Here is a 53,274-nt window from a genome sequence, read left to right on the forward strand (position 1 = left end):
CCGAGGCGATCGAGATGGTGATGGACGCGCGACAGACGACGGTGGATGCCGGCGAGGTGGAGCGCTTCTCCCGACTCGCCGCCGAATGGTGGAACCCGACCGGCAAGTTCAAGCCGCTGCACAAGTTCAACCCGGTGCGCCTCGCCTACATCCGCGAGCAGGTTTCGATGAACTTCGGGTGCGACCTGCGCACCGGCCGGCCATTCGAAGGGCTGCGGATGCTGGACATCGGCTGCGGCGGCGGGCTGATCGCCGAGCCGCTGGCGCGTCTCGGCGCGGACGTCGTCGGTGCGGATGCCTCGGAGACCAACATCGAGGTGGCCAAGCTCCACGCCGAGCAGAGCGGCATCGAAGTCGACTACCGGGCTGACACCGCCGAAGCGCTGGAAGCGGCGGGCGAGCGATTCGACGTCGTGCTGGCGCTCGAAGTGGTGGAGCACGTCTCCGACGTCGATTATTTCCTGCGCTCGGCGGCCCGTATGGTGAAGCCCGGCGGGCTGATCTTCGTCGCCACGATCAACCGCACCTTTAAGGCGATGACCTTCGCGATCGTCGGCGCCGAATACGTGCTGGGCTGGTTGCCGAAGGGGACGCACCAATATTCGAAGCTCGTGCGGCCGGGCGAGATCGAGACGCCGCTGCGCGGCGAAGGCATCGAGATGATCGACGAGACCGGCGTCGTCTATCATCCGCTCGCCGACGAATGGCGCCGCTCGCGCGACACCGACGTCAACTACATGGTGCTCGGCCGCCGCATCGCCTGACAGCGACCGCCACCCCAGGGCGCGGCGATCCGTCCGTCCAGCCGACCGCTTTTTCCGCCCGCGTTGCCCTTTCGGCAGCGAGGGGGGTCTGCTATGGAATGCTTCAGATTGCAGTCAAGTTTCTGACGCCGGCCGCCCTCGCGGATCTAAGGCCCGCGTGCGAAGGCAGGATACGGCATGGCAGCTCTTTCGATGCGGTCCGAGATCGAGTCCAACGGCTCGGCCGCCGTCCTCTCATTCCCCCGCTGTCCGACCGCCGAGCGCATTGCCGCCTCGCGCGACCTCAGCCCCGCACAGCGGCTCGATCTCGAGCGCCTGCGCTGGCTGGCGCTGCGGTCTCAGCTCGCCCCCAAGCCCGATCTCGAGCGGGCCTGCTTCGTGCTCGCGGGTGAACCCGCCGTCTCGCTCGAACGCTACGCGACGGCCTTCTTCCGGGGCCTGTGCGACAATGCCTCCGGCGAGATGACGATCTACCGGCCTGGGGCGCGCTGCGTCAGCGACGACGAACTCTGGATGACGCGGATGGTGGACGCGTGGCGCGGCGGCGAGACGAAGCTCGCTTCGGCGCTGATCGGCTGGCGCGTGCGCCGACCCGCCCAGCGCTGGATGCGCTTTCTCTCCTCCCATATGGTCGAGGCTCTCGACGCCGCCGCTCCAGTTTAGAATGATTCAAAACCAGCTTGAACCCGGTCGGCCGAGCAGCTACATTGGAACCATTCCAAACGGCTTTCGGCCGTCATTCGAAGGAGAATACGATGGGCCTCGTCGCCGCGAAGATCGAACCCGCCGCCAAGGAAGACATCGTCAACGGCCTGACGCAGGCGCTGGCCGAGACGAACATCGAGACCTTGAAGGCGCAGAACTTCCACTGGAACGTGACCGGCATGTCCTTCGGGCCGCTGCACGAGCTGTTCCAGAAGATCTACGAAGACCATTTCGAAGGCCAGGATCTTCTCGCCGAGCGCATCAAGGCGTTCGACGCGCATGCGGAAGGCCGCTACTCGGTGTTCCTCGAGCGCTCCGCCATCGAAGAGCATGACGGCCACGCCGACGCCCGCACCATGATCGAAGTGCTGATGAAGGATCAGGAGACGCTCTCCTCGACCCTTTCCTCGCTGGCGCAGGTCGCCGAAGAGCATGGCGACTGGGCCACGAACGATCTGGCCACCGGCCGCATCGAGATCCACGACAAGTTCGCCTGGATGCTCCGCGCTCACCTCAAGTAGGCCCGCGCAGAGCCACAGACGATCAGGCCCGTTGGAGCGATCCGGCGGGCCTTTTTCATGAGCCGATCATTCGCCGCGTGGTGCCTCCCGCTCCCGCCACCTTACGCCCCCACCGCGCTCATCGTCCGGCTGACCCCGTCCCGAGCCAGTCCACGGATACGGGCCGGCCGGACATAAACCGACTCGGCCGGTCACGGGCGAGCGGGCAACAACCGGACCCATTGTCGTTCGAAGCATGCGAGGGGCCGCAAACACCCACGCAGCGATGGTGTCTCGACCGGGCGGCGGTCAGACGCTCTCGTCGAGCGGACAGGCGACACCGTCCTGCTCGCATTTGCGGCGATAGGCGATGGCCCAGAAGGCCGGGTTCTTGTGCTCGGTCTGCAGGCGCGCCAGCAGCGTCTCGAAGAACTGCTTCTTGGCGGCGCCGTTGCCGGACCGCGGGAAACTGTCCTTCTCGGCCTTCGTCATCATGCAGCCGACGCAGCGGCCGGCACGCTTGTACTTGCAGACGTCGACGCAGGGCGACGGCGCATCGGCCCAGACCTGCAGATCTTCGCTCGTCATTCGCTTCGTCCATGCTTCCTGGCCAACGGCGCGTCCCTTACGCCGCGACCTTCGCCTCGTCCACCGCCTCGATCTTGTCGAGCGGGCACGGCCGGTCCTTGCGCTCGCAGCGGCGGCGATACATGCGCGACCAGTAGGCGTAGCGCCCCGCCGTCTCCAGCCGCTCCGTGAGGACGAGGAAGAACGCCTTCTTGGCCGCCTTGCCGTCCAGCTTCTTGAACCGCTTCTTCTCCGGCTTCGTCATCCGGCAGCCGATGCATTGCCCGCCATCGCGGAACTTGCAGACGTCGATACAGGGGGACGGCGCGTTCGCCCAGGTCTTAGCCATCGGGATCGTGTTCGGCGGCTTGCGGCCGCCGCCTTCAATTCTTGTCTTCGGGAAGGGCGGGAAGCGGCAGGGCGGCGATGCCCTCTTCGAGCAGCCCCCTCACCTCGGGAGCCGAAGCCTCGCCGTAGATGCGACGCTCCTCGGTTTCCCCGTAATGGATGCGACGCGCCTCCTCGGCGAAGTTCGGCCCGACATAGTCGGCCTTGGCGCGAACCTCGCGCGCCATCTCCTGCATGCGCTGGATCATCGCCAGCATCTCGGGCGGCGGCGGAGCCACGGCAGCCGTCTCTGCGGGGCGGGAGGCACCAGGCGCCCCGTCGCGGGCGGCCGCGACAGCCGGGCGCATCAGCGCCTTCGCCACGCTCGCCGTGCCACAGGACGGACATTCGAGCAGGCCGAGCGCGGACTGCCGGTCGAAGTCCTCGCCGCTTCGGAACCAGCCGTCGAAGCCGTGGCCCGCGGGCTCGCACCTCAGCGCATAGTGGATCATGCGGGCGCGCGCTCGCGGATCTCGGGCGCCTCGAACGGGCGACGATTCTTGAGGTTCGGGATCTTCGAGCGCGTGGAGGCGACGAGATCGGTGTCGATCCGCGCCATGGCGATGCCCGGCTCGTCACCCTTCACCTCGGCCATGACGCGGCCCCAGGGATCGACGAGAAGCGAATGGCCGAAAGTCTCGCGGCCGTCTTCGTGCCGGCCGCCCTGCGCGGCCGCGATCATGAAGGCGTTGTTCTCGATCGCGCGGGCGCGCAGCAGCACGTGCCAGTGCGCTTCGCCGGTCTGGCGGGTGAAGGCGGCGGGCGCCGTCAGCACCTCTGCGCCAGCCAGCGCCTGCGCCCGGAACAGGTCGGGAAAGCGCATGTCGTAGCAGACGGCGAAGCCGAGCCGCACGGGACCGCCGGCGATCGTCAGATCCGCGAGACCGGACCGGGTGCCGGGCACGTAGGTCGCCGATTCGCGCCAGCTCTCGCCATTGTCGAGATCGACGTCGAACATGTGAATCTTGTCGTAGGTCTCGACGACTTCGCCGTCCGCCCCGAACAGGAAGGCGCGGTTGGCGGCCATGCCGTCCGGCGCGGCAATCGCGGTCGAGCCGATATGCAGCGTGATCGCATGGCGGCGCGCCAGAGACCGGGCTGCGGCGACGATCGGGTCGTCCGCTTCCGAACGAAGCGCCGCCTGCAAGACCGCGCGATCCCGGCACAGCATGCCCGTCATCTCCGGGGTCTGGACGTATTGCGCACCCTTGGCGACGGCCTCGCCGACCAGCCGCTCGAGGGCCTCGGCATTGCGGGCGGGATCGACACCCGAACGCATCTGGACGACGGCGGCTTGGAAGACGGTCATGGGGGAAGGGTCCGGGGTTCTGGAGAGATCAGGCGACGGCGAGGAGCGGATCGAGCTTGCCGGCGCGATCGAGCGCCACGAGATCATCGCAGCCGCCGACATGTGTCTCGCCGATGAAGATCTGCGGGAAGGTCGAGCGCCCCGGCGCACGCTGCATCATCTCCTGGCGGAACGCCGGATCGACCGTCGCATCGCGCTCGTCGAAGGCGACGCCCTTGGCGGCGAGCAGTTGCTTGGCCCGCGAGCAGTAGCCGCAGAGCTGACGGGTGTAGATCGTGACGTTCGGCATCGGGCTTCGGGGTCCTGCGAAAAGACGATGACCCGGATATGCGATCAACCGCCGCCGCTCGCAACCCTTGCGAAGACGAGAACATCGACCTCCCTTGCGCCGGCCCGCTTCAGGGCGCGCGTCGCGGCCGAAACCGTGGCGCCGGTGGTGAACACGTCGTCGACGAGCAGCACACGCCGGCCGCGCACCGCATCGTCGCGCTCCGGCCGGACCTGGAAGGCGCCGCGCACGTTGGTCCGCCGCTCTTCGGGGCCAAGGCCGACCTGCGAGCGCGTCGAGCGCACCCGCACGAGGCTCGTCGGCGCGAAGTCGAGCCGCCGCCGTCGCGCGATGGCGCGGGCCAGCTCCGCCGACTGGTTGAACCGGCGGCGAAACAGGCGGCCGGAATGCAGCGGCACCGGCACCACCACCTCGGCATCGTCGAGGAGTTCGGCTCCGGCCCGCGCCATCCAGCCCGCCATCAGCGGCACGAGGTCGGTCCGGTCGGAATATTTGAGCGAGGCGACGAGGCGCGAGGCAAGGTCCCGATAGATCACGGCGGCGCGCAGGCGCGCGAAGGCCGGGGGCTCCGCGATGGCCTCGGCGCTGAGAAAGCCGCGGCCGAGATCGAACGAGAAGGGCAACCCGAGCACCTCGCAATAGGGCCGCTCGATGAAGCGCATCGTCCGCCAGCAAGCGGGGCAGAGGGCTGCCGCCTCGCTCACCGCGCCGCCGCAGCCGGCACAGACCGGCGGATAGAGAAACCGGCCGATCGGCCGGGCGATCGACGCCAGCCCCCGCATCATCAAGCCCATGGGTATCCCTCCCCCGGCGGCCGGTTCACCCGCTTCGCTTCGCCGTCGATCCTTGACGATACTCGGCCCGGGTTCAGCTACAAGGGGCAAATCGCCGCCGCCGCCCGCCGCGCCATCTTTCGGGCGCGAGTGGAAGCGACGGTGCGCCACCCTTCGCCGGAACCTGCCGATGACCGCCTCCGCCCCCTTCGACCGCGCCCTTCTCGCCCGGCGCCGCCTGCGCGCCGTCCGCGCAAACACGGGTGGCGCCGACTTCCTGCTGCGGGCCGTCGCGGCGGAACTCAGCGAACGGCTGTCGCTCGTGCAGCGCCGCTTCGACGTGGCGGCGGACCTGTCCGGTCACGGCCTGCAGGTGGCCGAAGCGATGGCGGCGGGCGGGCAGGTGGACCGCGTGCTGCGGCTGGAGCGCGTGGCGGGTCTCGCCGGCGTGACGGGTCATGTGGAGACGGTGGTGGGCGACGACGAACTGCTGCCGCTGGCCGATGCCAGCATCGATCTCGCGGTCTCCGTGCTCTCGCTTCACCTGACGAACGACACGCCCGGCGCCTTCGTCCAGATCCGGCGAGCACTGAAGCCGGACGGGCTGTTCCTCGCCGCAATGCTCGGCGGCGACACGCTGACAGAGTTGCGCTCGTCGCTCCTCTCAGCCGAGGCCGAGATCAGCGGCGGCGCGAGCCCGCGCGTCGCGCCCTTCGTGGCGCTGAAGGAGGCGGGCGCCCTGCTCCAGCGCACGGGCTTCGCCCTGCCGGTGATCGACCAGGACCGGCTGACGGTGCGCTACGACTCGCTCTTCGACCTCATGCGGGACCTGCGTTCCATGGGCATGACCAACGCTCTCACCGCCCGCTCGCGTCGCCCGTCGTCGCGCACCCTCTTCCTGCGCGCCGCAGAAATCTACGCGGAGCGCTTCGCCGATCCCGACGGGCGGCTGCGGGCGACGTTCGACGTGATCTATCTCTCGGGATGGCGACCGCACGACAGTCAGCAGAAGCCGCTGAAGCCCGGCAGCGCGAAGATGCGCCTCGCCGACGCGTTGAAACCGCCCGCCGGCGACTGAGGCTCGAGCGCCCGTCAGTTGCCGCTGATGGCCGCGGACACCCGCTCCATCACCAGATTGACGGAGCCGCCGACCGAGTTGCCGGTCGCGCCCAGACCGCCGACGATCGCCAGCCCGATGAGCGAGGCGATGAGCGCATATTCGATCGCCGTGCTGCCGCGAGCGCACGCCATCACCGAGCGGGCTCGCACGAGCAGACCGTGGGCGGAAGCGGCGCTCAACAGGCGCCCCGGTCGGTTCCATCGGAGAATCGCAGGCAAGGCCCAAGCGATCCGGCGGCGCGCGGACTGCCGACCGCGAAGCTGAAACGCGACGACGAGACCGAACCGGTGGTCATCGTGTCGAGCCCTTCGCCGCCGCTGGCCGTCACCAACCGGTCGCCGCGCGGCGCCACGCCGAAGACGAGCGCCAGAGCCAGCGGTCCGACGAGCAGCATCGCGCGCAGGAGGGCGGCGCCCGCGCCGGATCTGCCCCGCGAGCGGGTCTTTCGTCCATGCTGTCTCATATCGGCCCCGCCTCGGCTTCATTTCACCGATCATCACTGCCGGGACGTAAAGGCCGCTTTAAGCCGTATCCTTAACGGGCGGCCGAAATCACGTTCAGAGGAGATCGACGAGGAACGGAATGAGCGGAAGGTCGGCCGGCGGCATGGGCAAATCGCGCAGATCACGCGCCCGCACCCATTTGAGCCGCTGCCCCTCCATCCCCTGCGGGATGCCCTCGTAGCGCCGGCAGATGTAAAGCGGCATCAGCAGGTGGAAGTCGTCGTAGGTGTGGGTGGCAAAGGTCAGCGGCGCGAGGCAGTCGGCCTTCACCGCGATGCCGAGCTCCTCGCGCAACTCGCGGATCAGCGTCTCCTCCGGGGTCTCCCGGGCCTCCACCTTGCCGCCGGGAAACTCCCAGAGCCCGGCCAGCGACTTGCCGGCCGGCCGCTCGGCCATCAGGATGCGGTTGTCGGCGTCGAGCAGCGCACAGGCCGCGACGAGGAGGAGACGGGAGACGGGCATGGGTGCAGCTTTCCGGCAGGCGGGAACGTCGGTCGTGCGGTCAGACGATGATGCCCGGCGGCGCGCGGTAGCAGTAGCGATAGGCTTCCGAGAAGCCGAGACCGGCATAGAGCGCCCGCCCTGCCGCATTGTCGGCCTCGACCTGCAACCAGCCGGTTCGCGCCCCCCGATGCAGCGTGTGGCGCAGCGCGTTGACCACGAGATCGCGCCCGACGCCGCGCCGGCGCTCGCTCGGCAGGACGGCGACGTCGAGGATGCCCGACAGGTCGTTGTCGGTGATCGCCAGCGCCACCGCGACGGGCGAACCCGCCTCGTTCTCGCGCACGAAGAAGGCCGCCGGCGGCCGGATCGCGTTCAGCACCTCGGCCAGTCCATCGCGCAGCGCGGCGGGCCGCTGATGAACGACGAGCGAGGCGTCGAGATAGCGCCAGCCATCGTGGATCGGGATCCGGTCGAGCCCGTCCGAGAGATCGAGCGACGCGAGGTCGGCGGTGTAGACGATCGATTCCCCGAAGCGAGACCAGCCTGCTTCGTCGAGATGATCGACGAGCGTCGGTGGGCAAAGCGGCGACTGGCGCACGATCAGCGGGCGGCCGGATTGCGCGAAACGCTCGCCGGCCCGCTCCAGCCGCGCGGCCATGTCGGTGTCGTCGGAGCGGTCGAGCGGGTTCACCGAGTTCAGCCGCTTGGCCGGAAAGCTCGTGGTGACTCGCACGGCCCAGGTGCCGTCGAAGAAGGTGGTGGTGGCCGGCCAGGCCCGAAAGCCCGCCGCCTCGAGGCGACGGACGACGGTGAGGCGCGGCGCGGCGTCAGCTCCGGTAGTCGCCATTGATCGCGACATACTCCTTCGTGAGATCGCAGGTGTAGACGGTCCAGCGCCCGGTGCCGAGGCCGAGATCGACGAGGATCGGGATCTCGTCCTTCTTCATCTCGGCCGAGGCCGCGGCCTCCTGGTAGGCGGGGTCGCGCTCGCCGTCGACGGCGACGCGCACCGCGCCGAACGAGATGGCCAGACGATCACGCTCCGCGGGCTCGCCGGCCTTGCCGACGGCCATCACGACGCGGCCCCAGTTGGCGTCCTCGCCGGCGACGGCAGTCTTCACCAACGGCGAATTGGCGATCGACAGCGCGATGCGCTTGGCCGAGCGGTCGTCCATCGCGCCCTCGACGGTCACGATGATCTCCTTGCGGGCGCCCTCGCCATCGCGGGCCACCTGTCGCGCGAGATCGAGGAGGAGATCGTCCAGCGCCGCGCGGAACTCGGCCAGCGCGGGATCGTCGGCCGTCTCGACGCGGGCATTGCCCGCCTGCCCGGTGGCGAAGAGGAGCAGGGTGTCGGAGGTTGAGGTGTCGCTGTCGACGGTGACGGAATTGAAAGATGGCGCGACCGCCTCGGCCAGAAGCGCCTGCAGCGCGGCTGGCGCGATGGCCGCGTCGGTCGCGAGGAAGGAGAGCATCGTCGCCATGTCCGGCGCGATCATGCCGGCGCCCTTGGCGATGCCGTTCAGCGTCACGGAAGTGCCACCGATCGATGCGGTCCGGGTGGCGACCTTGGGATAGGTGTCGGTGGTCATGATGGCGTCCGCCGCCTCGCGCCACAGGCCGCCGGTCGCGCGCTCGGCGAGCGAGGGCAGGTGCGGCAGGATCTTCCCGGCATCCAGCGGCTCGCCAATGACGCCGGTCGAGGCCAGGAAAACCTCGGCCTCGGTGCAACCGACGGCCTCGGCCGCAGCCTTCGCGGTCGCGTCCGTCGAGGCGACGCCCTTCTTGCCCGTGAAAGCATTGGCATTGCCGGAATTGACCACCAACGCTCGCGCGCTGCCGCTCGTCAGCGCCCGGCGGCAATGATCCACCGGCGCCGACGGGCATTTCGACGTCGTGAACACCCCGGCGACACTCGTCCCTTCCGCAAAGCGCATGAGGAGGACGTCGGTTCGGTTGCGGTACTTGATGCCGGCCTCGGCCGTGGCGATCGAGACGCCCGCGATCTCCGGCATGTCGGGGGTGGATTTCGGGGCGAGCGGGGAGACGGCGACGGACATCCGGGATCCTGGCATCTGGTGGCGGCGCGCCCGGTTTGCCCGATGCCCCTGCCCTTCGCAAGGGCCGTGGGCCGGCGGCGCTCGCTGCGCACGAAAACGCCGGCGCCCCCGAAGGGACGCCGGCGTGAACATCATGCGGCCGGTCGGCCGCAGCGTCAGTTGGCGGGAGCGGGCGCTGGGGCCGCCGCGTCGGCCTCGCTCGCGGCGTCGTCGGCCGCGGCTTCCGGGTCCTGCGGGCCGCCGGCCGACATCGCCTTCTCCATCGCGTCGACCTGCGCCTTCAGGGCGGGATCGACATAGGCGACCTTCAGGTCGTCGCGCGCCTTCTGCACCATCGCGATGTACTTCTCGCGCATGACGAGCTGGCGCACCTGGTCCTTGACCTCCTCGAAGGCCGGCGGCTGCTGGGTGCGCTTCTCCAGCACCTTGATCACATGCCAGCCGAACTGGGTCTGGATCGGCTCCTTGGTGTAGGCCCCGACCTCGAGGCCATAGGCGGCCGTCTCGAAGGCCGGCACCATCTGTCCCGGTCCGAAGAAGCCGAGATCGCCGCCCTGCGGACCGGACGGACCGGTGGACTTCTCGGCGGCCACCGCGTCGAAATCCTTGCCGGCGTCGAGTTCCTTGATCGCCGCCTCGGCCTCTTCCTTCGTCGGCACCAGAATGTGCTTGGCGTGGAGTTCCTCGACCGGCTTCATTGCCGCGACCTCGGCGTCGTAGCGGGCCTTCAGCTCGGCATCGGTGATCGCGGAGACGCCGTTCTTCTCGAAATAGGAGTTGTGGAGCGCCCGCTCGCGCAGGAAAGCGATTCGGCGCGCGACGTCGGCCTCGTCGCCGAGCTTGGCGGCGTCGGCTTCCTGCGCCAATGCCTTGATGTCGATGAGAGCGGCGAGCACGGCGAGGCGGCGCTGCTCGGGCGGCAGCTGGCCGAACTGGCTGCCGAGGTCGGCGGCCGCCGCGTCGAGGTCGCCCTCGGTGATCTCGGCCGTGCCGACCGAGGCGATCACCGTCTCCGGCGGCACCGGCGCGGGCGGCGTCGGGGCGGCCGCGGGAGCCGGCGCCGCGGCCGCGGGAGCCGGCGGCGTCGCAGCATCCTGCGCCAGGACGGGCGCGGCGAGCGAGAGGAGAACGAGGCCGGACGCAGCGAGGCGCAGTCGAAGCGTGGATGTCATCGGGCGTTGAGCCTTCCATAGGGGAATCGGGGATCGGGCGCCGATCGGCCCGAGGGCTGTGAAAGGCTCGCAAAGAGCCTGCTTTGCGGTGTTTTGAGGGCCGCGCGACGCCGGGACGCCACGTTGACATCGCCAGGGTGCCCTCTTATCTCTCGCACGTTCTGAAAGTCCAGCCGCATCCCCTGGGTGGTGCGCGGATCGATCCCGATCCCTGCGGCGGACGGCGAGCCCTCAATCGGCCCGCATATCGAGTTTCCTGGAAGGACGTTTCGAATGGTGAGTTTCGGCGGTCTTGCCCGCAAGTTGCTGGGGTCCTCCAACTCCCGCCGGGTCCGCAAGTTCGAGCCCACCACGCGCGAGATCAACGCGCTGGAAGAGGAGTTGTCCAAGCTCTCCGACGACGAACTGCGCGCCCGCACGGAGCAGTTCCGCGAGGAGATCCGCGGCGGCAAGACGATCGACGACCTGCTCGTGCCCGCTTTCGCGGTGGTGCGGGAGGGCGCCAAGCGCGCGCTCGGCATGCGCCATTTCGACGTGCAGATGATCGGCGGCATGGTGCTCGCGGGCGGCTCGATCGCCGAGATGCGCACCGGCGAGGGCAAGACGCTCGTCGGCACGCTGCCGGTCTATCTCGCCGCGCTCGAGGGCAACGGCGTCCACGTCGTCACGGTGAACGACTACCTCGCCATCCGCGACAGCTCCTGGATGGGCCGCGTCTACAAGTTCCTCGGCCTGAGCGTCGGCGTCATCACGCACGGCCTCTCCGACGAGCAGCGGCGCGAAGCCTATGCCTGCGACATCACCTACGCCACGAACAACGAACTCGGCTTCGACTACCTTCGCGACAACATGAAGTACGAGCGCGGGCAGATGGTCCAGCGCGGCCATCACTTCGCGATCATCGACGAGGTCGATTCGATCCTCATCGACGAGGCCCGCACGCCGCTCATCATCTCTGGCCCGCTCGACGACCGCTCCGACCTCTACCGGACGATCGACAGCTTCATGCCGCAGCTTTCGGCCGAGGACTACGAGGTCGACGAGAAGCAGCGGCAGGTCTCCTTCACGGAAGACGGCACCGAGAAGCTGGAGCGTCTGCTGGAGGCCGCCGGCCATCTTCACGGCGACTCGCTCTACGACATCGAGAACGTGACGATTGTCCATCACGTAAACAACGCGCTCAAGGCCCACCGGCTGTTCAACCGCGACAAGGACTACATCGTCCGCAACGACGAGATCGTCATCATCGACGAGTTCACCGGCCGCATGATGCCGGGCCGCCGCTTCTCGGAAGGCCTGCATCAGGCGCTGGAGGCCAAGGAGAAGGTCACAGTCCAGCCCGAGAACCAGACGCTGGCCTCGATCACCTTTCAGAACTACTTCCGCATGTACAAGCGCCTCGCCGGCATGACCGGCACGGCTTCGACGGAAGCCTCCGAGTTCGGCGACATCTACAATCTCGACGTGATCGAGATCCCGACGAACCTGCCCGTCCTGCGCATCGACGACCATGACGAGGTCTATCGGACGGCGGAAGAGAAGTTCAAGGCGATCGCGCTAGAGATCAAGGCGGCGGCCGAGCGGCGCCAGCCGATCCTCGTCGGCACGACCTCGATCGAGAAGTCCGAAATGCTCGCCGAGCGCCTGCGCCAGGAGGGCCTCAAGGACTTCCAGGTGCTGAACGCCCGCTATCACGAGCAGGAAGCCTACATCGTCGCGCAGGCCGGCGTACCCGGCGCCGTCACCATCGCCACCAACATGGCGGGCCGCGGTACCGACATCCAGCTCGGCGGCAACCTCGACATGCGCATCGAGCGTGAGCTCGCCGAGGTGCCGGAAGGCCCCGAGCGCGAGGCCGCGATCGAAGCGCTGAAGGCCGACATCAGGCGGCTCAAGGACGAGGCGCTGGCGTCGGGCGGGCTCTACGTGCTCGCCACCGAGCGCCACGAATCGCGCCGCATCGACAACCAGCTTCGCGGTCGTTCGGGTCGTCAGGGCGATCCCGGCCGCTCGAAGTTCTACCTGTCGCTGCAGGACGACCTTATGCGGATCTTCGGATCCGAGCGCATGGACACGATGCTGACCCGGCTCGGTCTTAAGGAAGACGAGGCGATCGTCCATCCCTGGATCAACAAGGCGCTCGAAAAGGCGCAGATGAAGGTCGAGGCGCGCAACTTCGACATCCGCAAGAACCTGCTCAAATACGACGACGTGATGAATGACCAGCGCAAGGTCATCTTCGAACAGCGCATCGAACTCATGGACGCCGAGTCGCTGGTCGAGACGATCACCGACATGCGCCACGAGACGATCGACCAGCTCGTCGCCAAGCGCATGCCGGAGAAGGCCTATCCCGAGCAGTGGGAGACGGCCGAGCTGACGCAGGAGATCCGCGACATCCTCAACCTCGACCTGCCGGTGGCGGACTGGGCGATGGAGGAGGGTATCGACGACGCCGACGTCAAGAAGCGCATCCTCGACGCTTCCGACAAGGCGGCACTCGATAAGGAAGCGCGCTTCGGTCCCGAGGTGATGCGCTATGTCGAGCGCTCCGTGGTGCTGCAGACGATCGACGCGCTGTGGCGCGAGCATCTCGTCAATCTCGACCACCTGCGCTCGGCCGTCGGCTTCCGCGGCTACGCGCAGCGCGATCCGCTGAACGAGTACAAGTCGGAGGCGTTCGAGCTCTTCCAGGCGCTGCTCGACAATCTGCGCGAGCGCACCGCCCAGCAGCTCTCGCGCGTCGAACTGGTGCGGCCGGAGACGGAGGAGCCCGCGCTCCCCTTCATGCAGGCGCATCACATCGACGCCACCACCGGCGAGGACGAGTTCGGCAATGGCGGCGAGCGCCTGACGGCCGACTTCAACCCGCCGGGCGAGGACCGCCTGCAGCGCGATCCGAACAACCCGGAGACCTGGGGCCTGATCGGACGCAACGAGGCCTGCCCCTGCGGTTCCGGCAAGAAGTTCAAGCACTGCCACGGCGCCTACGCGCAGACCGCCTGATCGAAGCGCCGCCCTACCAAGCGTGGGCGGTCCGAGTGAAAAGACGAAAGGCCGCTCTCCGGAACGAGGGCGGCCTTTTTCGTGGGCAGCGTCCCGCCGTGAACGGTGCGGATCGCGGATCGTCGCCGCGGTGATCGACGAAGATCCGACCGTCTGCGAAGGTCGGCGATGCTGATCGCCCACCTCTCCGATTCCCACCTCCGGCCCCGCGGCGTCCTCTATGCCGGGCTGATCAATTCCAACACGATGTTCGAGGCGGCGGTGGCGGTGGTCAACGCGCTCGAACCTCAGCCGGATCTGGTGGTCTTCACCGGCGATCTCGTCGACGAGGGGACGGCCGAAGAGTACGCGGACGCCCGCCGGCTGCTGGACGGGCTGGACGCACCCGTCCTCGTCATGCCCGGCAATCACGACGAGCGCGAAGCCTTCCGCCATGCATTCCGCGACCACGCCTACCTGCCGGCCGAGGGCCCGCTGCATTTCGCGGTCGATGGCGCGGTGAGGATCGTCGGGCTCGACGTGACGGTGCCCGGCGATCACCACGGGCTGGTGGACGAAGCGGCCGCAGACTGGCTGGACCGGACGCTTGAGCAGGCGCCGGAGCGCCCGACGGTGCTCCTCATGCACCAGCCGCCGATCGAGTGCGGCGTGCCCTATCTCGATCCCTACCGATGCTTCGGGGCCGAGCGACTGGCGGAGATCGTCTCACGCCACGCTCAGGTCGAGCGCGTGCTCTGCGGCCATGTCCACCGCTTCATGGCGGTGCGCTTCGGCGGCACGCTGCTCTGCACGGCGCCGAGCACCACGACGGCCATAGCGCTACGGTTCGAGCCCGAGGCGGAGCCGGCCTCGCACGTCGAGCCGCCGGCCTTCCTGCTGCACCACTGGAGCAGGGCCGGCGTGATGACCACGCATCACATGCCGATCGGCATTTTCCGGGGCCCCCTGCCCTTCGCCTGAAGCGAGGACACGAGAGGAGGCGTCAGTCGTCCTTCTCGGCCGGCGTCTTCTTCTGAAGGAGGTTCTTGAACATCGAGGTCTTCGCCGTGGTCGGCTTGCCGTCGCGGTCGTAGCCCTCGCGGCGATGCTGCTCGGCCGCATAGGCCTCGGCCGTGATCGGCGAACCCGTCTTGTAGCTCGTGCTGACGGGAACGGCGAAGTCGGTCGGCGCCATGGTCGCCGCGATCTGCTTCTCGAGCTCCTCGTCGGCCATCCGCTTGGCGACGATCTCGGCGGGGTCCTGCAGCGCCGGGCACTCGCCCTCGGGCGTCAGCTTGCGCCCGTCGGCCAGCGTCTCGTCGAAGACGTAGCGCTTCTCGCAGACGCCGACGGCCACCGGCTTCTTCGTCATCTCGAAGCGGTCGGCGCCGTCCTTCAGCATCTTCCAGAAGGCGTAGTGCTCGGAGTTGCGATGGCGCGCCATGTTCTTCGGCGTCATGCGGAAAGGCATCGCCTGAAACTGGAAGTTGCGTTGGCCGCCCTCGAACGCCTTGCGGGCGAGCGCGTAAAGCTCCTCGACCTGCCAATTGTCCATGGCGTAGCAGCCGGACGAGTTGCAGGAGCCGTGCACCATCAGGTGCTCGCCGGTGAAGCCGTTCGCCTTGTCGTAGACGTTGGGATAGCCGATATCGAGCGCAAGATGGTAGTTCGAGGTCGGATTGAGCTGGCCGGGACCGATATTGTAAAAGCCCTCGGGCGCCTGCCGGTCGCCCTCCTTCTGCTTCGGGCCGAGCTTCCCGGACCATGCGCAGATCGGATACGTCTTGAGCAGCGCGAAGCTGCCGTCGGTCTTCTGCTTCCACACCTCGAGCTCGGACTCTTCCTTGTAGAGCCGGATCAGGATCGGGGAGTTCTCGCCCATGTTGCTGGCGCGAATGAGTTTGACAATTCCGGGCGAGAGCGGCGCCTGCGCACCCATCAGGTCGCCGAGGCCGTCACCCGGCTGACAGCCTGCCAGCACGGCAAGGCTGGCGGCAAGCAAAGCAGCGGTGGCAAGGCGTCTGGCGGACATTCGCTCTCGATCCCCTCGATCCGCATCGGGGCACTGAATGCCCGCGGATCCCAAAGTTCCGTCCGGCCGGGCACCATCGCCCGCCGGGGTTCCCGGATCGACATCACTGCCGACCGCCAGGCGGAACCCTGCCCCCTTTTCGGCCCCGCACGGTTGCCAAACCGTTAACGCGACGCCGACAAATCGAATGCACTGCGAAGACCACCGAAACCAACACGTCCGGCATGGCCGTATTATGGTCCGTCCGACGCCTGCCGGAACAGGCAGTCGCCACGAGCCTTCCTACAGGATCGCGCGCGAACGGACCAGACGCGAGCAGCCCCCCGTTCGGGGATCCGCTCAGACCTTGAGGTCGCGGCCGATGGCGAGGAACTTCTCGCGGCGCTGGGCGCGCAGCGCGTCGCCGTCGAGCGATTCGAGCTCGCGCAGGGCCGCGTCGATCCGGTCGCCCGCCGTGTCGATCGCCATCTCCTCGTTGCGGTGAGCCCCGCCGAGCGGTTCGGGCACGATCTCGTCGATGACGCCGAAGCCCTTGAGATCCTGCGCGGTGATCTTCATCGCCTGCGCCACGTCCTTGGCGCGCGATGCGTCGCGCCAGAGGATGGAAGCGCCGGCTTCCGGCGAGATGACGCTGTAGATCGCGTGTTCCATCATCAGGACCCGGTTGGCCGCGGCGATCGCGATCGCTCCGCCCGAGCCGCCCTCGCCGATGATGAGCGAGACCAGCGGCACGCGCAGGCCAAGGCACGTCTCGGTGGAACGGGCGATGGCCTCGGCCTGTCCGCGCTCCTCCGCGCCGATGCCGGGATAGGCGCCGGCGGTGTCGACGAGCGTCATCACCGGGATGCCGAAGCGCTCCGCGAGTTCCATGACGCGCACCGCCTTGCGGTAGCCCTCGGGTCGCGCCATGCCGAAATTGTGCTTGAGCCGGGTCTGCGTGTCCGCGCCCTTCTCCTGCCCGATCACCGCGACCGAGCGGCCGCGAAAGCGCCCGAAGCCGGCGATGATCGCGTGATCCTCGGCGAACAGGCGGTCGCCCGCGAGCGGCGTGAAATCGGTCACGAGGCGGGCAAGATAGTCGGTGCAGTGCGGCCGGTCGGCGTGGCGGGCGACCTGCGTCTTCTGCCAGGGCGTCAGCTTCTTGTAGAGATCGACCAGCGCATCGGCCGAGCGCTTTTCCAGACGCTGAATATCGTCGGAGACGTCGAGGCTGTTCTCGCCCGATCCGATCTTCTTCAGTTCGAGGATTTGGCTGTCGAGGTCGGCGACGGGTTTTTCGAAATCGAGATAATTGTGCATCCAGCAGCGGCCGATGGCCGTCCTTTTCGGGGAGCCGATCATGGCTCGCCGGCTTCGGTTCTTGCGGAAGCCCTGGCGGTCTGCCGGATGGCGCCGCCGTTCCCGGTGAGGGTGTTCGCGTCGGCGCGCAAACTGGCGACCCGTCATCCGATTGTCAAGGAAGCCGGGCCCTTCGAGCGCGTTTGCACGCAGACCAAAGACAGAGCGCGTCAGTCCTCCGCGAGGGCGGACAGCGGGTGGTGATCGGTGACGAGCCGCATCAGGCGCTCCTCGAGGACATGGGTGTAGATCTGCGTCGTGCCGATATCGGCATGCCCGAGAAGCTCCTGCACGGCGCGCAGATCAGCGCCGTTCTGGAGGAGATGGCTGGCAAAGGCGTGCCGCAGCACATGCGGCGAGACACGGGCCGGCGCGAGACCGGCGCGTGCCGCGAGAGCCTTGAGGTCCCGCGCGAAGGCCTGGCGGGTCATGTGCCCGCTTTCGGAAAAGGCGGGGAAGAGCCAGGGCCGCTCGCCCACCGGCGCGGTGTTGCGCGGGCGCGTTCCCAACTGGGAGACGCTGTCGCCGAAGGCCGCCAGCGCATCGCGCGCGCGCTCGCCGATCGGCACCATCCGCTCCTTGTCGCCCTTGCCGCGCACCACGATCACCCGGTTCTTCGAGCGCAGCACCGAGCGCGGCAGCGACACGAGTTCGGAGACGCGCAGGCCCGTGGCGTAGAGGATCTCAACGAGCGCGTGCATGCGGCGCGCCCTCGCCAGCGCCGGCCCTTCGAGCGCCGGATCCTCGGCGGCGTCCTCGGCGGCGTCGATGAGACGGTCGACCTCGGCCTCCGACAGGATCTTCGGCAGCGGCCGCGCCTTGCGGGCGCCCTCGATCGGCGAGGTCGGGTCGTCGCCCCGCAAGCCCTCGGCATAGAGGAACTTGAAGAACTGGCGAAGCGACGACATCCGTCGCTGCCGGCTGGAGGCGGCGAAGCCCGCGGCGTCGAGCCCCTCCATGTAGCGGCGGATCGCGTCGGTCGAGGCGCCGGCGAGCCCGCCCTCGCCCGCCAGGAAACCACGGGCGTCGTCGAGATCGCGGCGGTAGGCGCTCAGCGTGTTGTCGGCGGCTCCGCGCTCCACCGCCATCATCTCGAGAAAGCTCTCGACGCGGGCGAAGTCGGCGTTCCCGGCGCGGGGTGCCCCGGTCACGGCGCGATACCTCCCGTCGTCGAAGGCACGGGCTCGCCGGCGGCGGCAGGCGCGGCGGCGCCGGGTACAGCCGGCGGAACGCTGGGCGTTTCCAGCGCGGGCACCGGCACCTCGACGGTGATCGGGCCCTGCCGCGGTTCGACGAAGGTGACGAGGGCCAACATCACCGCGACGATCGCGCCGACGACGAGCACGAGCGCTGAGAGGAGACGTACGAGGGTGGGCATGCGGCGGCGCGACTTTCGTTTCTCGGGCGCTGCCATCGGCAGGCATCCGGTCGTCCCGCGGTCGATTTTAAAGGTCCGCGCTGCCGGAGCCAAGGGCGCGCCGTCGCTTTGCAGGGGTCATGGTCCGCTCCGGCGCGCCGCGGCGCGGGCGCATCGCTTGACGCCAAAAGGCTTTTCTGGTCCTAGGACCGACCGTCCCCACGCGCGTTCGAGACGCATTCGATGCCCGAGTCCCAGTGCCCTTCCGAGCGAAAAAACGTGGTGACCGCCGGGCTGGCGGGGCGTTCGGTCGTTCTCGTGGGGCTGATGGGCGCCGGCAAGACCACGGTCGGGCGCAAGCTCGCCCAGCTTCTCGACATGCCCTTCGTCGACACCGACCAGGAAATCGAGGACGCCTCGCGCATGAGCGTCGCCGAGCTCTTTGCCTCCTATGGCGAACCGGAGTTCCGGGCGCTGGAGGCGCGCGTCGTGGCGCGGCTGACGGAAGGCGCGCCGCAGGTGATCGCCACCGGCGGCGGCGCCTACATGAACGAGGGTACGCGCAGCCTCCTGAAGGAGCGTGCCGTCACCGTCTGGCTCCGCGCCGAACTCGACATCCTGATGGAGCGCGTCATCAAGCGCCCGACCCGCCCGTTGCTCAAGACAGCCGACCCGCGCGCCACGATGCGTCGTCTGATCGACCTGCGCTACCCCGTCTATGCCAAGGCCGACATCCACGTCCATTCGCGTAACGTGAAGCGCGAGGTCATCGCCCGCGAGATCGTTCGCTCGCTCGAACGCCACACCAGCCCGAAGGTCAGCCCATGAGCCCCCTCGCCCGTTCCGAAGGCGGCGCTTCGGCCGCGCGCCGCGAGAGCGTGCGGGTCGCGCTCGGTGACCGGTCCTACGACATCCTCATCGGTCCCGGCCTCATCGACGAGGCCGGCGCAGAGATCGCCGGCCGCCTGCCCGGCATCAGAGCGCTGGTGGTGGCCGACGAGCGCGTGGCGGGCCTTCACGGCGAACGCCTGCGCCTGTCGCTCGATGCGGCCGGCATTCCGTCCTCGATGCTCCTGCTGCCGCCGGGCGAGACCACCAAGTCCTTCGAGCATCTCATGCAGGTGGTCGACCGGATTCTCGAGGAGCGGCTGGAGCGCGGAGATGCGGTGGTGGCGCTCGGCGGCGGCGTCGTCGGCGACCTCGCGGGCTTTGCCGCCGGCATCGCCCGGCGCGGCATGAAGCTGGTGCAGGTGCCGACCTCGCTGCTGGCGCAGGTCGATTCGTCCGTCGGCGGCAAGACCGGCATCAACTCGCCCCGCGGCAAGAACCTCGTCGGCGTCTTCCATCAGCCCGCGCTCGTTCTCGCCGACACCGCCATCCTCGACACGTTGAGCCCACGCGAGTTCGCGGCCGGCTATGCCGAGGTGGTGAAATACGGGCTGATCGACCGTCCCGACTTCTTCGCCTGGCTCGGCACCCACCGCGAGGCGATCTTCACGGGTTGCGACGAACGGGTCGAGGCCATCGCCGCGAGTTGCCGGGCCAAGGCCGAGGTGGTGGCGGGCGACGAGCGCGAGGACGGCAACCGGGCGCTTCTCAACCTCGGCCACACGTTCGGCCATGCGCTGGAGTCCTGCGCCCGCTACGACCCCGCGCGGCTCGTGCACGGCGAGGCCGTGGCGATCGGCATGGCGCTGGCGCACCGCTTCTCGGCCAGCGTCGGGCTCTGCCCCGTCGCCGACGCCGAGGCCGTGTCGGCGCATCTGACAGCGGCGGGACTGCCGACCGCGATCCACGCCATCCCCGGCCCGGCCTTCACGGTGGACGAGCTGATGGGCAAGATCGCGCAGGACAAGAAGGTCGTGCGCTCAAAGCTGACCTTCATCCTTACCCACGGCATCGGCCGGGCCTTCGTGGCCGCCGACGTCGACGCGGAAGCGGTCCGGCGCTTCCTGACGGCCGAACTCGCGGCCTGACGCCTCAGGCCGGCGTCGCGGCATCCGGCGCAGGTCTCACTGCGGCCGGCGTCTTCCGGTAGGGCCGGCGGATGAGATAGCCGAGGCGCCAGCGGCGCGGGATGGCGAGCGATGCCAGACCCAGGAACGCCGCGCTCGTGGCAGAGGCGTAGACCGCGTCGGCGCCAACGCCCTTCCAGAGGAATGCCCCGGTCAGCGCACCGGCGGCCATGCCGACCCACGGCACGATCTGGATCCACCAGCCCTTCGAAGACTGGCCGAGGAGGGTGCGTCCCAGCCCGCGGCCGAAGCGCGACAGCGCGCCGGTGACATAGGTGACCCCGACGGAATGGCCGGCGACCTCCTCGAGCGCGATGTTGAGCGCGCCCATGGCGAAGACGAGCGACAGGACGGTGAGCGTCTGCCCGCCCGCCGCTGCGGTGCCGCCGATGAGGAGGGCAATGCCCAGGAGCAGCGCGGGATGGCTGCCGCGGGTCCAGCGCATGATAAGGACGCCCGCGGCATTGCCGAGCACGAAGGCCGCGACCACCGCGGCCAGATGCGCCACCCGGTCGCCCTCCCCGTCCGTGACGGCGATCGCCAGTCGCGTCGTATTGCCGCTCATGAAGGAGACGAAGTCGCCGGCGATGAGAAAGCCGACGACGTCGGTCAGGCCCGCCGTGAACGAGAGCGATGCCGCAAAGACGAGACCGACGGCGAGACGAAGGCGGTAGCGCCGCCGCACCTTTTGGCGCATGACGCTAGCGGCGCGTCGGTTCGCCGGGTGCCGAGGCCTCGATCGCCAAGGCGTGGACGCTCCCGTCGAGCTCGGCCTTCAGGATCGTGTTGACCAGCCGGTGGCGCTCGACGCGCGAGCGCTCCGCGAAGGCGGCGGAGACGACGCGCACGCGAAAATGCGTTTCGCCGCTGCCGTCGAACCCGCCATGGTGGTCGCTGCCGCCGTGGTGGTGGCCGGCGTGAAGATGACTTTCGTTGACGACGACCAGACTTTCCGGTCGCAAGGCTTCGGTCAGCTTCGCTTCGATCTCGGCCTGTATGGTCATGCTCGCGCCTCGAATATCCGGGACAGCGGCAGGCCGGCATGGTGCCGCCCTCGGAACCGCCTGTGGTCCGCGGTTCGTTGTGGACGGGTTTTCGAATCTGTCAATTCTTGTTCGCTCCCGGTGGGAGCCCCATAATCCGGTCGTGATGAAACTCGATTCCAAATACTTCGACAAGATCCGCGTCCGGCCCGATCGGGACGCGCCGAAGAAGACGGCCGCGCCGGTCTGCTGCTGGGACAAGTGCGAGGAGCCGGGCCTCTACAAGGCGCCGCGCGGTCGCGACCACGAAGGCCAGTACCTGCAGTTCTGCGTCGATCATGTCCGGCTCTACAACAAGTCCTACAACTACTTCTCGGGCCTCGGCGACGAGGACATCCAGAAGTACCTGAAGGACTCGCTGACCGGCAATCGCCCGACCTGGACGATGGGATCGAACTCGTCGGGCGCCATGCCCGCCGAGAAGCCGACCGGTCGCCCCAAGCGCGCCAACGGTCGCTCGCGCGGCGCCTTCAACCTCTTCGCGGACGGCGAAGCAGCGGCCCCGCGACGAAAGGCCCGAACGCTGGAGGTCAAGGCGCTGCAGACGATGGATCTGGGCGACAACGCTCCGGCCGAGGCGATCCGCCTGCGCTACAAGGCTCTCGTGAAGCAGTATCACCCCGACGCCAACGGCGGCGACCGCGGGTCCGAGGACCGGCTGCGCGAGGTCATTCAGGCCTACAAGCTTTTGAAGCAGTCGGGCTTCTGTTAAGCGCTGGAATGCCGGTTTCGCGATGGATCCGGTTCCGCCCGTCCGGTGGACGTCCGACGACATGGATACAAGGCGCCCGCCCCGAGGTGGCGCCCCTGGAGGTATGATGAGTGCAGCGGAACTGGAAGTGGCGAACCTCCCCGACGCCATGGTCTCCGTCCGCGAAACCTTCGGTTTCGAAAGCGATCTGAAGGTTCCCGCCTTCACGGCCAGCGACCCGCATGTGCCCGAGATCGATCCGGACTACCTGTTCGACAAGCCCACGACCCTTGCGATCCTGGCGGGCTTCGCCAAGAACCGCCGCGTCATGGTGTCGGGCTATCATGGCACCGGCAAGTCCACGCATATCGAGCAGGTCGCCGCGCGCCTCAACTGGCCCTGCGTGCGCGTCAATCTCGACAGCCATGTCTCGCGCATCGATCTCGTCGGCAAGGACGCGATCACGGTCAAGGACGGCATGCAGGTCACGGAGTTCCGCGACGGCATCCTGCCGTGGGCCTACCAGAACAACGTCGCGCTCGTGTTCGACGAGTACGATGCCGGCCGTCCCGACGTGATGTTCGTGATCCAGCGCGTGCTCGAATCGTCGGGCCGCCTGACGCTGCTCGATCAGGCGCGCGTCATCCGCCCGCACCCCGCCTTCCGACTCTTCGCCACCGCCAACACGGTGGGCCTCGGCGATACGACGGGCCTTTATCACGGCACCCAGCAGATCAATCAGGCGCAGATGGATCGCTGGTCCATCGTCACCGTCCTGAACTACCTGCCGCACGACAACGAGGTCGGCATCGTCGTCGCCAAGGCCCGCCACTTCGCCACGAAGGACGGCCGCGCCAAGGTCTCGAAGATGGTGCGCGTCGCCGACCTGACGCGCGCCGCCTTCGTCAATGGCGACCTCTCGACGGTGATGAGCCCGCGCACGGTCATCACCTGGGCCGAAAACGCCGAGATCTTCGGCAACATCGGCTTCGCCTTCCGCCTGACTTTCCTCAACAAGTGCGACGACCTCGAGCGTCCGTTGGTCGCCGAGTTCTACCAGCGCGCCTTCGGCGAGGAACTGCCGGAGTCGGCGGCGAACATGGTTCTGGACTAGAAGGCACCAAAGCCATGTCGCGCATCGGCGATAATTCCGCAAAGGGCGCTCGCGCCAAGACGCAGGATCGCGAGCCGTTCCGGCGCGCCGTGGCCGGTTGCATGCGCGCCATCGCCGGCGACGGCGAGCTGGAGATCGTCTACGGCAACGAGCGGCCGGGGCTGACGGGCGAGCGCGCCCGCCTGCCCGAACTGCCCAAGCGCGCGATGGCGGGCGACGTCGCCATCACCCGCGGCCTCGGCGACGCGATGGCACTGCGCAAGGCCCGCCACGACGCCCGCATTCATGCGACGCTCTCGCCCGAAGGGCGCGGCGCACGTGCCGTGTTCGACGCGGTGGAGCAGGCGCGCTGCGAATCGATCGGCGCCAACGCCATGCCCGGCGTCGCCGCCAATCTGGGCGCGATGCTCGAGGACAAGTACCTCCGCTCCAATCTCGCCGACGTCACCGACCGCGCCGAGGCGCCGATCGAGGACGCCGTGGCGCTGATGGTGCGCGAGAAGCTGACGGGGCGCCCGATCCCGGCGAGCGGACAGGCCGTGGTCGACGTCTGGCGCGACTGGATCGAGGAGAAGGCCGGCGGGAAGTTCGAGCGGCTCGGCGAGACCGTCGAGGACCAGCGCTCGTTCGCCAAGGCGATCCGCGACATGCTCGTCTCGATGGAGATGGCGGAGGAATTCGCCGACGACACCGAGAACCAGGATGACGAGAGCGAGGAAGAGGCCGGCGACAACCAGAGCCGCGACTCCGAGGACGGCGGCGCCGAGAAGGACGCGGGCGAGGACGAGGCCGAGCCGCAGGAATCCGAGGGCGAATCCGAGAGCGAGGACGCCGCCGAGGCCGAGACGTCCGAAGTCACCGCCGAGGATCCCGTCTACGACGAGGAGCCCGATTCGGAAACCCCCGGCGAATCGCGCCGTCCCAACCAGGCGATGCCGCGCGATCTCGGCGACACCGACTACCGCGTCTTCGCCGAGACCTTCGACGAGACGATCCCCGCCGAGGAACTCTGCGACGAAGCCGAGCTGGAGCGTCTGCGCTCCTTCCTCGACAAGCAGCTCGTCTCGCTGCAGGGCGCGGTCGGGCGCCTCGCCAACCGCCTGCAGCGCCGCCTCATGGCGCAGCAGAACCGCTCTTGGGACTTCGATCTCGAAGAGGGCTATCTCGACACGGCGCGACTGACACGGCTCGTCACCGACCCCATGCAGCCGCTCTCCTTCAAGATGGAGCGCGACACCGACTTCCGCGACACGATCGTCACGCTGCTCATCGACAATTCCGGCTCGATGCGCGGGCGCCCGATCACGGTCGCCGCAACCTGCGCCGACATTCTCGCCCGCACGCTGGAGCGCTGCGGCGTCAAGGTCGAGGTGCTCGGCTTCACGACGCGCGCCTGGAAGGGCGGGCAGTCGCGCGAGGCGTGGCTGAAGGCCGGCAAGCCGCAAAAGCCCGGCCGCCTCAACGACATCCGCCACATCATCTACAAGTCGGCCGACGCGCCCTGGCGCCGGGCGCGGCGCAATCTCGGCCTGATGATGCGCGAGGGCCTCCTGAAGGAGAACATCGACGGCGAGGCGCTGATCTGGGCGCACAATCGGCTGCTGGCGCGCTCCGAGCAGCGGCGCATCCTGATGATGATCTCGGACGGCGCGCCGGTCGATGATTCGACGCTGTCGGTGAACCCCGGCAACTATCTGGAGCGGCATCTGCGCGCCGTGATCGAGGAGATCGAGACCCGCTCGCCGGTGGAGCTCCTCGCCATCGGCATCGGGCACGACGTGACTCGCTACTACCGCCGCGCCGTGACGATCACCGACGCCGAGGAGCTGGCGGGCGCGATGACCGAACAGCTCGCCGCACTCTTCGAGGACGAGGGCGCGGTGCCCGTACGCCGGCGAAGGGCGGGCGGCGCCCGCTGATGCGGCTTCTCGGTCGCACGCGCCGCAGGCTTCTGGCGGTGGGGCTGCTCGCCTGCGTCGCGACGCTCGGCAACGGCATGCCGCTCGTCGCGGCGACCGACCGCCTCACCGTCGAGTCGCGCGAAATTCCCCGGTTCGAGATCGGCTCGGATCGCCGACGCTTCGGCGATCTCGAGTTTCGCGGCGGTTTCTCCTATCGCAGTTCGAACCGCGACCTCGCCAGCATCTCCTCGATCCGCATGCGCGACGGCGGGCGCCGCTTTCTGGCCGTGGCCGATACCGGACTGTGGTTCGCGGGCGAGATCCGGCGCGATGCGGCGGGCCGCCCGATCGGCATCGAAGAGGCGCGGCTGGCGCCGATCCTCGACCCGCTGGGGCGAACCTACGAGCGCAAGAGCGATGTGGATGCCGAAGGGCTCGCCCTTGGCGGCGACCACGCGCTCGTGTCGTTCGAAGGCAAGCACCGCATCGCCTCCTACGCGCTCGACGGGCCGGATGCCCTCCCCTTCGGCTCGCGGCCAGAGCCCGTGCCGATGCCTCTGAGCCGGCGCGAGCTGCGCTCCAACGGCGGCATCGAGACGATCGCCGTGGCGCCGGGTCGTGGAGCGCTCGCAGGCGAGACGGTGATCGTCGCGGAGCGATCGATCGACGCTAAGGGCAACTTCTACGGCGCCGTCCTCGGTCGCGGGACCAGGGGCCTGTTCTCGGTCCGTCGGGAGGCCCCCTGGGCGATCACCGATGGCGCCTTCACGGCCGACGGCGCGCATCTGATGCTGCTGGAGCGGCGCTACGAAGGGTTCGGGCGAATCGGCATGCGCATCCGCAAGATCGCTGCCGCCGACATTCGCCAGGGGGCGGTGGTGGACGGCCCCGTGCTGATCAACGCCGATCTCGGCGACGAGATCGACAATATGGAAGGGCTCGATCTCTGGCAGGATGCCGCCGGCGACACGATCCTGTCGATCGTTTCCGACGACAACGGATCCTTCTTCCAGCGCAATCTCTATCTGGAGTTCCGCCTGGTCCCAGGCAACGAGGGCGCTCCCGCGCCCTCGAACTGAAGCCTCCAGCAGCCACCGCTGCTGGCGACCCAATTCAAAGCGCGATGCGCGGCGCGTCGCGGAAGGGTAGCACCGCGTTGACGATCAGCCGGTAGGGCACCAGCCCGAACACCGCGATCAGCAGCTTCACCGTGAAATCGCCGAGCGCCCACGAGATCCAGCGGGGCGCTTCCGTGGCGAGGACACCGAAGAGCGGGGCGGCCTGCAGCGCGAACTCGTCGTTGGCGCCCAGGATGACGAAGGCCGGCGCGAAGGCGACCGAGAAGAAGACGGTGGTGTCGAGCACCGATCCGGCGACCGAGGAGGCAGCGGGCGCCTTCCACCACGAGCGCTGGCGCAGGCGGTTGAACACGGCGATGTCGAGGAGCTGGGCGGCCAGGAAAGCGCAGCCTGAGGCCATGGCGATCCGCGCCAGCCGGTCGCCCGCGGTGGCGAATTCCAGCAGCCCAAAATGGAAGAGCAGCGGCGGCACGATGATCGATGAGGCGATCGCCAGCGCGAAGCCGAGATAGACGACGCGGCGCGCGATCCGTGGACCGAACAGGCGGTTGTTCAGGTCGGTGACGAGGAAGGCGAAGGGATAGGTGAAGGCGCCCCAGGTCAACACGTCGCCGAGTGCGAGGCTGCCGAGATGGCCCTGCACCGGAAACTGGACGAGGACGTTGGAGGCGAGGACGATGAGCGTCATCGCGGCGACGGGCAGCACGAGCAGGCCGGGTCGGGTCATGGCGGGTCGATCCATTTTTTTAAGCTGGGGTATGGCACCAGCGAGAGTTAGATGGGACCGCAGTTACTTCGCTGCGGTGTTTCGGGCTTGCACCTCGACCACCAAGCGGTCGCGCTCGGGACTGGCAGACCCGCGGAGGATCTTGCGCTCCTCTGCGGAGACGCGTGTGGCGAGGTAGCCGCGGTCACGCATGCACTGCGCCGTCAGCTGATACTTCTCGATCGATTTGGAAATGCCTTTGGCAACACCGGCTGCCGCGGCACCCGACACGGTGCCGGAAGGGTTGAGCAAAGGTCGCTGGTAGGCCCCGCTCTCGACGTTGTCGCGGCATGAGGCGTAGTCCGGCTCCCAGCTATCGCCCGGCCTGTCGGCACGAATGAACTCGCTGGGAAGTGACGCGCACCCTGACAAAAAAAGAAACGCTGCCCCAAGAGCAGCGTTTCTCTGAACCGATCCGATCGAAACCGACAAGAGCATACCTGGAAATCAGGCGGCTTCGGCGGTCGCTGCGGTCTTCTTGGCGATCTGGCGCTTCAGCAGCTTGGCGCGCTGCGACAGATCGGTCTCGGGAGCCTTGGTCAGGAAGGCGTCGAGGCCGCCGCGGTGCTCGACCGACCGCAGCGCATGGGCGCTGACACGCAGGCGGAAACGCTGGCCGAGCGAGTCGGAGATCAGCGTGACCTGGCACAGGTTGGGCAGGAACCGGCGACGCGTCTTGTTGTTCGCGTGGCTGACATTGTTACCGGACTGGACGGCCTTGCCGGTCAGTTCGCAAGCGCGTGACATGGGATCACCTTTCAAACGTTCGATACGGCCTTCCGGGGCGCGCCGCCACCGAAACGGCAGCGCGATCATCGACCCCATGGCATGATCGGAAAATCGATCGTCCCTATAGTCGCCACCGGCCATTGCGTCAACCCGGCCCCGCCGTCTGGAAGCGACGGGATCGGCCGCTACGTGGGGTTAGCGGGCTTCGCGAAAGACGCGACGGCCCGACTCATATCCCCGTGAGCAACGCATCCATGCCATGATTCCGCTGTCGTCTCCACCCCGAATGCCCCCTCGCGCCAGACTCAGGAACCGTCCATGCTTCGCCGCCTCGCCGCCAGCGCGCTCGTCCTCGCCGGTCTCACGTCGAGCGCCGGGGCCGCACCCGAAGTGCTGACGACGACTTACGCGATCTCTCTGATCGGCCTGCCCGTGGGGCGTGCGAGCTTCGCCACGACGCTCGATGGGCCGCGCTACAAGGTGGAGGGAACGCTGTCCTCGGCAGGGCTGGCCGAACTCGTCTCGTCGACGAAGGGCACGAGCTCGGTCTCCGGGCGCATCGCGGGCGATCGCCTCTTCGCCGAGCGCTACCGCCTCGCTTATACGAGCGACGCCAAGTCGTGGTCCTCGGACGTGCGCTTTCGCGGGGGCCGCGCCGTGTCGGCCAGCGTCGCGCCGCCGCCGCGCAATCCGCCCCATGCCGACTTCCTGCCGGTGCTGCCCGCGCAGCTCGCCTCGGTGGTGGATCCGCTGAGCGGCCTGATGCTGAAGCCCGCCAAGGCCGATCCCGCCTCGCTCTGCGCGCGCAAGGTGCCCTTCTACGACGGCTGGTCGCGGCTCGATCTCGCGCTCTCGCCCAATGGCCTGCGCGATTTTTCGGCTGACGGATTCGAGGGCAAGGCGATCGTCTGCAACGTCCGCGTCCAGGCCGTCAGCGGCTACCGGACCTCATCGAACGGCATCAAGTATCTGAGCAACCGGGTGCTGCAGATCTGGTTCGCGCCGGTGCGCGGCAGCGGGATCTATGCGCCTGTCTACGTGCGCATTCCCACCGAGGTCGGGCCGCTGTCGCTGACGGCCACGACCTTCGCCAAGCCCTGACAGCTCAAAGGTCCAAGGCACCCTCGATGAGGATCCGCGTTTCGCCGCCGACGAGGACCCGGCCGTCGTCGGCGGGCCGGATGTGGACGCGGCCGAGGCGCCCGAGCGCGGTGCCCTGCGACACGCTGTAGGGCGCGTCGAGGCGACCGGTCGCCTGCCGCCAGCAGGCGATCGCGGCGTTGAGGGAACCGGTGATCGGGTCCTCCTTCACGCCATGCCAGATGTCGATCATCCGCACCTCGAAATCCGCTTCGGCGCCGGCCTCGTGCGGCCCAATCAGGCCGATGCAGCGCTCGGTCGGGAAATGCGCGCCGGCGGCGTCGGCCCGCAAGACGGCGCTCGCGCTGCGCAGTTCCAGCACCTCCCATTCCGGGCCGTTGACGAGATAGGCCGAACCCACGACGTCGGCGGGATCGAGCCGCATCACGACGGTGAGTTCGCGCACACGCTCCTCGCCGAGCGGCTCGATGTGGGTCTTGGGCGCGACGAACGCCGGAACCGGGCCGTCGCCGTGAATCTCGATGATCCCCACCGCGCATTCCTGCCGCACGAAGCCGGCCTCGGCGGGGGTGCCGCCGGCATGCAGCCAGGCGGCGCAGCTTCCGAGCGTCGGGTGGCCGGCAAAGGGCAGTTCGCGGGTCGTGGTGAAGATGCGCACACGGTAGTCGGCAGCGCTTGCGTCGGTCGGCGGCAGAAGGAAGGTCGTCTCGGCAAGGTTGGTCCAGGCCGCGAAGCGCTGCATCGCCTCGTCCGACAGGCCCTCCCCGTCGAGAACCACGGCGAGGCCGTTGCCGCGCGTCGCCACGGACGTGAACACGTCGCACTGAATGAACCGTCGTTTCATGCGAATCACTTCCTCGCTGAGAGCCGGAAACTAACGGTGCCAACATGACATGCCGACGTCGGTGTGCGGTCGGCAAAGTCAGCTCCCGCGATTTGACCCGGCCGGCGGCCTCGGCTAGGCGCGGATCTCCGAACTTGGGCGAGCGGGACGACATGGCGACGGCATTGGGATTCTCGGCGGTTCTCATGTGGTCGCTGCTGGCGCTTCTCACCGCGCGCTCGGGCGTCATCCCGCCGTTCCAGATGAACGCGATGACCTTCGCGCTCGGCACGCTCGTCGGCGTCGTGGCACTCGGCGTGCGCGGCGTCAGCTGGCGCGTGTTCCGCCAGCCGGCGTCCGTCTGGGCCCTCGGCATCGTCGGCCTGTTCGGCTATCACGCGCTCTACTTCGCGGCGCTGCGCAACGCCCCGGCGGCCGAGGCCAGCCTCATCGCCTATCTCTGGCCGCTGCTCATCGTGCTGGGCTCGGCGATGCTGCCGGGCGAGCGCCTGCGCTGGTATCATCTGGTCGGCGCGCTGCTCGGCCTCTCCGGCGCGGGCCTCATCATCGCCTCGCGGGGCGCGATGGCGTTCTCGCCCCAGCATGTCACCGGATACGGCCTCGCCGCGCTCTGCGCCGTCTTCTGGTCGAGCTATTCGCTGCTGTCGCGCCGCGCGAGCGCGGTGCCGAGCGACATCGTCACCGGCTTCTGCGCCGCGACCGCCCTCCTCTCGCTCCTAGCGCATCTCGCCTTCGAGACCACCGTCTGGCCCGCCGACGGCTCGCAATGGCTGGCGGTGGTGGCGCTCGGCCTGCTGCCGGTCGGCGCGGCCTTCTATGTCTGGGACATCGGCATGAAGCGCGGCGACATCCAGCTTCTGGGCGCGGCCAGCTACGCCGCGCCGCTGCTGTCGACGTTGATTCTCATCGTGGCTGGCGAGGCGGCGCTCTCGGGGCCGATCGTGGCGGCGGCGCTGCTCATCACCGCCGGCGCCGTCCTCGCGGCGCTGCCGCTGTTCCGCAAGCTCGCGACCCGGCGCGCCTGAGACGTCAGCCCTTCGCGCCGCGCGGCAGCGGGCGCCAGTCACTGGCCGCCATCTCGAAGCTCTCGAACCGGAAGCCCGGCGCCACCGTGCAGCCGACGAGCGTCCATTCGCCCATGCTGGTCGCGGTCTGCCACCAGTTCGCGGGCACCGTGAACTGCGGCTCCTCGCCCGAGAGGACGTTCGGCCCGATGCGGTGCGCGCTCGCGTCGTGGCCGTTCGGCGAGACGGTGAGCACGAGGGGGGCGCCGGCATACCAGTGCCAGGTCTCGGCGGCGTCGGTGACGCGGTGCCATTCGGAGGTCTCGCCGAGATCGAGCAGGTAGTAGATCGCGGTGGAGCGCGACCGGCCCGCCTCGTCTCGCGCCTCGTCCTCGAAGGTCTGTCGATACCAGCCGCCCTCGGGATGGGGCGACAGCTTCAGGCGGGCGATGATCTCGCGGGCGTTCAATAGCCGTTCCTCTTCTCGCGCAGCGCCGCGAAGACCGCAACCGGATCGGCGCTCGCCATGCCGAAGGCGCTGGCGAGGTCGGGGTCGTCGGCCCTCAGGAACGGGTTGGTGCGCTTCTCGCGACCGAGTTCCACCGGCAGCGTCGACCGGTGCTCGACGCGCAGCCGCTCCACCTCCTTCACCCGCTCCTGCAGGAGGAGATTGCCGGGATCGACGTCGAGCGCGAAGCGGGCGTTCGTCGCGGTGTACTCGTGGCCGCAATAGAGCATCGTGTCGTCGGGCAGCGCCCGCAACCGCTGGAGGCTCGTCCACATCGTGGCGGCATCGCCCTCGAACAGACGTCCGCAGCCGAGCGAGAACAACGCGTCGGCAGCAAACAGCGCCTTGGCGCCGGGCAGAAAATAGGACACCTCGCCCGCCGTGTGGCCGGGCGTGTCGATCACCTCCACCGCGATGCCGCCGATGCGGAAGGCGTCGCCGCCGGCCACCACGCGGTCGATGCCGGGGATCTTCTCCTTCTCGCCGGCCGGACCGATGATCTCGACGTCGAACCGCGCCTGCAGCACCAGATTGGCGGCGACGTGGTCGTTGTGGTGGTGGGTGGTCAGTATATGGGACAGCTGCCATTCGGCTGCCGTCAGCGCCTCGAGGATCGGCCCCTCTTCCGGCGCGTCGATCGAGATCGTGCGACCCGATTCGGGATCGTGGATGAGAACGCCGAGATTGTCGGTGCGGCAGGTGAACTGGCGGATCTCGATCGCGGGCATGGGCGGGTCCTTCGCTTGACGGATCGGACATAGGGCGCCCGGCTGCGCGCGCCCATCTTGCCCGTGTGAGGCCGGGCGACGCGGGTAAGGGTTCCGCCGCCCGGGCGAAGCGACTAGGCTCCGCCGGGATCGAGACCGCCGAATCCTTCGAGCACGGGAACGAACCCCCACGTGAACGCCGACATCGTCGATCTCCGCGATTTCTATGCCTCGCGCCTCGGCGAAGCGGCCGTGCGCTCGCTTGCCTATTCGCTGGCGCCGGTGTGGAAGCCGATCGACCGCGAGCGCCTCGTGGGTCTTGGCTACGTCACGCCCTATCTCGACCGGCTGACCGGAGATGCCGACAACACGCTGGCCTTCATGCCGGCGGCGCAGGGCGCGGTGAACTGGCCGTTCGGGCGCCCCTCGCTCGCCGCCCTCGTCCATCCCCAGGACCTGCCGCTCGGCGATGCCTCGGTCGATCGGATCCTCATGGTCCACGCACTGGAATTCGCCGACAACCCGACGGAGATGCTGAACGAGGCCTGGCGGGTGCTGGCGCCCGGCGGGCGGCTCGTGCTGGTGCTGCCGAACCGGCGCGGGCTGTGGTCGCGCTTCGAGCACACACCGTTCGGATCGGGCCGTCCCTGGTCGCGCGGACAGGCGACGCGCCTCCTGCGCGAGACGATGTTCACACCGTCCGGCTTTTCGGACGCGCTGCATTTTCCGCCGTTCCGCCGCCCCGCCTTCCTCAAGCTCGCCGGCGCCTTCGAGCGGGTAGGCCGGCGCAACTGGCCGATCTTCTCCGGCGTCATCATCGTGGAGGCGACGAAGCTCGTCTATCGCGGCATTCCCGTCGCGACGCGCGCCGATGCGCGCCGCCGCGTCCGCCGCCCCGTCCTCGTGCCGCAAGGCGCGGGTGCACCGGCGCTGAATCTCGAAACGGACTAAGCCTCCGCTTATGGACGCGCACGGCGTCCTGCTTATATGAGGAGGCGGCAACCCCGGCTGCGGAGCCTCACAAGGCGCGCTCCCGGCGCCCTCGCCGCGGCCCCTCGCGAAAAGGACATCCGATGCAACAGCGCAAGCTCGGACCCGACCTCACCGTCTCGGCCATCGGCCTCGGCTGCATGGGCATGTCGGAATTCTACGGCGACGGCGACGACGCCGAATCCATGAACGTCATCCACCGCGCCATCGACCTCGGCGTCACCTTCTTCGATACCGCCGACATGTACGGCGTCGGCCGCAACGAGGAGCTCGTCGGCAAGGCGCTGAAGGCCAAGCGCGACGGCGTCGTCATCGCCACCAAGTTCGGCAACGTGCGCGGCCCCAACGGCGAGCGCCTCGGCATCAACGGCCGGCCGGACTATGTGAAGAAGGCCTGCGAGGACAGCCTGAAGCGGCTCGGCGTCGAGATCATCGACCTCTACTACCAGCACCGCGTCGATCCCAACGTGCCGATCGAGGACACGGTGGGCGCCATGAGCCGCCTCGTCGAGGCCGGCAAGGTCCGCTATCTCGGCCTTTCGGAGGCTGCGCCCGCTACCATCCGCAAGGCGCACGCCACCCATCCGATCGCCGCCCTGCAGACCGAATACTCGCTCTGGAGCCGCGACCCGGAAGAGGAGATCCTGCCGACGCTGCGCGAGCTGGGTATCGGCTTCGTGCCCTATTCGCCTCTCGGCCGCGGCTTCCTCACCGGCCGGTTCAAGACGCCGGACGACCTGCCCGACGGTGATTTCCGCAAGGGGTCGCCGCGCTTCTCGGGCGAGAACTTCGCCAAGAACCTGAAGCTCGTCGAGATCGTCGAGGCGCTGGCCAAGCGCAAGGGCGCCACGGCCTCGCAGCTGGCGCTGGCCTGGGTGCTGGCGCAGGGCTCCGACGTCGTGCCGATCCCCGGCACCAAGCGCGTGCGCTATCTCGAGGAGAATGCCGACGGCGTCGATGTCGAGCTGTCGGCCGACGATCTCGGCGAGCTGGACGAGGCGTTCGGCACCGATGCCGTCGCCGGCACGCGCTATCCGGAAGCCGGCATGAAGGCGCTCAACCTCTAGAACGTCAGAGGCGGCGGTCATCGGGCCGCCGCCCGTCACGCCAGCGGAATGCTTCGGCCGCCCTTGTCCTGCTGGTAAGCGTCCGAAAGTTCGCCGTAGCGCCGGACGATCGCTTCGACGCGCGCGAAGAGCGCGGCGCGCTCGGGTTCGGTGACGCCCGCGATCGTCTGCTTCAGGTCGCGGCTCGTCCAGTAGGCGTTGGTGCGATTGTAGAGCGGGCGATCGGCCGCGACCTCGCCGCTTGCGCGATCGGGCACCGCATAGACCGCTTTCAGGATCTGGATGTCGTAGGGGATCGCGAAGGCGTCGCGGCTGTCCTCGTGGCTGAACAGGTAGTGGAAATTGTCGAAGCCGGCCCAGGTGATGCCGGACAGACAGAGCGAACAGGGCTCGTGCGTCGCCAGGAAAAGGCAGTCCTTCGGCGTGGGCCGCTCCGCCTCGGGCAGCTCGTAGAAGCGTTTGATGGCGTGGATCTCGCCGTGCCAGAGCGGGTTCGCGGTCTCGTTGTTGGTTTCGGCGATCACCACCGACAGGTCGGATTTGCGCAGGATCGCGGCGCCGAAGATCTTGTTGCCGCGCGCCACGCCTGCCGCAGTCTTCGGCACGATCTCGCTCTCGATGACCTCGAGCAGGCGGCCGGCGAAACGGGCGTCATCCACGAGCGAACTCCTTTTGTCGGTGATGGATCAAGGCCGGCGCAGCACGAACACCGCCTGCTGGCCAAAGAGGTTCCAGAACCACCAGGGCATGTTCATGTTGAGCTTCTGGCCGGACGCATTGAGCGCCACCGACGCCTCCACCACGGCGCCGACCTCGTGCGTCAGGTCGACGAAGTCGCGGATCGTGCAAAAATGGATGTTCGGCGTGTCGTACCAGGCATAGGCGAGGTTCTTCGTCACCGGCATCCGGCCCTTGAGCATCAGCGACGAGCGCACCGACCAATGGCCGAAATTCGGGAACGAGACGATGGCGTGGCGGCCGATGCGCAGGAGCTCGGAGAGCACCAGCTTCGGATTGCCGGTCGCCTGGATGGTCTGCGACAGCACCGCATAGTCGAAGGCGCCGTCGGGATAGTGGACGAGGTCGAGATCGGCATCCCCCTGCACCACCGACAGGCCGCGCCGCACGCACTCGTTGACGCCGGGCTGCGACAGTTCCATGCCGCGCGCATCGACGCCGCGTCGCGACTGCAGCAGTTCCATCAGCGAGCCGTCGCCGCAACCGACATCCAGCACCCGGCTTTCGCGCGCCACGAGATCGGCGATGAGTTCGAGATCGACGCGCCGTCCCGCATCGCCCGATGCGATGAGACTGGTGGGCACCGGGGCCTCGACGACGCTCAAAGCCTCAGCCCCCGCGCCTTGGCCGCCGAAGAGACGAATCCCGCGACCGCGCCGATGAACTCCGGTTCGTCGAGCAGGAACGCGTCGTGGCCCTTGTCGGTGGCGATCTCCACGAACGAGACCGACGCGGCATTGGCGTTCAACGCATGCACCACGGCGCGGCTCTCCTCGGTCGGAAACAGCCAGTCGGACGAGAAGGAGACGAGGCAGAACCGCGTCTTCGTCTGGCGGAATGCTTCGGCCAGCCGCCCGCCATGCTCCCCGGCGATGTCGAAATAGTCCATCGCCCGCGTCAGGTAGAGATAGGCGTTGGCGTCGAACCGGTCGACGAAGCTCATGCCCTGGTGGCGCAGGTAGCTTTCGATCTGGAAATCGGCGTCGAAGCCGAAGCCCAGCTTGTCGCGATCCTGCAGGTTGCGCCCGAACTTGCGCTGGAGCGCGGCCTCAGAGAGATAGGTCACGTGCGCGGCCATGCGAGCCACCGCCAGCCCCTTGTGGGGCCGGGTGCCCGCCTGGATGTAATGGCCGCCGCGCCAGTCGGGATCGGCCATGACGGCCTGTCGCCCGACCTCGTGGAAGGCGATGTTCTGCGAGGAGTGGCGCGCGCCGGTGGCGATCGGCAGCGCCGCGAAGACGCGCTCGGGATAGGCCACCGTCCATTGCAGGCACTGCATGCCGCCCATCGAGCCGCCGATCACGGCGAAGAGCGTGTCGATGCCGAGGCGGTCGATCAGCATCGCCTGCGCCCGCACCATGTCGGGGATCGTCAGCACCGGCAGGTCGAGCGCGTAGGGCAGCCCGGTCTCCAGGTCGATCGAGGCCGGCCCCGTCGAGCCCATGCAGGAGCCGATGACATTCGAGCAGACGACGAAGAAGCGGTTCGTGTCGATCGGCTTGCCCGGCCCGATCAGCGTCGACCACCAGCCGGCCTTGCCCGTCACCGGGTTGCGGCTGGCGGCATACTGGTCGCCGGTCAGCGCGTGGCAGACGTAGATCGCGTTGGATTTCGCGGCGTTCAGTTCGCCATAGGTCTCGTAGGCGATGTGGAAGGGCGAGAGCGTGCGGCCCGCGTCGAGCCGCAGCGGCTCGTCCGCGCCGAAATAGGCGACCTTCGACGAGGGCTGGCGCGCCTCGCGGGCGCCGAGGGTCTCTTCGGTGACGGGATCGGCGATGATGGACATGGCTCTTCTGCTATCGCCTGCCGCCACGAAGATCAACGCGCGCGGGGCCCGCGCTCGACATCGGCGCGTGCGGGCGCTATGCGGCATCCATCCCAGAGATGTTCAGGATTTGGTCGTCATGTCTGAAACACGCGCGCGTCCCGTTCCCAAGCCCGGCATCCTCGACATCCACGCCTACGTTCCCGGCAAGGACTCGGCGCCCGAAGGGGTGAAGCTCCACAAGCTTTCGGCCAACGAGACGCCTTTCGGCGCCTCGCCGCGCGCCCGCGAGGCCATCGCGGCGGTCGCCGACCGGCTGGAGATCTACCCCGACGGGCAGGCGACGGCCCTCAAGGCGGCGATCGCCGAGGTCCACGGCCTCAACACGCGCAACATCCTCTGCGGCAACGGCTCGGACGAGCTGCTCGGCCTGATCGCGCAGGCCTTCCTGGCACCGGGCGACGAGGCCATTCACTCCGAGCACGGCTTCCTCGTCTACGCCAACTACATCCGCGCCGCCGGGGCGACGCCCGTCGTGGCGCCCGAGCGGGACGAGCGCACCGACGTCGATGCCGTGCTGGCAGCCGTTACAGGGCGAACCAAGGTCGTGTTCATCGCCAACCCGAACAACCCGACCGGCACCTATCTGCCCTTCGACGAGGTGCGTCGCCTGCAGCAGGGCCTTCCGCCGCACGTCCTCCTCGTCCTCGATGCCGCCTATGCCGAATATGTGCGGCGCAACGACTATTCGGCGGGGCTGGAACTGGCCTCGGAGGTCGAGAACGTGGTGATGACCCGCACCTTCTCGAAGGTGCACGGCCTGGCATCGCTGCGGGTCGGCTGGATGTACGGTCCGGAAGCGGTGATCGACGCGCTCGACCGGTTCCGCGGGCCGTTCAACATCAACGCCATGGCGATCGTCGCCGGTGCGGCCGCCATTCGCGACCGGGCCCATGTCGCACGCTCCGTCGAGCACAACCTGACCTGGGTCGAGCGGCTGACGCGCGAACTCGGCTCGCTCGGCCTGCGCGTCACGCCCTCCGTCGGCAACTTCCTGCTCGTCCACTTCCCCGACGAGACGGGGCGCACCGCCGCCGATGCGGACGCTTACCTCACGCAGCGCGGCTTCATCCTGCGCCGCGTCACCGCCTACGGCTTCCCCAACGCGCTGCGCATGACCGTCGGCTCGGCCGAGGCCAACGAGGGCGTGCTATCGGCGCTCCGGGAGTTTCTGGCGCGATGAGCGATCCGCATTTCGGCAAGGTCGCGCTGATCGGCATCGGCCTCATCGGCTCCTCGATCGCGATCAACATCCGCGACCGCGGGCTGGCGCGCGAGGTCGCGATCGCCACACGGCGTCCCGAGACGCTGAAGCGCGCGGAAGAGCTGCGGCTCGGCACGTCCTACCATCTCGACACCGCCGATGCCGTCGATGGCGCCGATCTGGTGATCCTCTGCCTGCCCGTCGGCTCCTGCGGCGCGGCGGCCTCGGCCATGGCGGCGAGCCTCAAGCCCGGCGCCATCGTCTCCGATGTCGGGTCGGTGAAGGCCTCGGTGGTGGAACAAGTGCGGCCACATCTGCCGGCGCACGTCCATTTCGTGCCGGGCCACCCGATCGCCGGCACCGAACAGTCCGGCCCCGACGCCGGCTTCCTCGAACTCTTCGAGAACCGCTGGACGATCCTCACCCCCCTGCCCGAGACCGACGAGGCGGCGACCGCGAAGCTGCGCGCCTTCTGGGAGGACACCGGCGCGATGGTGGAGATCATGTCGCCCGAGCACCACGACCTCGTGCTCGCCATCGTCAGCCACGTGCCGCATCTCATCGCCTACAACATCGTCGGCACCGCCGCCGATCTGGAGACGGTGACGCAGTCCGAGGTGATCAAGTTCTCGGCTTCGGGCTTTCGCGACTTCACCCGCATCGCGGCCTCCGACCCCACGATGTGGCGCGACATCTTCTTGAACAACCGCGACGCGGTTCTGGAGATGCTGGCGCGCTTCTCGGAGGATCTCGCCTCGCTGCAGCGGGCGATCCGCTGGGGCGACGGCGATGCGCTGTTCGACCTCTTCTCGCGCACCCGCACCATCCGCCGCTCCATCGTGCAGGCGGGACAGGATACGGAAGAGGCCAATTTCGGCCGCCTGCCGCACCGCAAGGACACCTGGAACGAGACGCCGCCGGCGGCGGAATAGTCCCCCTGCCGGCGAGCCAGCGGTCCGCCGGTCTTTCCCTCCGATCAGATGCGCGGCAGGCGCCCGAGCGGGATGAAGCCAAGACGGGCCTCGCCGTCTCGCACCTGAAAATCGATCACGGTGCGCCCGTTCTCCTGGCGCCCGGTGAAGCCGATCGCCCCCGCCACCGTCTGGGCAAGGCCCCCGGTGCCCGGCACGAGGACGCCGATCAGGCCGGCGATGGCCTGTGGGTTTTCGACCGACAGGCGGAAGTCGCCGGAGATCTCACCGCCCTCCGCCACCCGGAACGGGCCTGAGAGCTCCGCGAGCCCGCCGCCCGGTAGCGACAGCCGCAGCGCCCTCACCGTGCCGGCCTCGCCGCGCAGCGCCGGACCGAACTGACCGCCCGGAAGCCCCGAACGCAGCCAGTCGGCCGCACCGTCCACGGTCATGTCCACCGCGACGTCGAAGGGCGGCAGCGGGGGAATGCCGGGGAGCGTCGCCGTGACGCCCGCGTCGGTCAGTACGAGGTCAAGCCCGGCGCCGTTCTGCCGGGCGTGGAACTCGAGCCGGTCGGAACGGGCGAAGGGCGCGCCGTCGCCGCCGCGCAGGATCACCTGCGGCTGGTCGATCGCCACCGAGACGCGCTCCAGCCCTTGGGTCCAGAGGCTGGTGGAGGCCTGCGCCAGGGTCCAGCGCAGCTCGATCGGCGGGAGGTCGGGCGCATCCACCGCGACCGGAGAGGCCAGTTCGGCGACGATGCGCGAGGGCTGGTAGATCTGCGATGCCGTGTGCAGCGCGCCGCCGGTGACCTTGATGCCGTTGGCCGGCGCCTCGACGGCGAGCGCGTCGCACGAGACCCCGAGCCGGAACGGATAGCCGAAGACCTCGCGATTGCCGCACTCGATCGTGGTGCCGCCGCCGGCCGCCGCGTCGAGGAGGGACGCGACGCGGCGGTCGAGTTCGTGCGCGAGATAGAACCAGCCGGCCGTCAGCACCACCGCCAGCACGACGACGAGGCCGAAGACCGCCGCGAAGACACGCGAGGCTGCGCTTTTGCGCCGCGGCGTCCCGCTCCTTGAGCTTGCCATCATCCCGTCCTTCCTGCAGAGCCGATCCAGCGCGAACCTCATGGCGCGCCGCGCACGGGAATGGCAAGCATCATGGGCGATTTGTGGGTGTTCGGTTACGGTTCGCTGATCTGGCGGCCGGGCTTCGACTTCGAGGAGCGGGCGAAGGCTCGGCTCGCCGGGTTCCACCGCGCGCTGTGCGTGCGCTCGCACGTCCATCGCGGCACGCCCGAGCGGCCCGGCCTCGTCTTCGGCCTCGATCGCGGCGGCTCCTGCGTCGGCATGGCCTTCCGGGTGACGGAAGGCAGGCGTGATCAGACCGTGGCCTATCTGCGCGAGCGCGAGCTCGTCACCAACGTCTATCGCGAGACGACGCTTCCCGTTCGGCTCGGCGACGGCCGCCTCGTGCGGGCGCTCGCCTACGTGGTGGATCGCGGCCATCCGCAATATGCGGGGCGCATCGGCGTCGAGGAGGCCGCAATGATGGTGGCGCGCTCGCACGGCCAGTCCGGCCCCAATGTCGACTACGTGCGCTCCGCGCTCACCGAGATCGAGGCCCTCGGCCTCAAGGACCAGTGGCTCTCCAGCGTCGTCGCCCGGCTCTGATCAGGCCGGGCGGAGCCTACTGATCGGATCGCTCTCCTCGCGCAGCCGCTCGGCGACGAGCGGGCTCATCGGCAGGTCCGGGCTTTCGACGAAGGCTTGCCTCAAAAGATCGAAGGAGCGCACCTCGATGCGCTCGCGCAAGAGGTCGAGGAAGGCCTGTCGGCCGAGGCCCGGCCCGATCGGCTCGAGAAACTCGGCATGGATCGTGCCGGGCTCGCGCCGCACCGCCTGCCGCGGCCAGAACAGGCCGGAATTGAGCGCCACCGGCACCACGGGCAGACCGAGCGCGGCATAGAGGAAGTGGATGCCCGGCCGGTAGTTCGGCGCGGTGCCAGGCGCCGAGCGCGTGCCCTCGGGAAAGATCACGATCTGGCGACCCTTGGCGGCCGCGGCCTTCGTCGCCTCCAGCAACGCCGGCAGCACGGCTCCGCGCCGCTGTCGATCGACCGGGATCATGCCGAGCGAGCGGGCATACCAGCCGAAGACGGGAATGCGCATCAGCTCCTTCTTGAGGATGAAGGTCGGCTTGTCGAGATAGGGCAGCAGCGAGATCACCTCCCAGAAGGACTGGTGCTTCGCCGCGACGATGGCGGGCCCCACGGGAATGCGCTCCTGGCCCGTCAGATGCGAGCGGGTGCCCGCGACCTTGTCCAGCAGCCAGAGGCTGGAGCGCGACCAGAACTTCACCAACCGCCAGCGCTGGGGTTCGGGCAGAACGAAGAAGAACGGCAGATAGAGAACGAGTTGCCCGGCGAAATTGGCATAGAAGAGGATCTGGAAGGCGATCGATCGAAAAAGCGTCATCCGGCCCGTGGTCATGTCTGCTCCGCGCGAGGCGGCTTGGCTTCTCTTAGGCGCAAATGGCCGGGATTTGAAGAACGCCGCCGGATCGCTCCTTTCAGGGCGCCCGGCCGGCGACGCGATGCTCGCTCATGCCGGTCAAGTCGAGATGCAGCGCCAGTCGCGCCTTCACCGCCAGAACCTTGGCATATTCGGTCGCCAGCAGCCGCAGGCCGAGCCGGCTCGGCCAGCCATCGCGCCGCCAGAGCTTATCGGGCGAAACGGGATAGGGAACGATCTCGGGCGCACCCGGCACGTCGGCGATCTCGAGCAGCGAGCGCGGAATATGATAGTCGGAGGTGACGAGGACGAGGCGCGAGAACCCGTGTTCGGCGGCCCATCGCGCCGTCATCTCGGCATTGCCGATCGTGTTCATCGCCTCGTAGTCGAGATCGACGCAGCAATCGAAGATGTCGGCATCCGTGCCGGTGGTGCGCGCCAGCGCCTTGGCGCTCGTGCCGCGATTGACGCCGGAGACGAGAAGTCGCTTCCCCCGCCCCTCGCGCAGAAGCTCGATGCCGCGCTGCAGCCGCTGCTCGCCGCCGGTCAGCACCACGATCCCGTCGGCCGAGCCGATGGCGGGCGGTGCGGAGAGCGCCGCGACGTCGCGCGCGAAGCGCACGAAACCGCCCGCGAGATAGGCGCCGCCTGCCATCATCAGGAAGATCGCGACGAGAAACAGGCGGCGGCGGCTGCTCCGGGCGCGGCCGGCCTTCGGCCGAGCGTCGACGGGGGCCGTCTTCGGTCCGGAGCGTTCGGCCTGCGGGTCGAAACCGTTCTCGTATCGCATCATCCCTGAACGATCGGCATGAGGGTTTCGTTCATCCTTCCACCGGCGACAGCATGTCGATCGCCGCCAGTTGCCGGGTCACGGTGAGGCGCGAGGTGACGGCGGTCAAGAGCCCCACCGCGCCGACGAGCACCACGACCCCGCCATAGCCGGTCCAGCCGATGGCGAAGGAGCCGAACAGCGCGTTGATCTGGTCGGCTTCCGGAGTCGCCTGATTGGCCCGCGTCCACTCGCCGATAAGAATGAAGACCAAGAGCGCCGCCGAGCCGCCGGCGACCGCGCCGACGAGCCCGAGCTTGAGGAAATGGCGTTGGAATTCAGCGGCGATGAAGGAGCCGCGCGCGCCGACGAAATGCAGCACTTCGATGATGTGGCGGTTGCCGGTCATCGCGCCGCGTGTCGCGAAGACGACGGTGAGGGTCGTCGCAACCATCACCAGCGTGAGGATGGCGACACCGATGAGGACGGTGGCGCGGGCCATCGAGACGAGCCGCGAGACCCAGGCGCGGTGATCGTCGAGGCTCGCCTGCGGCACCGCGGCGCGCACCGCGTTGCCGAGCGCGGTGAAGTCGGGCGGCGCGTCCTCGTCGATGGCGACGATCACGAGACGCGGCACCGGAAGCTCGTCGAGATCGAGCCCCTCGCCGAGCCAGGGTTCGAGGAGACGCCCGGTGGCGGCATCGTCCAGCACCTCGGCCGAGATGATGCCCGGCGTCGCCAGCGCGATCATCTGCACCGAGCCGAGCGCCGCGGCCATGTCGAGCCCGTCGTCGGGGCGGACCTGCACCGTGATCTCGCGCGAGATCTGCGACTGCCAGGTCGCCGCCGTGTCGGAGACTAGCGTCACCGCCCCGACCGTCAGGCTGGCGAGGAAGGTCATGATCGCGATGACGGTGAGGAGGGCGCGCCCCGCGACGTTGCCCGGCGGCACGATCGAGGTCGGACGCGGCGCCCGGCGCCATCGCGACAGGCGCGAGAGACGGGCTCGCAAGTCAGTCATAGATATCGAGCCGCCCGTTGGCGAGGATCAGGCGGCGGGCCTCGACCTGGTCCATCAGCGAGAGATCATGCGTGGCGATCACCACGGCGGTGCCGGTGCGGTTCAGTTCCATGAACAGGCGCAGCAGGCGGCGCGCCAGCGGCGGATCGACATTGCCGGTGGGCTCGTCGGCAAGGAGAATGTCGGGCTGGTCGATGAGCGCGCGGGCGATCGCGGCGCGCTGCTTCTCGCCGCCGGAAAGGACCACGGGCGAAGCGTCCATGCGGTCGCCCAGCCCGACCCACTTGATGAGGTCGATCACGTCCTGCCGGTAGCTCGCCTCCTCCTTGCCGCGAACCCGCAGCGGCAGGGCGACGTTTTCATAGGTGGTGAGATGGTCGAGCAGGCGAAAATCCTGGAACACCACGCCGATGCGCCGGCGGATGGCGGGAAGGTCGGTCCGCTTCAGGGTCGAGGCATCCTGCCCGAGCACGGTGATGAGACCGCGGGTCGGCCGCAGCGCCAGGAAGAGCATGCGCAGCAGGCTCGTCTTGCCGGCGCCCGAAGGCCCGGTCAAAAACTGGAACGAGCGGGAGCGGATCTCGAAGGTGAGATCGCGCAGGACCTCCGGCCCCATGTCGTAGCGAAGACCCACATTCTCGAACCGGATCAATCCAGCCGTTCCTTTCCGCAGCGCCGCGTTCGGACGCCCTGCCTCGTGTGCATCCTGCACCATCCGGCCCCGCATGAGGGTTGCCTTCAGCCACCGAGGCGCAACCGATGGGTCAGCTTTGGTTAACCATAAGACCTTAACCCTTCCTGACTTCGGACCCTCATCATACGCCGGAGGCGGAAGCATGACCCAAGGTTTCAAGGCCGCCAGCGCCCATCGTCGCAGCGCCGACTGGCGCGCCGATCTCGCCCTCGTCATCGACGGCACGGCCGAGCGAATCCACGCCCGCCGGCTCGATGGCACCCCTGTCCTTCACCCGGCCGCCCCGTCGGCCGCGGGCGAACCGCGCTGGGGCGCCGCGCTGCATGCGGCCAACTCCAACCAGCGCCCGGTGCCCCGGTCGCTTCGCCCCGCACATGTCTGGCTGTGGACGAGCCTCGGCCTGCAGACCGCCGCCGCCTGCGGGGCCCTTGCGGTTCTGACGCTCGTGGTGTTTCCGTCTGGTATGCATACGACCGACACGACGACCCTCGCCCGTCCCGCCGCCATCGCCGTCTCCGGCGTCGCCCGATGATCCGGGTGCGCGGCAAGACGATCGAACCACTCTTCACCGAGGCCGACATCGCCCGCGAGATCGAGCGCCTCGCGAACGAGATCGCCGCCCGCAAGCCCGAGAACATTCTCGTGGTGGGCGTCCTGAAGGGCTCGTTCGTCTTCACCGCCGATCTCATCCGCGCCATGCACCGCGCCGGGCTGGCACCGGAGGTCGAGTTCATCTCGCTCTCCTCCTACGGGTCGGGGACCGTCGGCGGCGACGTTCGCATCGTGCGTGACGTCGAGGGCGACATTGCCGGCCGCAAGGTGCTCATCGTCGACGACATCCTCGAATCCGGCCGCACGCTGCGCTTCGCGCGCGATCTCATGCTGTCGCGCGGGGCCACGGGCGCCGAGATCGCCGTGCTCCTCGACAAGCGCATGCGCCGCGTCGCCGAGATCGAGGCGGATTATGTCGGCTTCGACTGCCCGGACCATTTCGTGGTCGGCTACGGCATGGATGTGGCCCACGCCTTCCGCGAGCTTCCCTTCGTCGGCCGCGTCGTCTGACGGAAAATCGCGTTCATCCCCCGTTAGGCCTGTTTCGTAAGGGTTCGCACAAGGATAGGTCCGCATAATCCGTGCCGACGGACCGGAATGTACCCGGTTCCTTCGGGCATGATGCCCGACGCGTGCCGGGAGTTGAACGCCATGGCGAGAATTCTGATCGCCGAAGACGATGCCGGGATCCGGCTGCTCGTGACGCGGGCTCTGCGGATGGAAGGACATGACGTCACCATGGCCGAGGACGGCGAGATGGCGATCGACATCCTTGCCGAGCGCAACGGCGCCTTCGACCTCGTGCTCTCCGACATCCGCATGCCCGCGATGACCGGCATCGAGTTGGCCCATGCCAGCCACGCCGCCTTCCCCGACCTGCCGATCCTGCTGATGACCGGCTATGCCGAGCAGCGCGAGGCCGCCGACGACCTCGCCGCCATCATCATCGGCGTCGTCGACAAGCCTTTCACCGTCGCCGAGATCCGCTCGCGGGTCGCCGAGGCGCTGCGCGCACCGCAATGCGACGACGACGTTCTCCTGATGCGGCGCTACGGCTGACCCGTCAGCCCTTTCGCGCCACCATGAACAAGCGCGGAAACGCAAGCAGTCGCCGCCCATCCGCGCGAACGGGATAACGCCGGTCCATCTCTTGCGTGTAGCGCGCCTTGAAGCGTTCGCTGAGATCGTCGGGTAGCGGGTCTATGAAGGGCTTCAGCCCCGTCGAGGAAAACCAGTCGGTGATCGCCTGCGCGTCCGCCATCGGATGGTTGTAGATCGTCGTCCAGACGTCCACCTCGCGCCTGCCCGCCGCCGACAGCCAGTCGTAATAGTCCTCCCGCGTCCCAATCGCCTCGCGCCGCTCGACATCGCCGGCCAGCAATGGGGCGAAGTCCGGTTCGAGCGCGATCTCGCGCATGGCCACCTGCGAGGGATCGGCGAGATTGTCGGGGATCTGCGCGGCGAAGACGCCGCCCGGCGCGACCTGCCGCATCAGCGCCGGGATCAGCGTCCGGTGGCCGAGCACCCATTGCAAGGCGGCGTTGGAGAAGACGAGGTCGAACGGGTCGTCCGGCTCGAAAGCGGCGATGTCACCGAGCGCGAACCGGCATTGCGGCAGGCGGGCGCGCGCCGCCTCCAGCATCGCCTCCGACGTGTCGAAACCGGTGATCGCAGCGCCCGGGAAACGCTCGGCGAGGAGCGCCGTCGAATTGCCGGGGCCGCAGCCGAGATCGGCGATGCGCAACATCTCGAACGGGCGATCCAGCGGAAACTCGCAGCGGCGCAGGAGATCGCGCGCCGGTCGGGTGCGCTCCTCCTCGAATCGGGTGTAGAGCGCGGGATTCCAGTCGGCCATCGTGTCTCGTCCCCGGCAGGTTGCGCGCCGTCCGGCGCGGATGGCCGGCTTTTACGCCTGGCCCGCGCGGCTCGCAATCCGCGCCGGAATCAGGGCGTCTTGAGCAGGCGCTCCAGATAGTCGCGCTCCTGCTGGGGCGAAAGCTGGTGGCCGAGCTTGTCGCGGATCTGGTCGAGGATCCGGCGTGCGCGCTGGATGTCGATCTCGTCGGGCACGCCGACATCCCTACCGAAATCGGGCCCCTGCGTCTGGCGCTCGCGGCCGAGCGGATCGCGCCCGGAGCGCTGCTGACCGGGACCGTAGCCCTCGCCGAGCTGGCCCTGCCCCGGCTGCTGCCCCTGCTGCCCCTGCCCCTGTCCGGGCTGCTGGCCCTGGCCCTGCATCGCCTGCATCTGCTGCATGGCGTCGCGCGCGCCGCGGCGCAGCGCATCCATCGCCTCGCCCTGCTGGCCAACGGCCTCGCCGTCGTTGCCCTCGCCGATGGCGCCCTCGGCCCGGCCCATCGACTGGCCGGCCTGTCCGAGATCCTCGCTCGGCTTCATGCCCTGCCCCTGCATCGCTTCCTGAAGCGCCTGCAGATCCTTCTGCAGCTGGCTTTGCTCGGCCTGCAGCCGTTCCTTCAGCGCCTGCAGCTGTTCGGCCGTCATCGGCGGCTGCTGCCCGGGCTGGCCCTGCTGCTGGCCTTGCTGGCCAGGCTCCTCGCCTGGCCGGGGCTCACCGCCCTCGGTGCCGTCCATCTCGCGCTCGGCCTCCATCTGGCGGCGCATCTGCTGGCGGCCCATCTCGAAGGTCTGGTCCATCAGGCTCTGCTGGCGCTGGAGCATCTCGCCGAGCTGATTCATCTGCTGCTGCATCGGGCTCTGCTGGCCCTGCTGCTGTTGCTGCTGTTGGCCGGGGCGCATGGCCTGCAGGCTGCTCATCATGTCCTTCAGTTCGGAGAGGAGCTGCTGGGCCGCATCCTTCGAGCCCGAGCGCGCGAGATCCTCGATCTTGTCGAGCATCCGCTCGAGATCCTGCGGCCGGATCTCCTGCATGTCGCCCATCTCGGCCTGCGACTGCGGTGGCATGTTGCGCATGGCCTCGGCCATCGCCTGCATGAACTCCTGCATGGCCTCGCGCAGTTCCTGCGTGAGCTTGGCGATCTCCTCGTCCGAGGCCCCGTTCTTCAAAGCCTCCGACAGGTTCTCCTGCGCGTCGCGCAGCCGCTTCTCCGACACCGACAGGTCGCCGTCCTCGATCCCGAGGGCGATCTGCCAGAGGAAGTCGACGGCCGAGATCAGCGTCTCGTCGTCGCGCGTCCCCGCGATGCGCTCGCGCACGGCCCGCAGCGCTAGATAATCGGAAGGGTTGGCGATGAACTCGTCGCCGCGCAGCGTCACGGCGTCGAGCATGTCGACGACGCGGCCGGCGGCGTTGGCGTCGAGCGCCAGGATGCGGCGCTGCTCCACCACGGCCCGCGCCAGCGGATCGGCGAAGCGGCGCTCGGGCAATATCAGCTCGAGCGGCGTGGAGGTGCCGATCTGGTCGGCATCGTCGCGCACCTCGAGCGTCATCGCCACCTTGGCGCCGGCATAGGGGCTCTCGGCGATATCGACGCTCGTGCGCCCCTTCGCCTCGCCCTTCGTGCGTCGCGGCAGCGCGAGGTTGATCTGCGGCGGGGCGATGAGCGCCCGTGCGCCCGGAGCCTGTGCGTCGCGCACGGCGATCTTCGCCTCGCCTGCCGCCACGCCATAGTCGTCGCTGGCGAGATACGCGATATCTAGCGCGCCGTTGCGGCCAAGCTTCGGCGTACCGTCGAAGGCGATGCGCGGCGCCTCGTCGGGCGTCACCGCGAAGGTCCAGGCATCAGGGCTGCGCAGGCCGATATCGACGGCGACGGAACCCGACGCCGTCAGCGGCAGCTCGTACTCGCCGGGCAACGGGCCTTCGGGCGCTGCGGCCTCCGTGGTCGTCGAAACAGGCGGTGCGCCCTCCACGGCCTCCGAAGCCACCGGTGCGATCTCGGTCGCGGTACCGCCCTCGGGCGTGTAGCGCACCGCCGCGCCGCGCCGGTCGGAGATGCGCAGCGACAGGATCGTGCCCTCCGGCACATCCAAACGCCCGCCGGGCACCGGTCCGCCCTGCGCCTCGGTGAGAAAGATCGGCGCACGGCCGGTATAGCCGGGCGGGGTCGCCCAGGCATCGACGCGGACGCCCACCGGCAGGGCGTCCGCAACCTGCGTCAAAGCGTCGGTGACGCGCCCGCCACGGGGGCCGAAGGAAAAGGCGAAGCCGGTGACCAGGAGGACGGCGACGAGCGCCCGCAGGCCCCATGGGTCCACCGCATAGGTGCGGGTGCGCGGCGCGCCGCCGGTGAGATGGCGCAGTCGCTCGGCCATGCGGCGCTGGTGCTCGCGCCAGAGCGCCTGAGCGAACGCGTCGCCGCCGGCGGGCCGGTCGGCCTGCGCCTGCAGGGGCTGGTGCTGCAACTGGCTGGCACGCTCGATGCGCTCCACCACCTCGGCCGGGCGCGGCAGGTGAAGCCGACGGGCGCGCCACAGCACAGCACAGAGGCCGACGACAAGAAGCGCCAGAAGCCCGAGCCGCGCCAGCGGCGGCAGGGCTGCGAAGGCGCCGAACCAGGAGAGGATGAGAAACAGCGCGCCGACGAGCGCGAGCCCCAGCAGCGTCGGCCAGACGCGCTCGACGAGGATCGCGGCATAAGCGAAGACGCGCACCCGACGCGGTCCGGCAGGCGCCGGCCGCCCTGCCGGAAGATCGTCGAGACGCGGGCTGTCTGGGGCCATGCTGCCGATGTTCCGTTCAGGCCGGGCCCCGGCCGCGGATCGGGCGAAGGGTCGGGCGGATGTCGGGAGCCCCTGGCCGGCGGCGCGATGCGCCGAGCCCTCAGGCCTGCCTCTCATCGGGCGAGAGTAACAGCTTTCATGGCGAAGGCGAGGCGTTGACGAAGGCGTGACAGCCCCATCATGCCGCAGGGTCGCCGAGCCGCATCATCCCAGCCAGGGCGGCAGCCGGTCGAGCGCGATCAGGTCGGCGACCTCCAGGCGCGGGCGCACCACGGCGAAGCGATCGCCCTTCACCATCACTTCGGGCACGAGCGCCCGTGTGTTGTAGGTGCCCGCCTGCACCGCGCCGTAGGCGCCGGCCGAGGCGACGGCGAGCAGATCGCCGGCCACCACCGCCGGCATCGAGCGCTCCTTGGCGAGGAAGTCGCCGCTTTCGCAGACCGGCCCGACGAGGTCGGCGACGACATAGTCGGCATGCGCATCGGGCTCGGCGATCGGGTGGATCTCGTGCCAGGCCTCGTAGAGCGTCGGGCGGATGAGATCGTTCATCGCCGCATCGGCGATCACGAAGCGCCGGCCCGCCTCCTCCTTCACGTAGAGGACGGAGGTGACGAGAATGCCGGCATTGGCCGCGATCAGTCGGCCCGGCTCGAAGATCACCTTGGCGCCGAGCGAGCGCACGTGCCGCTTCACCGTCTCGGCATAGGCCGGCGGCCCCGGAGGCGGCTCGTTCGAGGCACGGTAGGGCACGCCGAGCCCGCCGCCGAGGTCGATATGCGTGATGGCGTGGCCGCGCGCGCGCAGGCGGCCGACGAGTTCGGCGAGCTTGGCGAAGGCGAGGTCGAAGGGCTCCAGTTCGGTGATCTGCGAGCCGATATGCATGTCGATACCCGATACCGCGATGCCCGGCAGGGTGGCCGCGAGATCGTAGATCGCCTCCGCCCGCTCGAAGGCGATGCCGAACTTGTCGGACTTCTTGCCGGTGGAGATCTTGGCATGCGTCTTGGCGTCGACGTCCGGGTTGATGCGAAACGAGACATGCGCGGTGCGGCCCATGGCGACGGCGCGCGCCGAGAGAAGGTGCAGCTCCGGCTCCGACTCGACGTTGAAGCAGAAGATGCCGGCCGATAGACCCGCGTCGATCTCGCCCGCGCTCTTGCCGACGCCCGAGAACATGATCTTCTCCGGCGCGATGCCGGCCGCCAGCGCCCGCGCCAGTTCGCCGCCCGACACGACGTCGGCGCCCGCGCCGAGAGCGGCGAGCGTCTTCAGCACCGCCTGATTGGAATTGGCCTTCATCGCGTAGCAGACGAGCGCATCGATATCGGCAAAGGCTTGCGTAAAGACGCGGTAGTGGCGCTCCAGCGTCGCCGTCGAATAGCAGTAGAAGGGCGTGCCGACAGCAGCCGCGATCGTTCGCAGGTCGACATCCTCGGCGTGGAGGATGCCGTCGCGATACTCGAAATGGTTCATGGAAAAGCGCTTCCGCAGACGAAGAAGCCGGCGCGGCCGGAGATCAGTTGAGGAGACCGTCGAGGAAGAAGGGTTTCTTCGGACCGTTGGGATTGCGCGTCACCTCGGTCGGCACCACCGAGAGGGTCGAGGCCAGCGGCGTTGCCTTCGGCAGGCGCGCGGTGCCCTGCGGGTCCGGCACGACGGAGGCCGGCGGCTGCCCTTCGGCGCGCGGATAAACCGGCACGGACTTGCGCCCGCAGCCGGTCAGCGCGGTGAGGCAAACGAGGCCGAGCGCCACGGTGATCCCTCGTCTGTTCATGCCGTCCGCCTCAAACTCTGAAGGCCCCAGCGCGGTCGCGCGGGGAACCTGACACCCATCCCGACCCTCTTAGCCGCTTCGCGCGGGGAAATCATCCCTCCGCAGCGAGCCGCTCGCGCCAGTAGCGCACCTGACGCGCCACGTTACCGGGCGCGGTGCCGCCGAACGAAGTGCGGCTGGCCACCGAGGCATCGACGGAGAGCACCGAATAGATCTCCTCGCCGATGCGCGGTTCGAGGCTCTTGAGATCCTCCAGCGGCAGGTCCTCCAGCGGCAGCTTGCGCGCCTCGGCCATCGCCACGGCCCGCCCCGTCACGTGATGGGCCTCGCGAAAGGGCAGGCCGAGCTCGCGCACCAGCCAGTCGGCGAGATCGGTGGCGGTGGAGAAGCCGGCGCCTGCGGCCGCGCGCATCTTGGCGGCGTTCACCTGGAGATCGCGGACCATGCCGGTCATCGCCGCCAGCGCCAGCGCCAGGCTGTCGATCGCGTCGAAGACCTGTTCCTTGTCCTCCTGCATGTCCTTCGAATAGGAGAGCGGCAGGCCCTTCATGATCGTCAGCAGCGCAATGAGCGACCCGTTGATGCGCCCGGTCTTGGCGCGCACCAGCTCGGCCGCGTCCGGGTTCTTCTTCTGCGGCATGATCGAGGATCCGGTAGAGAAGGCGTCGGACAGGCGCACGAAGTCGAACTGCGGCGTCGACCAGATCACGATCTCCTCGGCGAGGCGCGACAGATGGGTGGCGGTGATCGAGGCGGCGGCGAGGAATTCGAGCGCATAGTCGCGGTCCGAGACCGAATCCAGCGAGTTGCGGGTCGGCTCGCGAAAGCCCAGCGCCTCGGCCGTCGCGTGCCGGTCGATCGGAAAGCCGGTGCCGGCGAGCGCGGCGGCGCCGAGCGGCGACTCGTCCATGCGGCGCATGGCGTCCTGCGCCCGGCCCCGATCGCGCGCCGCCATCTCGACATAGGCGAGGCAGTGATGGCCGAAGGTCACGGGCTGCGCGGCCTGGAGATGGGTGAAGCCCGGCATCACGGTCGCGGCATGTTCGTCGGCGCGATCGAGCAGCGCCTCGATCAGCCCCTTCAGCGCGGCGTCGAGATCGCGGCAGGCGGCCTTGACGTAGAGCCGGAAGTCGACGGCGACCTGATCGTTGCGCGAGCGTGCGGTGTGGAGGCGCCCGGCGGCGGCGCCGATCATCTCGGCGAGGCGCGCCTCGATGTTCATGTGAATGTCCTCGCGCTCGCGCGAGAAGACGAAGGTGCCCGCCTCGATCTCGGCCCGGATCGCCTCGAGGCACCGCCCGATTTCCGCCGCGTCGTCCTGCGAGATGATGCCGCGATCCGCCAGCATGCGGGAATGGGCGATCGACCCCGCGATGTCTTCGCGGTACAGGCGCTTGTCGAAGTCGATCGAGGCGTTGATCGCCTCCATGATCGCGCTGGGGCCGGAGGCGAAGCGTCCGCCCCACATCTCGTTGCTCGTCTTGCCGCTCACGAAAAGGCCCTTTCCCGCTATGTCCGACCTGGAACCCACTGCCAAGACGCCTGCCCGACGGGGATCGACGATGCGCATCGTCGGCCTCGCGCTGGGCTGCGGTCTCGTGGCGGGCGCGCTCGGCGTATACGTGATGGAAACGCGCTCTGGCAACGAGACCGCGAGCGCGACCTGCCCGGCCAAGGCCGCGCTCACCGCCGCGCTTGACAAGGCGGCGGCCGGCGAGGTCGCCGCGATGCTGCCGCTGGAGACGCCCTTCGACGTCTCGGCCATCGCCTTCAAGGACGGCAACGGCCAGCCGACCAGCCTCGGCGCGATGAAGGGCCAGGCATTGCTCGTCAACCTCTGGGCGACGTGGTGCGCGCCCTGCCGCGCCGAGATGCCGGCGCTCGATGCGCTGGAGCGCGAGGCCGGGGACGAGAGCTTCGCGGTGGTGCCGATCAATGTCGACATGGGCGACGAGGCCAAGCCGCGCGGCTTCTACGCCGAGACCGGGCTCGCCACCCTGCCCTTCTACCGCGACGAGACGATGGGTGTCTTCAACGACCTGAAAGGCCAAGGCGTCGCCTTCGGCCTGCCGGTGACGATGCTGATCGACAAGGACGGCTGCGCCCGCGCCGCGATGAACGGCTCGGCCGAATGGGCGAGCCCCGACGCGATGGCGCTGATCGACGTGCTTAAGCGCGACGGCGCCTGAGGCCTCGTCTCAGGCCTTCTTCAGGAACTCGGTGCGCAGGACGAGGTCTTTCACCTTCTCGGCCTTGCACTCGATCAGGTCGGGATCGCCGGTGAGGCGGATCCCCTTGATCAGCGTGCCGCGCTTCAGCGTGACCGACGTGCCCTTAACCTTCAGATCCTTGATCACGGTGACGTTGTCGCCGTCCGTGAGGATCGTGCCGTTCGAATCGCGCGTGTCGTCCATCGGGTGTCCTTCGGTGGGAGGGTGTGGACGCCCATAGCACGAGAGGTCGGGGGCATGGTGGGAAGGTGGAGGTGGTCTGCGCCTACTTGGGCGCATGGGAGGCGGAGGCGCTGTCTCTGCCGTGAGGCGACCGTCCTATCGCAGGAGTCCTCGCCGTCACCTTGCAGCCCGCTCCCTGGGTGCCGCTCCTCGGCACCCATTTCCCGCGCCATCATCATCATTCCCCACCGCCATCGTCTTCCCGGGCTTGACCCGGGATCCATGCCGAGGCCGCTCGTGCAGACCGACAGCGTCGTTCGACACCGTTGCGGCATGGATCCCGGATCAAGTCCGGGATGACGAGGGCTCTAA

61 protein-coding genes are annotated in these 53,274 nt (G+C 68.7%); 23 read left to right on the forward strand and 38 right to left on the reverse strand.

Annotated elements, in window-relative coordinates:
- Positions 1–20: 20 nt before the first annotated feature.
- The 3 genes from ubiG (at position 21) to AUL33_RS04015 (ending at position 1,990) form a co-directional block, all read left to right on the forward strand.
- Entirely contained in the window at positions 21–764 is a 744-nt protein-coding gene (ubiG, locus tag AUL33_RS04005; protein ID WP_374754403.1) for a bifunctional 2-polyprenyl-6-hydroxyphenol methylase/3-demethylubiquinol 3-O-methyltransferase UbiG, read from the forward strand.
- A gap of 177 nt (positions 765–941) precedes the next feature.
- Positions 942–1,427, forward strand: a complete 486-nt coding sequence (locus AUL33_RS04010; RefSeq protein WP_062204027.1) for a hypothetical protein — start codon at positions 942–944, stop codon at positions 1,425–1,427.
- 92 nt (positions 1,428–1,519) lie between these two features.
- Positions 1,520–1,990 (forward strand): Dps family protein, encoded by a 471-nt coding sequence (locus tag AUL33_RS04015; RefSeq protein WP_062204029.1) that lies wholly within the window; start codon positions 1,520–1,522, stop codon positions 1,988–1,990.
- Between the two features lie 288 nt (positions 1,991–2,278).
- Here AUL33_RS04015 and AUL33_RS04020 read toward each other — a convergent pair whose 3' ends face one another.
- The 6 genes from AUL33_RS04020 to AUL33_RS04045 are packed head-to-tail and all read right to left on the reverse strand — an operon-like array spanning position 2,279 to position 5,315.
- Positions 2,279–2,557, reverse strand: a complete 279-nt coding sequence (locus AUL33_RS04020) for a DUF1289 domain-containing protein (protein ID WP_062204032.1) — start codon at positions 2,555–2,557, stop codon at positions 2,279–2,281.
- A gap of 37 nt (positions 2,558–2,594) precedes the next feature.
- Positions 2,595–2,885, reverse strand: a complete 291-nt coding sequence (locus AUL33_RS04025; protein WP_062204035.1) for a DUF1289 domain-containing protein — start codon at positions 2,883–2,885, stop codon at positions 2,595–2,597.
- A gap of 34 nt (positions 2,886–2,919) precedes the next feature.
- Complete coding sequence (locus tag AUL33_RS04030; RefSeq protein WP_062204038.1) at positions 2,920–3,375, reverse strand: DUF1178 family protein; 456 nt, start codon at positions 3,373–3,375, stop codon at positions 2,920–2,922.
- The gene (locus AUL33_RS04035) at positions 3,372–4,232 is read right to left on the reverse strand and encodes a carbon-nitrogen hydrolase family protein (RefSeq protein ID WP_062204041.1); all 861 of its coding nucleotides are present in this window, start codon (positions 4,230–4,232) and stop codon (positions 3,372–3,374) included. Before AUL33_RS04035 ends, AUL33_RS04030 begins: the two co-directional genes overlap by 4 nt.
- Positions 4,233–4,260: 28 nt before the next feature.
- Complete coding sequence (gene grxC / locus AUL33_RS04040) at positions 4,261–4,521, reverse strand: glutaredoxin 3 (protein ID WP_062204044.1); 261 nt, start codon at positions 4,519–4,521, stop codon at positions 4,261–4,263.
- Between the two features lie 44 nt (positions 4,522–4,565).
- A complete protein-coding gene (locus AUL33_RS04045; RefSeq protein WP_062204047.1) occupies positions 4,566–5,315 on the reverse strand; it encodes a ComF family protein in 750 nt (249 codons plus the stop codon).
- A 169-nt stretch (positions 5,316–5,484) separates the two neighbouring features.
- On the opposite strand from AUL33_RS04045, the gene AUL33_RS04050 reads away from it, so the two are divergent.
- A complete protein-coding gene (locus AUL33_RS04050) occupies positions 5,485–6,372 on the forward strand; it encodes a methyltransferase domain-containing protein (protein WP_062204050.1) in 888 nt (295 codons plus the stop codon).
- 14 nt (positions 6,373–6,386) lie between these two features.
- On the opposite strand, the gene AUL33_RS22015 is transcribed toward AUL33_RS04050, so the two are convergent.
- The 6 genes from AUL33_RS22015 to AUL33_RS04075 form a co-directional block, all read right to left on the reverse strand.
- Entirely contained in the window at positions 6,387–6,593 is a 207-nt protein-coding gene (locus AUL33_RS22015) for a Flp family type IVb pilin (RefSeq protein WP_244491956.1), read from the reverse strand.
- Positions 6,590–6,877, reverse strand: coding sequence for a hypothetical protein (locus AUL33_RS04055; RefSeq protein WP_062204052.1), 288 nt, complete (start codon positions 6,875–6,877; stop codon positions 6,590–6,592). Before AUL33_RS04055 ends, AUL33_RS22015 begins: the two co-directional genes overlap by 4 nt.
- A gap of 94 nt (positions 6,878–6,971) precedes the next feature.
- Entirely contained in the window at positions 6,972–7,379 is a 408-nt protein-coding gene (locus AUL33_RS04060) for a (deoxy)nucleoside triphosphate pyrophosphohydrolase (protein WP_062204055.1), read from the reverse strand.
- Positions 7,380–7,419: 40 nt separating this feature from the next.
- Positions 7,420–8,208 carry a GNAT family N-acetyltransferase gene (locus AUL33_RS04065; RefSeq protein ID WP_244491958.1) on the reverse strand — a complete coding sequence of 263 codons (789 nt, stop codon included), beginning with the start codon at positions 8,206–8,208 and terminating at the stop codon, positions 7,420–7,422.
- Positions 8,189–9,421, reverse strand: coding sequence for a bifunctional glutamate N-acetyltransferase/amino-acid acetyltransferase ArgJ (gene argJ / locus AUL33_RS04070; RefSeq protein ID WP_062204061.1), 1,233 nt, complete (start codon positions 9,419–9,421; stop codon positions 8,189–8,191). The genes AUL33_RS04065 and argJ overlap by 20 nt, the downstream gene beginning before the upstream one ends.
- A 155-nt stretch (positions 9,422–9,576) precedes the next feature.
- Positions 9,577–10,593, reverse strand: a complete 1,017-nt coding sequence (locus tag AUL33_RS04075; RefSeq protein WP_062204064.1) for a peptidylprolyl isomerase — start codon at positions 10,591–10,593, stop codon at positions 9,577–9,579.
- A 273-nt stretch (positions 10,594–10,866) separates the two neighbouring features.
- Between AUL33_RS04075 and secA the strand changes: the two genes are divergently transcribed.
- Both secA and AUL33_RS04085 read left to right on the forward strand, forming a co-directional pair.
- Positions 10,867–13,599, forward strand: coding sequence for a preprotein translocase subunit SecA (secA, locus tag AUL33_RS04080; RefSeq protein WP_062204067.1), 2,733 nt, complete (start codon positions 10,867–10,869; stop codon positions 13,597–13,599).
- Positions 13,600–13,767: 168 nt separating this feature from the next.
- Positions 13,768–14,559 carry a phosphodiesterase gene (locus AUL33_RS04085; RefSeq protein ID WP_062204069.1) on the forward strand — a complete coding sequence of 264 codons (792 nt, stop codon included), beginning with the start codon at positions 13,768–13,770 and terminating at the stop codon, positions 14,557–14,559.
- A 22-nt stretch (positions 14,560–14,581) separates the two neighbouring features.
- Here the strand turns inward: AUL33_RS04085 and AUL33_RS04090 are convergent, their stop codons facing one another.
- From AUL33_RS04090 to AUL33_RS22020, 4 genes are all read right to left on the reverse strand, one after another.
- Positions 14,582–15,610, reverse strand: a complete 1,029-nt coding sequence (locus tag AUL33_RS04090; protein WP_192843132.1) for a murein L,D-transpeptidase family protein — start codon at positions 15,608–15,610, stop codon at positions 14,582–14,584.
- 339 nt (positions 15,611–15,949) lie between these two features.
- On the reverse strand, positions 15,950–16,909 hold the full coding sequence (locus tag AUL33_RS04095; RefSeq protein WP_062204190.1) for an acetyl-CoA carboxylase carboxyltransferase subunit alpha: 960 nt from the start codon (positions 16,907–16,909) through the stop codon (positions 15,950–15,952).
- Between the two features lie 209 nt (positions 16,910–17,118).
- On the reverse strand, positions 17,119–18,099 hold the full coding sequence (locus tag AUL33_RS04100; RefSeq protein ID WP_280137796.1) for a site-specific tyrosine recombinase XerD: 981 nt from the start codon (positions 18,097–18,099) through the stop codon (positions 17,119–17,121).
- Positions 18,096–18,326, reverse strand: coding sequence for a hypothetical protein (locus AUL33_RS22020; RefSeq protein WP_062204075.1), 231 nt, complete (start codon positions 18,324–18,326; stop codon positions 18,096–18,098). The genes AUL33_RS04100 and AUL33_RS22020 overlap by 4 nt, the downstream gene beginning before the upstream one ends.
- Positions 18,327–18,548: 222 nt before the next feature.
- Here AUL33_RS22020 and AUL33_RS04110 point away from each other — a divergent pair, with 222 nt between their 5' ends.
- Positions 18,549–19,133: a shikimate kinase gene (locus AUL33_RS04110; protein WP_062204078.1), complete on the forward strand. Its 585-nt coding sequence runs from the start codon at positions 18,549–18,551 to the stop codon at positions 19,131–19,133.
- Entirely contained in the window at positions 19,130–20,281 is a 1,152-nt protein-coding gene (gene aroB / locus AUL33_RS04115) for a 3-dehydroquinate synthase (RefSeq protein WP_062204082.1), read from the forward strand. The genes AUL33_RS04110 and aroB overlap by 4 nt, the downstream gene beginning before the upstream one ends.
- Positions 20,282–20,285: 4 nt before the next feature.
- Here aroB and AUL33_RS04120 read toward each other — a convergent pair whose 3' ends face one another.
- Positions 20,286–21,017, reverse strand: coding sequence for a YoaK family protein (locus tag AUL33_RS04120; protein WP_082652302.1), 732 nt, complete (start codon positions 21,015–21,017; stop codon positions 20,286–20,288).
- 4 nt (positions 21,018–21,021) lie between these two features.
- Positions 21,022–21,324, reverse strand: a complete 303-nt coding sequence (locus AUL33_RS04125; RefSeq protein ID WP_062204087.1) for a BolA family transcriptional regulator — start codon at positions 21,322–21,324, stop codon at positions 21,022–21,024.
- Between the two features lie 145 nt (positions 21,325–21,469).
- On the opposite strand from AUL33_RS04125, the gene AUL33_RS04130 reads away from it, so the two are divergent.
- The 4 genes from AUL33_RS04130 (at position 21,470) to AUL33_RS04145 (ending at position 26,148) form a co-directional block, all read left to right on the forward strand.
- A complete protein-coding gene (locus tag AUL33_RS04130; protein WP_062204090.1) occupies positions 21,470–22,075 on the forward strand; it encodes a DnaJ domain-containing protein in 606 nt (201 codons plus the stop codon).
- A gap of 103 nt (positions 22,076–22,178) precedes the next feature.
- Positions 22,179–23,168, forward strand: coding sequence for a cobaltochelatase subunit CobS (cobS, locus tag AUL33_RS04135; protein ID WP_192843133.1), 990 nt, complete (start codon positions 22,179–22,181; stop codon positions 23,166–23,168).
- A 14-nt stretch (positions 23,169–23,182) separates the two neighbouring features.
- Positions 23,183–25,087, forward strand: a complete 1,905-nt coding sequence (gene cobT, locus AUL33_RS04140; RefSeq protein ID WP_062204093.1) for a cobaltochelatase subunit CobT — start codon at positions 23,183–23,185, stop codon at positions 25,085–25,087.
- Positions 25,087–26,148, forward strand: a complete 1,062-nt coding sequence (locus tag AUL33_RS04145) for an esterase-like activity of phytase family protein (RefSeq protein WP_062204096.1) — start codon at positions 25,087–25,089, stop codon at positions 26,146–26,148. The genes cobT and AUL33_RS04145 overlap by 1 nt, the downstream gene beginning before the upstream one ends.
- 34 nt (positions 26,149–26,182) lie before the next feature.
- Here the strand turns inward: AUL33_RS04145 and AUL33_RS04150 are convergent, their stop codons facing one another.
- The 3 genes from AUL33_RS04150 to rpmB form a co-directional block, all read right to left on the reverse strand.
- Positions 26,183–26,875 (reverse strand): queuosine precursor transporter, encoded by a 693-nt coding sequence (locus AUL33_RS04150; RefSeq protein WP_062204099.1) that lies wholly within the window; start codon positions 26,873–26,875, stop codon positions 26,183–26,185.
- A gap of 63 nt (positions 26,876–26,938) precedes the next feature.
- Positions 26,939–27,346 (reverse strand): hypothetical protein, encoded by a 408-nt coding sequence (locus AUL33_RS04155; protein WP_156419273.1) that lies wholly within the window; start codon positions 27,344–27,346, stop codon positions 26,939–26,941.
- A gap of 15 nt (positions 27,347–27,361) precedes the next feature.
- Entirely contained in the window at positions 27,362–27,661 is a 300-nt protein-coding gene (gene rpmB, locus AUL33_RS04160; protein WP_062204105.1) for a 50S ribosomal protein L28, read from the reverse strand.
- A gap of 300 nt (positions 27,662–27,961) precedes the next feature.
- Here rpmB and AUL33_RS04165 point away from each other — a divergent pair, with 300 nt between their 5' ends.
- Positions 27,962–28,744: a DUF3108 domain-containing protein gene (locus tag AUL33_RS04165; RefSeq protein WP_062204108.1), complete on the forward strand. Its 783-nt coding sequence runs from the start codon at positions 27,962–27,964 to the stop codon at positions 28,742–28,744.
- A gap of 4 nt (positions 28,745–28,748) precedes the next feature.
- On the opposite strand, the gene AUL33_RS04170 is transcribed toward AUL33_RS04165, so the two are convergent.
- Positions 28,749–29,588, reverse strand: a complete 840-nt coding sequence (locus AUL33_RS04170; protein WP_062204110.1) for a PhzF family phenazine biosynthesis protein — start codon at positions 29,586–29,588, stop codon at positions 28,749–28,751.
- Positions 29,589–29,740: 152 nt separating this feature from the next.
- On the opposite strand from AUL33_RS04170, the gene AUL33_RS04175 reads away from it, so the two are divergent.
- A complete protein-coding gene (locus tag AUL33_RS04175; protein WP_062204112.1) occupies positions 29,741–30,613 on the forward strand; it encodes a DMT family transporter in 873 nt (290 codons plus the stop codon).
- 4 nt (positions 30,614–30,617) lie between these two features.
- On the opposite strand, the gene AUL33_RS04180 is transcribed toward AUL33_RS04175, so the two are convergent.
- Both AUL33_RS04180 and gloB read right to left on the reverse strand, forming a co-directional pair.
- Positions 30,618–31,061 (reverse strand): cupin domain-containing protein, encoded by a 444-nt coding sequence (locus AUL33_RS04180; protein ID WP_062204115.1) that lies wholly within the window; start codon positions 31,059–31,061, stop codon positions 30,618–30,620.
- Positions 31,058–31,828, reverse strand: coding sequence for a hydroxyacylglutathione hydrolase (gene gloB / locus AUL33_RS04185; protein WP_062204119.1), 771 nt, complete (start codon positions 31,826–31,828; stop codon positions 31,058–31,060). The genes AUL33_RS04180 and gloB overlap by 4 nt, the downstream gene beginning before the upstream one ends.
- A gap of 171 nt (positions 31,829–31,999) precedes the next feature.
- Between gloB and AUL33_RS04190 the strand changes: the two genes are divergently transcribed.
- Positions 32,000–32,758, forward strand: coding sequence for a methyltransferase domain-containing protein (locus tag AUL33_RS04190; protein WP_062204121.1), 759 nt, complete (start codon positions 32,000–32,002; stop codon positions 32,756–32,758).
- Between the two features lie 122 nt (positions 32,759–32,880).
- Entirely contained in the window at positions 32,881–33,864 is a 984-nt protein-coding gene (locus tag AUL33_RS04195; protein ID WP_062204124.1) for an aldo/keto reductase, read from the forward strand.
- A gap of 35 nt (positions 33,865–33,899) precedes the next feature.
- Here the strand turns inward: AUL33_RS04195 and AUL33_RS04200 are convergent, their stop codons facing one another.
- The 3 genes from AUL33_RS04200 to AUL33_RS04210 are packed head-to-tail and all read right to left on the reverse strand — an operon-like array spanning position 33,900 to position 36,388.
- Complete coding sequence (locus tag AUL33_RS04200) at positions 33,900–34,523, reverse strand: nucleoside deaminase (RefSeq protein ID WP_062204127.1); 624 nt, start codon at positions 34,521–34,523, stop codon at positions 33,900–33,902.
- A 27-nt stretch (positions 34,524–34,550) separates the two neighbouring features.
- A complete protein-coding gene (gene metW, locus AUL33_RS04205) occupies positions 34,551–35,186 on the reverse strand; it encodes a methionine biosynthesis protein MetW (protein WP_192843134.1) in 636 nt (211 codons plus the stop codon).
- 17 nt (positions 35,187–35,203) lie between these two features.
- Positions 35,204–36,388, reverse strand: a complete 1,185-nt coding sequence (locus AUL33_RS04210; protein WP_062204130.1) for a homoserine O-acetyltransferase — start codon at positions 36,386–36,388, stop codon at positions 35,204–35,206.
- Between the two features lie 118 nt (positions 36,389–36,506).
- Here AUL33_RS04210 and hisC point away from each other — a divergent pair, with 118 nt between their 5' ends.
- Positions 36,507–37,610 carry a histidinol-phosphate transaminase gene (hisC, locus tag AUL33_RS04215; RefSeq protein ID WP_062204134.1) on the forward strand — a complete coding sequence of 368 codons (1,104 nt, stop codon included), beginning with the start codon at positions 36,507–36,509 and terminating at the stop codon, positions 37,608–37,610.
- On the forward strand, positions 37,607–38,563 hold the full coding sequence (locus tag AUL33_RS04220; protein WP_062204136.1) for a prephenate/arogenate dehydrogenase family protein: 957 nt from the start codon (positions 37,607–37,609) through the stop codon (positions 38,561–38,563). Before hisC ends, AUL33_RS04220 begins: the two co-directional genes overlap by 4 nt.
- Positions 38,564–38,607: 44 nt before the next feature.
- On the opposite strand, the gene AUL33_RS04225 is transcribed toward AUL33_RS04220, so the two are convergent.
- Positions 38,608–39,633, reverse strand: a complete 1,026-nt coding sequence (locus AUL33_RS04225) for a DUF2125 domain-containing protein (RefSeq protein WP_192843135.1) — start codon at positions 39,631–39,633, stop codon at positions 38,608–38,610.
- A 72-nt stretch (positions 39,634–39,705) separates the two neighbouring features.
- Here AUL33_RS04225 and AUL33_RS04230 point away from each other — a divergent pair, with 72 nt between their 5' ends.
- Entirely contained in the window at positions 39,706–40,218 is a 513-nt protein-coding gene (locus tag AUL33_RS04230) for a gamma-glutamylcyclotransferase (RefSeq protein WP_062204201.1), read from the forward strand.
- Here the strand turns inward: AUL33_RS04230 and AUL33_RS04235 are convergent, their stop codons facing one another.
- From AUL33_RS04235 to ftsE, 4 genes are all read right to left on the reverse strand, one after another.
- A complete protein-coding gene (locus tag AUL33_RS04235; RefSeq protein WP_244491960.1) occupies positions 40,219–41,037 on the reverse strand; it encodes a 1-acyl-sn-glycerol-3-phosphate acyltransferase in 819 nt (272 codons plus the stop codon).
- Between the two features lie 79 nt (positions 41,038–41,116).
- Positions 41,117–41,851, reverse strand: a complete 735-nt coding sequence (locus AUL33_RS04240; protein ID WP_244491962.1) for a YdcF family protein — start codon at positions 41,849–41,851, stop codon at positions 41,117–41,119.
- A gap of 28 nt (positions 41,852–41,879) precedes the next feature.
- Entirely contained in the window at positions 41,880–42,848 is a 969-nt protein-coding gene (locus AUL33_RS04245; protein WP_244491964.1) for an ABC transporter permease, read from the reverse strand.
- The gene (gene ftsE / locus AUL33_RS04250) at positions 42,841–43,500 is read right to left on the reverse strand and encodes a cell division ATP-binding protein FtsE (protein ID WP_062204141.1); all 660 of its coding nucleotides are present in this window, start codon (positions 43,498–43,500) and stop codon (positions 42,841–42,843) included. Before ftsE ends, AUL33_RS04245 begins: the two co-directional genes overlap by 8 nt.
- Positions 43,501–43,684: 184 nt before the next feature.
- Here ftsE and AUL33_RS04255 point away from each other — a divergent pair, with 184 nt between their 5' ends.
- The 3 genes from AUL33_RS04255 (at position 43,685) to AUL33_RS04265 (ending at position 45,153) form a co-directional block, all read left to right on the forward strand.
- Complete coding sequence (locus tag AUL33_RS04255; protein ID WP_062204144.1) at positions 43,685–44,074, forward strand: hypothetical protein; 390 nt, start codon at positions 43,685–43,687, stop codon at positions 44,072–44,074.
- Entirely contained in the window at positions 44,071–44,604 is a 534-nt protein-coding gene (gene hpt / locus AUL33_RS04260) for a hypoxanthine phosphoribosyltransferase (protein WP_062204147.1), read from the forward strand. Before AUL33_RS04255 ends, hpt begins: the two co-directional genes overlap by 4 nt.
- Positions 44,605–44,745: 141 nt before the next feature.
- Positions 44,746–45,153, forward strand: coding sequence for a response regulator (locus tag AUL33_RS04265; RefSeq protein ID WP_062204212.1), 408 nt, complete (start codon positions 44,746–44,748; stop codon positions 45,151–45,153).
- A gap of 4 nt (positions 45,154–45,157) precedes the next feature.
- On the opposite strand, the gene tam is transcribed toward AUL33_RS04265, so the two are convergent.
- From tam to argH, 5 genes are all read right to left on the reverse strand, one after another.
- Positions 45,158–45,949: a trans-aconitate 2-methyltransferase gene (gene tam, locus AUL33_RS04270; protein WP_062204150.1), complete on the reverse strand. Its 792-nt coding sequence runs from the start codon at positions 45,947–45,949 to the stop codon at positions 45,158–45,160.
- Between the two features lie 89 nt (positions 45,950–46,038).
- A complete protein-coding gene (locus AUL33_RS04275) occupies positions 46,039–48,735 on the reverse strand; it encodes a TIGR02302 family protein (RefSeq protein WP_062204153.1) in 2,697 nt (898 codons plus the stop codon).
- A 204-nt stretch (positions 48,736–48,939) separates the two neighbouring features.
- Positions 48,940–50,208 (reverse strand): diaminopimelate decarboxylase, encoded by a 1,269-nt coding sequence (lysA, locus tag AUL33_RS04280; RefSeq protein WP_062204155.1) that lies wholly within the window; start codon positions 50,206–50,208, stop codon positions 48,940–48,942.
- 43 nt (positions 50,209–50,251) lie between these two features.
- Positions 50,252–50,509, reverse strand: coding sequence for a hypothetical protein (locus AUL33_RS04285; protein ID WP_156419275.1), 258 nt, complete (start codon positions 50,507–50,509; stop codon positions 50,252–50,254).
- Between the two features lie 91 nt (positions 50,510–50,600).
- Positions 50,601–51,977, reverse strand: coding sequence for an argininosuccinate lyase (argH, locus tag AUL33_RS04290; protein WP_062204216.1), 1,377 nt, complete (start codon positions 51,975–51,977; stop codon positions 50,601–50,603).
- Positions 51,978–52,071: 94 nt separating this feature from the next.
- Here argH and AUL33_RS04295 point away from each other — a divergent pair, with 94 nt between their 5' ends.
- The gene (locus AUL33_RS04295) at positions 52,072–52,698 is read left to right on the forward strand and encodes a TlpA disulfide reductase family protein (protein WP_244491966.1); all 627 of its coding nucleotides are present in this window, start codon (positions 52,072–52,074) and stop codon (positions 52,696–52,698) included.
- A gap of 9 nt (positions 52,699–52,707) precedes the next feature.
- On the opposite strand, the gene AUL33_RS04300 is transcribed toward AUL33_RS04295, so the two are convergent.
- Positions 52,708–52,923 (reverse strand): alkylphosphonate utilization protein, encoded by a 216-nt coding sequence (locus AUL33_RS04300; protein WP_062204163.1) that lies wholly within the window; start codon positions 52,921–52,923, stop codon positions 52,708–52,710.
- Positions 52,924–53,274 lie beyond the last annotated feature (351 nt).

It is taken from the genome of Aureimonas sp. AU12 (assembly GCF_001463705.1).
Lineage (GTDB): Bacteria > Pseudomonadota > Alphaproteobacteria > Rhizobiales > Rhizobiaceae > Aureimonas.

Excerpts from the sequence above, each read along its gene's own strand:
- AUL33_RS04025 (WP_062204035.1), bottom strand. The coding sequence starts at position 2,885 with ATGGCTAAGACCTGGGCGAACGCGCCGTCCCCCTGTATCGACGTCTGC.
- secA (WP_062204067.1), top strand. The coding sequence starts at position 10,867 with ATGGTGAGTTTCGGCGGTCTTGCCCGCAAGTTGCTGGGGTCCTCCAAC.
- AUL33_RS04300 (WP_062204163.1), bottom strand. The coding sequence starts at position 52,923 with ATGGACGACACGCGCGATTCGAACGGCACGATCCTCACGGACGGCGAC.
- AUL33_RS04220 (WP_062204136.1), top strand. The coding sequence starts at position 37,607 with ATGAGCGATCCGCATTTCGGCAAGGTCGCGCTGATCGGCATCGGCCTC.
- AUL33_RS04240 (WP_244491962.1), bottom strand. The coding sequence starts at position 41,851 with ATGATGCGATACGAGAACGGTTTCGACCCGCAGGCCGAACGCTCCGGA.
- AUL33_RS04055 (WP_062204052.1), bottom strand. The coding sequence starts at position 6,877 with ATGAGACAGCATGGACGAAAGACCCGCTCGCGGGGCAGATCCGGCGCG.
- cobT (WP_062204093.1), top strand. The coding sequence starts at position 23,183 with ATGTCGCGCATCGGCGATAATTCCGCAAAGGGCGCTCGCGCCAAGACG.
- rpmB (WP_062204105.1), bottom strand. The coding sequence starts at position 27,661 with ATGTCACGCGCTTGCGAACTGACCGGCAAGGCCGTCCAGTCCGGTAAC.
- hpt (WP_062204147.1), top strand. The coding sequence starts at position 44,071 with ATGATCCGGGTGCGCGGCAAGACGATCGAACCACTCTTCACCGAGGCC.
- AUL33_RS04235 (WP_244491960.1), bottom strand. The coding sequence starts at position 41,037 with ATGACCACGGGCCGGATGACGCTTTTTCGATCGATCGCCTTCCAGATC.
- AUL33_RS04255 (WP_062204144.1), top strand. The coding sequence starts at position 43,685 with ATGACCCAAGGTTTCAAGGCCGCCAGCGCCCATCGTCGCAGCGCCGAC.
- argJ (WP_062204061.1), bottom strand. The coding sequence starts at position 9,421 with ATGTCCGTCGCCGTCTCCCCGCTCGCCCCGAAATCCACCCCCGACATG.
- AUL33_RS04170 (WP_062204110.1), bottom strand. The coding sequence starts at position 29,588 with ATGAAACGACGGTTCATTCAGTGCGACGTGTTCACGTCCGTGGCGACG.
- AUL33_RS04150 (WP_062204099.1), bottom strand. The coding sequence starts at position 26,875 with ATGACCCGACCCGGCCTGCTCGTGCTGCCCGTCGCCGCGATGACGCTC.
- AUL33_RS04020 (WP_062204032.1), bottom strand. The coding sequence starts at position 2,557 with ATGACGAGCGAAGATCTGCAGGTCTGGGCCGATGCGCCGTCGCCCTGC.
- cobS (WP_192843133.1), top strand. The coding sequence starts at position 22,179 with ATGATGAGTGCAGCGGAACTGGAAGTGGCGAACCTCCCCGACGCCATG.
- AUL33_RS04095 (WP_062204190.1), bottom strand. The coding sequence starts at position 16,909 with ATGCACAATTATCTCGATTTCGAAAAACCCGTCGCCGACCTCGACAGC.
- AUL33_RS04165 (WP_062204108.1), top strand. The coding sequence starts at position 27,962 with ATGCTTCGCCGCCTCGCCGCCAGCGCGCTCGTCCTCGCCGGTCTCACG.
- AUL33_RS04295 (WP_244491966.1), top strand. The coding sequence starts at position 52,072 with ATGCGCATCGTCGGCCTCGCGCTGGGCTGCGGTCTCGTGGCGGGCGCG.
- AUL33_RS04030 (WP_062204038.1), bottom strand. The coding sequence starts at position 3,375 with ATGATCCACTATGCGCTGAGGTGCGAGCCCGCGGGCCACGGCTTCGAC.
- AUL33_RS04225 (WP_192843135.1), bottom strand. The coding sequence starts at position 39,633 with ATGGCAAGCTCAAGGAGCGGGACGCCGCGGCGCAAAAGCGCAGCCTCG.
- AUL33_RS04065 (WP_244491958.1), bottom strand. The coding sequence starts at position 8,208 with ATGGCGACTACCGGAGCTGACGCCGCGCCGCGCCTCACCGTCGTCCGT.
- AUL33_RS04245 (WP_244491964.1), bottom strand. The coding sequence starts at position 42,848 with ATGACTGACTTGCGAGCCCGTCTCTCGCGCCTGTCGCGATGGCGCCGG.
- AUL33_RS04060 (WP_062204055.1), bottom strand. The coding sequence starts at position 7,379 with ATGCCCGTCTCCCGTCTCCTCCTCGTCGCGGCCTGTGCGCTGCTCGAC.
- AUL33_RS04275 (WP_062204153.1), bottom strand. The coding sequence starts at position 48,735 with ATGGCCCCAGACAGCCCGCGTCTCGACGATCTTCCGGCAGGGCGGCCG.
- AUL33_RS04145 (WP_062204096.1), top strand. The coding sequence starts at position 25,087 with ATGCGGCTTCTCGGTCGCACGCGCCGCAGGCTTCTGGCGGTGGGGCTG.
- AUL33_RS04045 (WP_062204047.1), bottom strand. The coding sequence starts at position 5,315 with ATGGGCTTGATGATGCGGGGGCTGGCGTCGATCGCCCGGCCGATCGGC.
- AUL33_RS04230 (WP_062204201.1), top strand. The coding sequence starts at position 39,706 with ATGGGCGATTTGTGGGTGTTCGGTTACGGTTCGCTGATCTGGCGGCCG.
- tam (WP_062204150.1), bottom strand. The coding sequence starts at position 45,949 with ATGGCCGACTGGAATCCCGCGCTCTACACCCGATTCGAGGAGGAGCGC.
- AUL33_RS04085 (WP_062204069.1), top strand. The coding sequence starts at position 13,768 with ATGCTGATCGCCCACCTCTCCGATTCCCACCTCCGGCCCCGCGGCGTC.
- AUL33_RS04195 (WP_062204124.1), top strand. The coding sequence starts at position 32,881 with ATGCAACAGCGCAAGCTCGGACCCGACCTCACCGTCTCGGCCATCGGC.
- aroB (WP_062204082.1), top strand. The coding sequence starts at position 19,130 with ATGAGCCCCCTCGCCCGTTCCGAAGGCGGCGCTTCGGCCGCGCGCCGC.
- AUL33_RS04075 (WP_062204064.1), bottom strand. The coding sequence starts at position 10,593 with ATGACATCCACGCTTCGACTGCGCCTCGCTGCGTCCGGCCTCGTTCTC.
- AUL33_RS04010 (WP_062204027.1), top strand. The coding sequence starts at position 942 with ATGGCAGCTCTTTCGATGCGGTCCGAGATCGAGTCCAACGGCTCGGCC.
- grxC (WP_062204044.1), bottom strand. The coding sequence starts at position 4,521 with ATGCCGAACGTCACGATCTACACCCGTCAGCTCTGCGGCTACTGCTCG.
- AUL33_RS04035 (WP_062204041.1), bottom strand. The coding sequence starts at position 4,232 with ATGACCGTCTTCCAAGCCGCCGTCGTCCAGATGCGTTCGGGTGTCGAT.
- ubiG (WP_374754403.1), top strand. The coding sequence starts at position 21 with ATGGACGCGCGACAGACGACGGTGGATGCCGGCGAGGTGGAGCGCTTC.
- argH (WP_062204216.1), bottom strand. The coding sequence starts at position 51,977 with ATGTGGGGCGGACGCTTCGCCTCCGGCCCCAGCGCGATCATGGAGGCG.
- AUL33_RS04120 (WP_082652302.1), bottom strand. The coding sequence starts at position 21,017 with ATGCGCCAAAAGGTGCGGCGGCGCTACCGCCTTCGTCTCGCCGTCGGT.
- gloB (WP_062204119.1), bottom strand. The coding sequence starts at position 31,828 with ATGCCCGCGATCGAGATCCGCCAGTTCACCTGCCGCACCGACAATCTC.
- AUL33_RS04175 (WP_062204112.1), top strand. The coding sequence starts at position 29,741 with ATGGCGACGGCATTGGGATTCTCGGCGGTTCTCATGTGGTCGCTGCTG.
- AUL33_RS04210 (WP_062204130.1), bottom strand. The coding sequence starts at position 36,388 with ATGTCCATCATCGCCGATCCCGTCACCGAAGAGACCCTCGGCGCCCGC.
- lysA (WP_062204155.1), bottom strand. The coding sequence starts at position 50,208 with ATGAACCATTTCGAGTATCGCGACGGCATCCTCCACGCCGAGGATGTC.
- AUL33_RS04110 (WP_062204078.1), top strand. The coding sequence starts at position 18,549 with ATGCCCGAGTCCCAGTGCCCTTCCGAGCGAAAAAACGTGGTGACCGCC.
- AUL33_RS04125 (WP_062204087.1), bottom strand. The coding sequence starts at position 21,324 with ATGACCATACAGGCCGAGATCGAAGCGAAGCTGACCGAAGCCTTGCGA.
- AUL33_RS04015 (WP_062204029.1), top strand. The coding sequence starts at position 1,520 with ATGGGCCTCGTCGCCGCGAAGATCGAACCCGCCGCCAAGGAAGACATC.
- AUL33_RS04265 (WP_062204212.1), top strand. The coding sequence starts at position 44,746 with ATGGCGAGAATTCTGATCGCCGAAGACGATGCCGGGATCCGGCTGCTC.
- AUL33_RS04285 (WP_156419275.1), bottom strand. The coding sequence starts at position 50,509 with ATGAACAGACGAGGGATCACCGTGGCGCTCGGCCTCGTTTGCCTCACC.
- AUL33_RS22020 (WP_062204075.1), bottom strand. The coding sequence starts at position 18,326 with ATGCCCACCCTCGTACGTCTCCTCTCAGCGCTCGTGCTCGTCGTCGGC.
- hisC (WP_062204134.1), top strand. The coding sequence starts at position 36,507 with ATGTCTGAAACACGCGCGCGTCCCGTTCCCAAGCCCGGCATCCTCGAC.
- AUL33_RS04090 (WP_192843132.1), bottom strand. The coding sequence starts at position 15,610 with ATGTCCGCCAGACGCCTTGCCACCGCTGCTTTGCTTGCCGCCAGCCTT.
- AUL33_RS04050 (WP_062204050.1), top strand. The coding sequence starts at position 5,485 with ATGACCGCCTCCGCCCCCTTCGACCGCGCCCTTCTCGCCCGGCGCCGC.
- AUL33_RS04130 (WP_062204090.1), top strand. The coding sequence starts at position 21,470 with ATGAAACTCGATTCCAAATACTTCGACAAGATCCGCGTCCGGCCCGAT.